Origin of the sequence: Devosia ginsengisoli (assembly GCF_024707105.1) — a bacterium.
Lineage (GTDB): Bacteria > Pseudomonadota > Alphaproteobacteria > Rhizobiales > Devosiaceae > Devosia > Devosia ginsengisoli_A.
This window is the reverse complement of the sequence record NZ_JANQAJ010000009.1, coordinates 568,826-620,451: the sequence shown is the minus strand read 5'-3', so window position 1 is coordinate 620,451 and position 51,626 is coordinate 568,826. Positions and strand designations below refer to the sequence as shown.

Genomic DNA, 51,626 nt, shown 5'->3' with positions numbered 1-51,626 from the left:
CGATGCGTTGCGTGCCGCCACAGGCTAAGCATCACCCATGTCCACGCTCGCTGCCCCCTATCGCTTTTCCGACCAGTTCCTTGCCGGCGCCCGCGCCTGCGTTCCGGTCGCCATTTCGGTGGCGGCCTATGGGCTGGTCTGGGGCGTGCTGGCGCGCGGGGCGGGTCTCAGCCTCATCGAAGTCGTGATGATGAGCGGCCTCGTCTTTGCCGGTTCGGCACAATTCGTGGCGCTCGACCTGTGGACCGCCACGCCATCGAGCCTGCCCATCGGGCCGCTGATCCTGGCGGCGCTCATCGTCAATCTGCGCTACCTGCTGCTCACGGCGACCCTGCGCCCGCTCTATCCGGAAAAGGGCCTTTGGCGCGGCGCGCTCAGCATGTATCTGGTCACCGACGAGAACTGGGCCATGACCGTGGCTGCCATGGCGCGGGGCGGCAGCAGCGTCGCCTTCCTCATGGGCGGTGGCGCCCTGGCCTGGATCAGTTGGATGAGCACCAATCTCATCGGCTATGGCCTGGGCTCGGCCATTGACGATCCGGCGCGCTGGGGGCTCGATTTCGCCTTCACCGCCACGTTCCTGGCCTTGCTGCTCGGCATGTGGAAGGGACGGGGCGATATCGTGCCCTGGCTGGTCGCGGCGCTCACCGCCATCGCCACGGCACAATTCGTCGAAGGTAGCTGGCATATTCTGGTCGGCGGCGTGGCGGGCAGTCTTGCCGGCGCCCTGGTGGAGGTTCGCAAGCATGCACACCACGCCTGAAGCCGTCATCGCCATTCTGGGCATGGCGCTGGTCACCATCGCCGTCAAGGCCAGCGGGCTGCTGCTGGCCGACCGCCTGCCGCGCGATGGCTTTGCCGCCGCCTGGCTGCGGCACATTCCCGGCGCGGTACTGGCCGCATTGGTGGCGCCGGCGCTGGTCACCGGCAGTCCGGCCGAGGTCGTGGCCGCCGTGGCGACGGGCGGCATCTTCATCCTGACACGCAACCTCTTCGCGGCCATGGCGGCCGGTGTCGCCACGGTCTATCTGGTCCGACTGCTCATCGCCGGATAATCGCTGCACCCGGTTGCGGCCCGCGGGCAACTGGGCTAGGAACGCTCCCCGTGCCCCTCTGGCGGAATGGTAGACGCAGAGGACTCAAAATCCTCCGCCGCGAGGCGTGCCGGTTCGAGTCCGGCGGGGGGCACCAATCATCCCACTGCAATTTCCTAACGTACTGATATACCTAAGATTTGGGTCCGTCCGCACCACTCCGGGGCACGTTTTGGGGCATGTTTTGGGGCGTGTTTTTTGCCTCGGGCTCGTACCAATAGGCCTTGATCGAGCGAGTCGCGCAGCAGGGCGCCACCAGCCTCTCCCATAAATCATCGACCAGGTAATCATGGCCGAGGGTGGCCACCAGGGTCGGCAGGTCAAGTTCAACCGGGGGAACAGGGCAGGGCTTGGCCGACTTGAGCCCCTGCCGTTGCCGATCGCATTTCACGAAGAGACGCCAGCCTTGATGCATCCGGCTATAGATGGTCGGCGGCGGCATGTAGCTGTCGGCGTCCGATACAGGCGCGATCTGGCAGCGCTTTTCGAGATAGTCGCCATCGGCCGGCGCGGGCGGCTGCCGCGCCCTATGACACCCGCCCTTTGCTGCGATCGCTATCAGGGCATCCCGGCCGCCCAGGTCGCCGAATTCGGCATAGAGCCGAAAGCAGGCATACCGGCCGTGCCGGGAGCAACGCTCGCAGCGCACCTCCAGCGTGGCTGCGGGCTGGGCCGAGAATTTCTTGCCGGACACCCACCGTTGCAAGGTCCACCTCCTGTGAGGCGGACTCGTATAGCACCGTGAACAGACTGAGAACAATTAGGTGAGTGGGCTCACGATAATATTGTGATTACGACGATGAGGGCGGCCAGCGACAGACCGACCACCGTTGTGCGCCAGGCACGCTGACCGGCGATGACCATCGCCTCCTTGGTTGCTTGCCGCGATGCAACTGGGTCAAGTTTGCGGGTCATCGGAGCCTCCCTTGTGCAGCAGCTTCCGGCGAATGTCCCAAACCTCAATGATGAAGGCGATGATAGAGATCCCGCCCACACCTGCCAGAAAGCCCGATAGCAGCGCTGCCGTCATACCGGTCACCCCGGCAAAGCCAAGCACGGGGGAAAGCCAGACCAGCACAACCGGCCCAAGGTTGGCGGCACAGAGCAGACCGAGGATGACGCTGATGACATTGTCCGGCCACCCCTGCTTAAGGGCCAACCAGCGGGCCACACCGCCCATGGCGCCGGCGATCACCAGGCGGCCCTCTTCGGAGCGTAGCCAATCGAAGAATTCTTGCATTAAGGTTCCGCCTCCATCCCGGCTTTGATCGTGTCGTAATTGTCGGCGCAACGGCGGATCACGCTGTTGGCACGATCGAGCTGCACCCGCTCGCGCGCCAGGACCACGACGGCATTCGCCCCCCAGGGCGGCCGGCGCGTGGGGAACGGCCTGCCGGCACTCGCCCGGCAGGGGCGGCAGGTAGACACCCGCCTCTGCCTTGCCCCGTTCAGCGGCCGCCTGGGCCAGCCGGCTCGGCGGCTTGGCGCACCCCGATAAGCTCAAGATCAGCATCGTCGAGAGCGCAAACGCGCCCAGCATCCCGCGCCCGTTGCGCATAGCGTTCCAGCTCCAGTTCCAACACGTCCTGCTTTGCCTGGGCGTCGTCGGCCGCCGCCTGGCTCTGTTGATTGAAGCGGTCCCAGGCCGCCTCGCCGATCTTGAACTGGCGCAGCTGCTCGGCCGTCACGGCCTCGGCCGCGTGGCGCTCGGCCACCTGCTCGCAGATCTCGGCCTGCTGCTCGATCACGCGCGGGATCTCGATACGATCGACCACCAGCCCGCGCGCCAGCCAGCCGGCCGTGCCCGCAACCCCCGCCACAGCGAGGGCCGCGAGCACAGTGCCCATGCGAAGCTGGCCGATCATCCGATCGTCGCCGCCTGGAAGTGCATGGCATCGCCATTCGACCAAAGGCCGCCCCAAATCCAGCCTTCGGCCTCGAAGATCTTCACCGCGGCCATCGGCATCATGTTCGGGCGGCTGCCATACTTGGCGCGGAACGGGTTCAGCGTGGCGGCAAGGTCGATCGCGCAGGCATAGGCATGCGTCGAAAGACTGGTGCCGGCGCGCTTGGGGCGGAAATTGAACACGCCGCCATACTGGTCGAGGCCATACTGCTTGCGTTCGGCCTCGGTGAAGCTGTCGCCGATCTTGGTGAGGATGCGCATCAGGCTGTCGGCAACCTTGACGTGGCAGGTGATCTTGCGCACCGGCTTGCCGGCGTAGAACATCGGATAGGGCGGCTCGATCGCCGTGAGGTTATCCTGCTGCCACTTGAGATCGGCCACGCCGTCATTGTTCGTATCCGGATTGCCGAAAAAGGCGGCCATCTGGGATTGCTTCGGCCAGTTGCTCATTCCATTTTCTCCATGAAAAAAAGCCCCGCCGATGGGGCGAGGCTTGGGGGTTGCTATGGTCAGGGTGCCAGACACACGGTCGCTAGCGGTGCTGGTCGGCGAGCCGATCGATATCGGCGGCGAACCAACGCCCTATGCGGATCTGTCACCGCAAGAGGTGGATCAGCTGATCATCCGGTGCAGAAAGGCGATGCACGACTATCATCGCGAAAGCCTGCACCGGGATCCGGCTCGCGCCGAGGAAGCGCTGGCCGCCCGTGAATCCGTCCAGCACATTCTGGTCGATCTCTGGCAGGTGGCGCCCGAGGGGGAAGCGCGCCAAGATCGAGGCGATCCTGCGGAAGTTCTAGCCCAGGGTTTCGTGGCTGGGCAGGGCGAAGGCCGGTTCACCGGCCTTGCGGCTATCCTTGCCGGCGCCACCGCCCGGCTGCTTGAGATCCAGCGCCGTCGTGGCGCCGCCGCTGCGGCTGGCGCTGTGTTTCACCGTCTCGATCAGATAGGTGCCGTCGATACCGGGCCGGGCGCCGGCGATCCGGCATTGCCCCTCGACCACGGCGCCGACAGCAAGGTCGAGCTTTACCGAGCCGGAGCCGCCCTCGCGTTCCCCATCCCGCTTGCGGGCATCGAGAACGGCATCGGCCTCGCTCTCATCGGCTGACAGGGTGCGCACCAGGTGCAACGCGTCGAGATCCGCATTGCCGAAATCGAGATCGCTTTCCTTGAACGATGCACTCGGCCGGTCGAACCAGCGCGCCTTGCCCGCCGAAAACTTGCGGCGCGGATCCTTGGGCGTGATCGACCAGTCGATCAGGTTCTCGCCGAATACGGCTTCGGTCACCCCCAGCGCCAGGCCGCCCGGTGACAGGCCGCCACCACGCTTGGCAAAGATGGCCTGGTCGCCGCGGATCTTGAACGTGCCGCCGAACTTGCGCGCCAGCCTCTCGCCGATCGCAATGAAGCTCTCCCCATCGGCTGACCAGTAATCCTGCTGCAGCGCGCCGAGATCCGGATCGACCGTGATGCCGATGCCGGCGCCCTGGGCGAGCCGGGTGAGATAGCCGTCAAGATCGGTATCGTCGAGGTGAAAGGCCTGCGGTTCCTTGGCCTTGCCCCCGGTATCGAAGCCCTTGGCCTGGACCTTGAGCAGCCGGCCGGCGCCACGCGACCCCGAGCTTTCGACCTTCTCGACGAAACCGCGAAAGACACGCGCACCCTCAAGCATGACGACAAGGGGCATGCGCTTGGCGGGCATGCGCACCTTGCCATCGGTGTCGTCGATCGTCAGGCTGCAGCTGTCCGACGCTTCGCCCGCCTTGTCGGTCACCGAAATATCGATCAGCGTCGGCGCCCATGCCGTGGTCAGATCCTGCCCGTCGAGGATCACCCCCCATTTGACAGTCCAGCCCGCATCCGGGAATCGCGTCGGCCACATCAGTCTTCCCCAAACAGATCGATTACCTTCGTCACCTGGACCGGCGCCGGCGCCGGCAGGTCGGGCAATTGCACCGACGTGCCGATCGGCAACTCGGCGCCGAGATCGGCCACGCCCGGATTGAGTTCCAGCGTCTCTTCGAGCATGGCCATGCCGACAATGCCGTGCTGCCGCCAGAGCAGCAGATCCAGCGTGGTGCGGGATCGTTGAACCTTGATATCGATCATCACAGCGCCTCGAACAGGTTGAGCAGCATGCCGACCAGGCCACCCGCCTGGGCGCCGCCCACCGCCCCATCGGTGCTGACCTTGATCAGGTTGAGGGTGTAGCGCACCACGAAACCCACGCCGAACCGGGTGAGGTCGGCATGCTGCTCGCTCACCTTTTCGATCACATACCAGCCCAGCATGCGGCCATCGCCCCGCATCAGCGGCACCTTGGTGGCCGAAGCCGAGAGGCTGAAAGCCAGTTCCAGCTCAGTCAGGCCGCCGAGCTTGGTCGGCAGGAGCTGGCCGGAAATGGTGATCGACTCGTCGGCCTCGCCCATGAATTCGCGGGGCTGCAGCCCGCCCATGACTGGCTTGGTGGCGAGGTCGGCGCCCGCATTGCGGCCGAAGCTCTCGGCCGCAAACGGAATCGTGTCGAGCGTCAGCGGCCCGATCTGGAAAAGCATCGCCATCCCCCTTATGCGAATTCGATATCGGCATAGATCCCGCCCAGCGCATCCTTGAGCCGGCGTTCCAGCATCTGCAGCACGGCCTCGGCCGTGGCCTGCGGATCCGAGCCGCCCTGCACGATGATGTCGCCGACGCTGACCGACACCGATGCGCCCAGCATGCCGGCAGTGGCGCCGGCATCGTGCACGTAGCCGCTGCGGCCAGGCGTCACCAGTTCGGGGCCATGCTCGCCGACCAGGTAGGTCTGGCCGCTGGCGATCGCTCCACCCGCCGCCCGGGCGCCGGCAACGCCGGGTGCCTGGCCGACAGGGTAGAGCGTATGCCCGCCATTGCCCTGCACAGGAGCGGTGATCGCGCCACCCATGCCGGGTATCCAGCCGGTGAAGGCCGACGACAGGTCGATCTTGCCGATCGCGTCGAGGATCATGCCCGGCCATTGCGCGAACCAGCCAAGCATTTCCTGGAACTTGGCGGCGATACCGTCCCAAATCATCTGCATGATCCGGCCGCCGAGCCCGATCAGGTCGCCGATGGCGTTATAAACAGCCGGGTAGAAGCCGACATAGAAGTCGAGCAATGTCTTGCCGATCTCGATAACCTTGAGAATGGCCCCGGCCACCAGCGTGCCGACCGTCTCGCCCCAGCTCGCCCATTCCTCATTGCTGGCATCGACCGGCCCGAGCAGCGCCGTGACCCAATCGAGCATGGCCTGGCCGGCGTCAATGACCGGCTGGATCGCCGGCATCAATGGTTCGAACGCAGCCATGAAGCCACGGCCGAAACCCTCGAAAAAGGCGGTGAGGCCCGACCAGTTATTGTAGATCCACAAGCCGGCCGCCGCGATCGCCGCTATGGCCAGCCCGACCCCGGACATCATCAGCACCAAGCGCAGCGCCGTGATGGCGTTCTTGACCAGGTTGAGCGGATTGACCAGGGCCAGGAATGCCGCCACCCCCTTGGTCATCAGCAGGGCGGCATCGAGGATCCCGCCTTTCATGAACAGGAAAGCCCACCGCGTGGCGATCGCCGCCACGCGCAGCGCTACCAGCCCGCCAACCAGCGAGACGATGGCGAGCACCATTTCGGGATTCGCCGCTGCCCAATCGGCCATGGCGATGATGACAGGGCCAACGGCCTCGGCCACACCATTGATGGCCGGCAGCAGCGCATTGCCGATGGCCAGCGCAATGCCGTCCACCTGGTTCTTGAGCCGCTGCAGGTTGAATTCCGTCGTGGCGGCACGCTTGGCGAATTCTTCCGCCACGCTGCCGGCATACTGCGTTTCGTCGGCGACATAGCCCAGCGTGGTTTCCAGCCCCTGCAGGTTGCCCAGCAGCGGCGCCAGGGCGCGGGCCTCATCACCGAACAGGTCGCCCATGGTCGCCGCCTGCATTTCGGCCGGCAGCTGCCCGAGGCGCTTGATGACTTCGAGCGTGGTGCCGACGGCATCTTCCTGCATGCCCTTGGCCACTTTGGTGGCGTCGAGGCCGAGGCGCTTGAAAGCACGCTGCTGGGCCGCCGTGGCGCTTGTGCCCTTGGTCAGGGCGCGGCCCATATTGCGGAACGACGTGGCGGCTACTTCCGATTCCGCGCCGGCCGAGATCATAGCCGACCCGAAGGCCAGCGTCTCTTCCTTGCTGAAACCGAAGAACTCACCCTGGGCGGCAACCCGTCGCGTAAAATTGGTCAGGTCAGGCGCCGTCGAAGCCGTGCGGTCGGCGAGCAGGTTGATAGCATCGGCGAACAGCATGGTTTCGGAAACGCTCAACCGCAGGGCGGTCTTGATCTTCGCCAGATCCTCGCCCGCCTGCGCACCGGCAACGCCCCAGGCCAGGGCCGCCTTCGCGGTCCCACGCGTGAAGTCCAGCAGCTCGCTATCGACGATACCGGACGCCGCCGCATTCTCGGCCAGTGCCGCCAGCTCGGTGACGGCCATCGGGATTTCCGACATGGACAGCCGGCGCAGATCCTGGCCGAACGCGGCCAGGCCGCTGGCGCTGAAATCGGAAACCTTGCCGACATCAGCCATGGCGCTTTCGAAGGCCACCGCCTTGCCGATCGGGTCGGCAATGGCGCGGCCCAGCGCATAGGCTGCAGCGGCCGCATCGACCATCTGGCCGCGCACCTGGTTCATCTGCATGGCATTGGCGCGCGAAGCGGCCTGCAGGTTCGTCATCACCCGCGCCACGCCGCGCGCCGGCGCCGTGATCTGGTCGATCAGCGCAACGATCAGCTTGGAAGTAAGAACGCCCATTTAGTTGCAAACCTTTAGGACTGGACTTTCGCGGCTGGTTCGCCTTCTTTGACGCACCACCGGAGGGACAGATGAAAACGATTTTTATAGTGCTGGCCGCCGTTCTGCTTCTGGCAGGCTGCAAGGCCAAGGAAGTAGAGCTTCGCGTAGATACCCAAGATCTTCAGGACGCCCTGGCGGGCGATGATGTCACCGCCCGCTTCATCGCGCGCTTTGAGAGCTTTGGTACGTTGGACGAGGAGAAGCGGGCGCAACTCGACAGCGTGCAAGCTATCGTCGAGGATGCGTTCGAACTGGAGGACTACAACATGGTGGCCGACAGCTCGCAGGTCACCATCACCGTCGAAGGTGAGCTGCCGATCTATGTCGGCGAGCCGGGCGGGCATGACGACGCCTTTGCCCTATACATCTGGCCGATCGACAATGAGTTGCTGCCTGGCTTCTCGCATGCGCTCCAGCTCAATGTCGGCAAGGGATTTGACCCCCTTCAAGCCGCGATGCAGAAGGTCAGCTACATGCTTGCTATCGATGCCGTGCAGCCGGTCATGTACCGCCTTCGCGCCAACAGCGGGGCCCCCATTCCGATTTTGGCGGGTGGAGCCCAGCTGGACGGTACCGGATTTGCGGTCCGGGCCTTCTCGATCGAGGATGGCGACAGGATAAACCTCACGTTCAAGGGCGGCGCATACGACGCTGTTTTTGGCGGCATGCTGCTGTCCCTTCCCGCGAATTAGGCTTGGCGCTTTTTTCCCCGCTCCCGCGCCAACTGGCGCGAGAGCGTCTTGGAGTAGCTGATCAGCTTGTCGATCTCCCACTCTTCGACCTGGTCGATCGGGGTATTCGTGTTGCGGGCAACCGACATGATCACGTCGCGCCAGGGAACGGCCGCGCCGCCCCCTAGTTCACCGTCGTCATGTCCGGCAACTTTCCCATGAGGGGGGCGACCCCCTCGCCCACCTTGGCCAGGTCGACCATTTCGAGATCAAGGATAACCTCGACCGGAACATCGGCCAGGGCGGCGAAGAGCTTGTAGCCCGCCATGACCTGGCTTTCCTCGCCTTCGGCCACCAGCGCATCGCGCGCCTTCATCGGCCGGAAGGTCAGTTCGGTATAGGTCTTGCCGTCGTGTTCGACCTTTTCGGAGAGGGGCACGGTGACTGTCTTTTTCATCGGCTAAGCCCCCAGCGCCCGGCGCTCTTCCTCGAACAGATCCACCCCATTGACGCGCAGCACCCTCTCGAACAGGTCGACATAGAACAGCTCATTGCTGTCCAGCGTCAGTTCAAGGTGGGTCACCTCGGCGAAAGTGTGGTTGCAACCCTGCAGCTCGGCAGGGTCGCTTTCATCGGGCTCCCAGGCGGTGATCGCCGCCTCGATCACGCAGCGCGCGGGCACCGTGCCGCCACCACCGGGCCGCTTTTCGCGATAGGCGCCAGCCAGCACCCAGCGGTCGCGCACGCCCATGCCGCGAAAGATATCGAGATCCAGCCCCTTGACGCTGAATTTGGGCTCGGGCGCCTCGAGGCGAGGCTGGACGAACTTGACGGCCATCACGCTGCCACCGGGCGAGAATTCGCTGGTAGCAAACGAAAGGCCGGGAATGGTGAGCTTGTCGATCGTGGTGGCGCGCGAGGTGCCCGCTTCCTCGGCGCGGCGCACATCGACGGCGGTCAGCTGATAAAACGGCTGCATTTCAAATCCTCAATGTCGGGAACGAATGAACCGGCCAGCGGGATGCTGGCCGGCAAAGGGGCAGGCGCCACGCCTAGGTGCTGGCGACCGAATTCAGGCGGGCAATGATCTCGCCGACCAGCGCGTCGAGCGCCGGCCGGTAGCGTGCCACTTCGTGGTTGGCGACCTTGAAGGCCGGCACCGGCTCGATCCCGAGGTTGACCGTCAAATGCCCCAGGCGGATGCTTTCGGGGCTGTTCTTGTCGGCGCGGAACTGCACGTCGGAGCCGATGATGTCATCGTCGGCCTTGTGGTCGCGCAGCATGAACTTGATCGAGTTGATCCAGGCCTCGACCGAATCCGCCGAGATCTTCTTGCCGAGAAACTGGCGGGTGATCTCCATGATCTTGACCGTCAGGTAATCGGCGCCTCGCACCTGGTGGATCTGCTTCCACAGTTCGCCCGTCGTGGTGTTGTCGGTGCCGATGAACACGAAGCCGCCATCGGCGACCGCGCCATCAACGCCGGTTTCGCCCTGCACCACGATCGACACTTCGCTTTCCAGCATCTGCTGGCCTTCGGTCGAGCCGTCGAGCAGCGAGAACGGGATCTTGCGGGATACTCCAGACAGGCCCAGCACCGGCCGGTTGGCAAACGGGTTGAACGGCTTGCCGCCGAACAGGTTATCGACGCGGATCATCAGGCCGATAATGCGCGGCCCCATCGCGCGGGTGACCAGCACGGCATCTTCAAAGACGCGGGCCGCGACGCCGATCGGCAGGATGCGCTCGGAATTGAAGGCCTCGCGCTGCGTGATCGCGTCCGCCTTGGCGTCCGGATCCACGTCGACTACGGCCACGGCCAGCAGCTTTTCGCAGGCGATCGGCAGGGCCGCCCAGATCGGGTTGGGCGTTTCGGCATCGGCCTGCCAGCTGGTGCGACCGACCCAGACCAGGCGCGGCGTGGCGCCGGTGGCCGAAGCAATTTCGGCGATGGCGGTCGGCGCCAGGGCGGCGACGATATTGGCCACGGTCAGGGCCACCGTCGCCTCTTCCTTGACGCGGATCACCGTCACGTCGGCGCCGGCATTGAGCCCGCCCAGCTGCGCGGCGATCGCCTTCACCGCATCGGCGAGCAGGCCGGTGCCGAGCGCCGTGATCATGGCGGGGTCACTGGTCGAGATCCGCACGGGCGTATTGAGAGGATAGGTCAGCGCCGTGGCATCTTCCGACGTCTCGATCACCAGGGCTTTCGAGAAGTCGGCCCCCAGTGCTGGCAACGCCTCGTTTTCGGGGCGCGAGAAAGTCATGCCGAAAACCGGTGCGGTCATCGGGTGGTCTCCTTGTGGTTTGAGGTTTCAGCGCCGCGCGCTGTCGAAAACGACGACGGCCAGGAACATGGCCAGCGCCTTCCAGCGCTCGACGCCGAGTATGGTCAGGGCGTCGAGAAAGGTCGTATGCGCGGTGAGTGGGTCGAAGCCCGACCAGCTGCGCAGATAGTCGTGCAACACCGCCGCAGCGGCGTATTGCGGATGGAAGGGCGGCAGGAACCACCAGAGCCAGCGCGGCACCGATGCCAGGTCGGTGACGTACCCGGCCGGGATGGTGACGCGCAGGCCCGAGCCCTTGACGCCCAGGTCAAAGAGAAGGGGCGCTCCGTTCGGTAGCGCCCCTGTTTGTCCGGTGTGATCACCAGAGGGTCGGTGAAGCTGCTCATAGCGTCGCCGCCCATGACCAGAGATTGTCGAGGTCGCTTTCCGACATCTCGAGATAGACGCGGGCCGCCTCGATCATCGGGTGATTGCGCCGGAATTCGAGCGAGAATTCCAGCATGGACGAGGCGAGCGCCTGTTCCACCGGGTCGGTGATGCTGGCCACCCAATCATGCAGGGTCACTTCATAGCCCTGCGCCCGAACCGCGCCCCAAAACTGGTAGGGCTTGAGGGTGGGCAAAACCACCGGAGGCTCGGGCGGCGGCTCATACAGCTCGACCGGAAAGCTGGGATTGGCCGCCAGCCAGGCCGTCAGTGCCACCGCGACCGGGGCATCGTCACCGGGCAGATAGGTGTAGTTTATCCGCCCGAGATCTTCGACGGTGAGGTCGATATCGAAAGAGCCTTCTTCGGCCAGCGCCTTGATCGTGTGGACAGTCGCAATGATTGTGCTCATCAGGCCGTCCTCACCCAAATGCCGCCTAGAGGATAAAGATTGTCGTCAACTGACCCTGTTGATAGCGTCTGGCCCGAGATATTGCGCCAGGTTCCGGGCAAACCGGCCACGCCACGCGAGGCTACCAGCCCGCTGATTACGCCCCCCGCGCCTTTCACCTGCGCCCAAGTGAGTGCCCGCAAATTTGAGCCGGCCGTCGTCCCGCCATTTGCCACGCTGAGAGCCGATCCACCGACAACCGGAAGGAAGGCCTGCAAAACCATCCCCACCGGGTACGCGCTGCTGCTCGGGATCGGCGCGGCATCGGTGATCCCATAGCCGGCCCGAGTGGTCGGCTTTGCGGTCAAGGACGCAAAGGTGTGGTCGTGACCAGCGGCAGAATAGAGCCCGTCGAAGTAAGTCTTGAGCGTTGCCTTGAGATTGGCCCAGGTGAGCTTCTTGAGTAGCCCGTCCGCCGCGCTATCCACAATGCCGAGCACGTCTGCATTGACCGGCGTAGCCTTGCCAGGTGCGCTGGAAATGGCAGGCGCGAGGGCATCGGCGGTTATATCGCCCGGTGTGGGGTCGGTTACCCCCATATTGGCCTTGGCCCGGTTCTTCTGCGCCGTAGAGAGTTCCTGCACACGGTCGAATAGCACCGCCGAGGTCAGACCGGCCTTGCTGTTCAGCGCGGCCACCAGACCCGTGATCTGTTCGATGGCGTGCTCATGGGCGCCCAGCGCGGCGGCTGCCGCCTGGGCCAGCCATTTGCCGGCCGTCTTGATCAGCACATAGCCGTTCGGTGCTTCCGCCGCGCCTTCAACGTCGGTCAGATCGGTGATCGCGAATGTTTTGGAGTTCGGCATCAACCCCTGCAGAGCGTTGGATAACCCCGCAATGTCCCCGATCCCGTGCTCATGATCGATCGGCGCCTTGTTGCCAAGCGCATCGAACAAGGACTGCATGTCCAGGTCGATCATCGGCAGCGTAAAAGCGGCGAATGTCTCGAATTCTTCCTTGACGGTTTTCGCCTCATCGGGAAGCGGGTAGCTGCGATATTCGGTGTTAGCCATGTCCGCTTCCCTTTCTATTTCATGGCCGCGCCAAGATCAGCCGCGAGCGGCCGGGCGCCAGGCCCGCCCGTCAGGGTTATCTTGAGGCGCATGAGGCTGGCCGAGAGGCTGTCGGCCCGGTAGTTGCGCTCGACCCATGCCGGATCGGGCGAAATCTCCGTCGCGTGCAGCGGCAGTTCCGTCCAATCGTCATCGGCAAGGTCGTACTGCACGGCAGCGGTCGAGCCGCCAGGCAGCGAGAGCTTGAGATAGGCCGATATGCTGTCGGCCGTCGAAAAGTCGAACGCCCGGCTGACATAGGTCGCCTCGGTCGCGATCTCCCCGGCGATGAATTCGACGGGCGCATAGAGGATCGGCGACAGATGCTCGGTCCCGGTCAGGATCGCGCGCAGCGCGACCGTCTCGGTCAGATACTCGCCGAGCTGCAACACCTGATAGGGCAACAGCCGATAGATCGTCCCGCCCGGCCGCTCGATCTCGAAGACGACAGAGCAGGCCGCGCTTGGCAATTCGACCGCCGCCCGCACCTGCATATCGCTGCAATCAACTAGGTCGAATGACCCCAGCGCCACCGTCTTGGTGGTGACCGGATAGCGGGCCGCAACCAGCCGGAAGGTCAGCGCTTCGTTCTGATGGGCTGTCCATGTCCGGGCATTGACCGACGAAAGGCGCGGGCCAATGGGATAGGGATGCGAGGTCACCGGCTTTTGCAGGGTGGCGTCGAAGCCCCCCAGCGCGGCCAGCGAGATCGAGTGATCCCCATCGTCCGTCTTGATGACGAAGGCATGATCGCGATCATTGCCCGTCGTCACCGGCAGATCGTAGCGCCCCGACTTCCAGCCGGTGACGGCGCCCACCATCGACACGAACGCCTCGGCTTCGAGCCGCGTGGTTGGCATGCCCGTATCGACCCCGACCTGATGGATCAGGATGTGATTGCTCTCATCGCCGATGTGGCAAAGGTGGAAGTCCACCCCCACCAGTTGGCGCGTTGCCGGCAGCAGGAAGATTTGCGCCTGCGGGTCCGAGCTGGTCTGGAAGGAGAACATGCCTTCGCTGCCGCCGCCACCCGAGGATTGGCGCGGCGGCTCCGACCAGCGATTGATGGTCGTGGTGCGCCGCATCAAATCGATGGTGAGCGTGCCCTGCCCGGTGAACAGCGCTTCGGCCACGGTCCCGCCCTGCCCGGTGGCGAGCACCTTCTTGGTGCCGGCCGGAACATTGGGGGGATAGTGAACGTCCCGCTGATCTCGCCATTGGCATCGGCGGGAGCGAGCCCGCCAGGCAGCACGTCGAGGCCATCAAACGTCAGCTCGTCCAGCACTTCATCGGTGAAGAAGCCGGCAATGGTGAAGGCTACGTCTCGCTGGCGCAGGAAGGGCAGTTCGTCATTGCGCTGCCCGACCTTGCTGACGGTCGTTTCCTCGGTGACGCGGGCGCCCGACCAGTTGATGCCACGCTGGAATTCCAGCGTGGCCGGCGAGGTCCACTGCGTATCGCGCTCCGTCCAGAAATCCGCTGCCGGCGTCAGCGTCAGCTTGCCGGCCATCGGAATAAAGTTCTGGTACGGATTGATCTTCTCGCAACCGGTCTTGAGTGCCTGCTCGACCAGCACGTCTTCGACCCAATCGAGCGTCACCGCGGCGGTCAGGTCCGTGTCGTAGAAGGTCGGCTCGATCGCCAACTGCATCAGCCTATTGCCGACCGCCGCCGTCTGCGCCTCGCCCTGGTCGCGGTAATAGTCCGTCTCGAATGGATCGACGAACATATTCTTTTTGGCCGTAGGGTCGCGCCGATCCACCTCGCTGCGCAGGCGCTCCAACTGGATAAGGCGCGACTGATCCTCGACCAGATTGAACCAGCGCCGGACTTCGGCCCAGGTCGGCATACGAACGCCCGTGCGCTCCCCATCGACGACAATTGCCGGCACGCCGGTCCAGTTGTTGTGAACCTCGCAGAGCGGCAGCACATCGGCCGGGGGAACCGGCATCACGGGGTTGGTGATGGCCGACACGCCATAGATATAGGCCGGCGCGCCGCTCGGCAGCAGGCCGATGATATCGATGCGGGGCAGCTTATAGGTGTAGGCGATGATGATATCGCCGCCCGTCGCCCCGCCCGAGACCGTGATGCTGTCGTCGTCAAAGGCGTCCGCCGTCACGCTGGCGCGATACCGATATTTGACCGAATAGCTCGATCCGCCCAGCGGCTCGGCCCCTGTCGGAGCCCAATCCACGCCGTTGCCGGTGCGGACATAGTCGGCATTTTCATCATAGGTCGTGCCGCCTTGCGTAACCTCGATGATCTCGATCACCGAGCTATCGGGCAGACCGTCAATGCCATTGGTCAGCACGCCGCGCGTCACCGAGACCGTCTTTTCCTTGGTCAGCAGGATCGAGGTGATCTGGTCGATCGGGGCGAAGTCCGTCGTGACCGTCTGGCTCACGTCGCCGGCATAGGTGTGGGTTTCGCCCGGCACAGCCGCAACGTCCCAATCTTCGGTTTCGGCAATGCGCAGCGCGGCGAAGCGGACATTCTTGAAGCCGCTGATATTGGCCTCGCCTTCCTCGATCGAGAAATGCTGCTTGCCGGCCGAGGGGCCGAGGGCCGTCACGCGATTGCCGCTGACGATGTAATGCCCATGGGGCCGATCATAGATGGCAATGGCCTGCTGGATGCCGTTGAGCATCGGCGGCGGCGTCTGGTCGATGATCGTGCCGTCCTGCAAGAGGTAGACCTGATGGAATTCCCCTTCCGCGCCGTCGTCCGCCAGCGCCCAGGCGATATGCGCCACTTCGCGTGCAGCGCCATTCTCCCCCTCGGCCAGCGAGCCGGGCACAAGCCCGCGCAGCGACGGATCGTCATCGGCCGTGATCCACTCGCGGATGAGGCGCACGCCGATCGAAACGGTGCCGGTCATGGCAACGTCGGCAATGACCCTCTCGGCAACCGGAAACTCATCGCCGGCCACGAAGATTTTGCCAGCGGTCAGCGTCACGGTTTCCGCGTCCATATCGACGACGGCCATGGCGCCCTCGGTGCGATCGCCATCCTTGGCGATCAGCCGGCCGAGGCGGTCATGACGGCCGCGAATGACGGACTGCATGTCGTTCAGCTCTGCGCCCTGGATCAGGGCGCGCTCGCCATAAAAAACGACCGCCTGCTGTTCCTGCACACCGCGTGCGCGATCGAAGGCAGCGGGCAGGCCGCTTTCATGCTCGTACATCAGAACCTCATGAGGATTTTGATCTGCTCGCGCACCGTGCGGCGGAGCGGAATGGAAACGTCCTTGGCGGCGATTACCTCGCCGCCCGTCACTTCATCGGGCGCCAGCCATAGCCGGCCCGGCGCGACACCCTCGGCAAGATCGCCATTGACCAGAATGGCCAGCGACGTGCAGAGCGATGCGTCGGCATCGTCGAACTGCGTCAGGGCCTCGAGATACAATTCCCCAGCGCCCGCCTTGGGCTGATAGGGCTCGGCATCCACGACATAGGCGCCATCGATATGCGCGGCGACCGGATGCACCGCCCGGCACCGGCGATAGCCGATCACGCCAGCTTCGTTGGCCAGGCGGATATAGATCGGCTTGCCGGTGAACCAGCCAGCCAGCACCGACCGGCGCTGCCCGGCCGGATCGTCGGCCCAGGGCACGTTGAGATCGACCCACAGCACATCCAGCTCGGCCCATACCAGACCGCCCCCGGCGACCATCGCCGCGGCCGATTTCACCACTGACCGATAGAGATCGGCAGGCAGCGCGAACGTGCCGCCTTCATCTGCCCCAACTTCGACAACGGTATCGTCATCGAAGGTCAGCGAGACATCGTGCCGACCGGCTGGCAACAGCAATGAAGCCGTCTCAGCCGCCCGCGTTCCAACCGCAAGATTGGTCAGAATGGGCGAGGCAGCCGCCTCGGCAAGCTCCATCTGCGGCGCCGCAATGTCGATTGTCACATCGACGTCGACGCCGATCGTGCACACAAGGCAAAGGCCGGTGCGAACGCTGACGATGCCCTCGGGAACCAAAGTGCGGGTGAAGCTGTGCCGCCCCCATGCGCCGGGGAAGATGGTCGAATTGACATTCGCCAACTGCGTGGCGCCGGCATGCTCGCGAAACCGCAGGGCATAGCCATCGGGAGGCGGATGCGTGGCATCCACCACTTCGGCAAAGATGCTGAGCGTCCACGTCTGCCCGGTCTCGGCCGGGATGCCTGTGGGGGTATCGAAGGCCAGCAGATATTGCCTGGCGCTGGGCGTGCCGTAGATACGCACCCTGATGTAGGGCAGGCCATTCTTGACGCCAGTGCCCAGCACCTCCGTCGTCAGGCCGACATTGTTGGCAACCTGCCAAAAGGTCGGCAGGCCGGTTCCAACCTGCCCCTGAAACGTGTTGTTGCGAATGTAGTTCGTGCCGGCCGGCTCGATCGTCAGGCCGAGGTCGGTCAGGCGGGTTTCATCGGCGGCGAATTCCAGCCATTCACCCGCTGCATTGGCGGCGAGGGCCGCGCTGGCGCGATCGACTGTCAGGACGGTCGCCAGGTCGACGGGCTCGCCATCGACCGCCGCCGTGCCGGCGAGGAAGTTCCACTCAGCCGAGATATCGCCCGGCTGGAGCATCCAATTGCCAATGGCCCGGCCTTCATCCTCGGCCAGCACATGCGAAAACTCATGCGTGCGCCCGAATGACCAGATCGTGCCGGCCGGCGTAACGGCAATACCGCTCTCATGGTCGAGCATCGACCCGTCAAGCATCGAGTGATCGGCCTCGAGCGGGCCGACATCATATTGATGCACGCCACGGCGCAACTGCGAGCGCTTCGGCACCGAAAGGCCGGTAATGCCTTCGATCCGCTCAAGGTCCGGATTATCCGCCACCGGCAGGTCGGGGAACCGGAGCTGGAACGAATTCCACCAGCGGCGACCCGTCCATGCCGGCTCGATCTCGGCGCTATACCCGATCCACGCCAGGCCGATGGCAACGGCGCTCACCGTGCCCCGGATGCGCTGCCAGCGCACGCCCTGGTCGATCAGGTCATAGAGGTTCGGCACATAGGGCGTCAGCTCGCCCAGGCCATATTCGTACACCAGGAACGGCAGCATGGCCGGACGCGGCGAAACATACTTCACGCGGCGCATGGCGCCGATGCTGTCATGCACAAGTTCGGGAATCGCCATGGCGTCGGCCACGGCCCGCTCCCATGGCGTCGAATTGGTCGGCAGCAGTTCGCTGGTCATGTCAGTAAGCCCGGCCCATCTTGGTCAGGTTGATGGCGCCGAGACCGGCAGCCTTGTTGAAGGGTATGGCGATATCCACGGCCGGCGACGTCAGCTCTACCCGCTGCACGCCGTCGACCTGCAATTGTGCGAGCAGCCAGCTGCGCGAAAGGTCGCGACCCAGCAGCATGTCGCGTTTCCAGGCCGCCGCGAGGCTGGCTTGCATTCGCTGCAAAACGCTTTCGGCCGCCTGCGGCAGCAGCCAGACATTGGCCGCTATGCCCGTAACCTGCTGGGCAGCACTCGCGACCACGATCGTATCGTTGACCATGCGCACATCAGGCGCCTGCAGCGCGGCGTCTACAGCCGCGAGCAGGCCAGCATCGGCCACCCCGCCATTGTCAGCGGCAAACACCGCCACGTGGATCGTGGGGTCGCGGCCGTCGGTATAGACCGAGGCATCGGCGACACGCACATTGGCGCCCAGGGCGATACTGCGATAGCGCGCTTCGGTGCCGCCTGGGGATCGTCCCTGAATAGCCAGCACGACCCGGCGCCGCAAAGCGTCATCCGTCTCGCCGAACAGCCGCGCGACGTCGTACCATTGCGCCAGCACGTCGAGGTCGCCACCGGTGGCATAGGCCAGGAACCATGACCGGATCGCTTCATTGATCCGCTGGCGCAGCAGCAGGTCGCCATAACCGGCAACCTGCAACAGGATCTGCGCGGGATCTGTTTCCAGCGCTTCGACGTCGTAATCGACGCCCGCCGCCTGGAACAGCTCGACCAGCTTGGCACGAAGGTCCGCATACCGTGCTTCGAAACTGATCTCTTCGACGATTGTCGGCGCCGGCAGGTTTGCCAGTTCGGCGGGAAGCTCGGACATAGACAGCCCCTTATTGAATCGTGACGCGCTCCCCCATGCGGATGGTGAAGTTGCGCGTGCCTGTCACAGAGAAGTCGCCGAGCAGCGCCCGAGGGCGCCAGTCGACCAGCACATCAATGCCGGCAGTGCCCAGCCGCAATTGATCGGGCGATGCCGAAACCAGAACGGCACGCACCCGCAGGCGCGGCTCCCAGAGATCGATGCCGACCGCGATCAGCGTTTTCCACGCGGCGAACAGTGCCGGTGTCGTGGCGCGGCCGAGCAGTTCTGCCAGGCCCGCCCCGAAATGGCGCCGCATGACCCGTTCGCCGATGCGAGTGGAAAAGATGACCTCGACCGACTGCAGCGCCGACGCATATCCGTCGACCAGTTTGCCGGTGTGCCGATCGATCCCACTCATTTCGGATCCTTGGCCCGAGGCCTGCGCGCCGGTGCCAGCGACAGCCGCCCATGGGCGAGGTCATACCGAGCCTCGGCCTCCGTAAGCGACATACGGCGATTGCCCGGCACCGGGGCGCCATTGATCGTGGTGACGCCGGGCGCCACCAGGTAGAGCTTTTTCATCTGTCCCTGTCCCTAGATTGCGGAAACGACGTCCGACCCTTCAACGATCGGATGCATGCCGGCCGAGGAACCGTGCCCGACAAGCACATGGTCGCCGATGCGCGCGACCTTTGGCCCGCCTGCGCCGCCCAATTCGATCCGAGGCGCATTGACCAGGACGTTGGTCGCCGCGTCGATCGTCAGGGCGCCGTCCTTGCCGATGGTGAGCTTTACCTGGCCGAACCGCAGCACGTTCTCGTCAAGGCTCTGGCTCGGTGGCGGATTGGCATCCGAAAAGCCCCCGCGCAGCAGCACGCCGCGCCGAGGATCGCCACCGGGATTGATGACCCCGACGATCTGCCCTTCGCTCAGTGGCGCCCAGGTCGAAGTTGCGCCGCCCGATTCCGGATGCGGATAGAAGGGCGACAGATAGGGTTGCCCGTCAGCGCCATCGCCGAGCTTGATCCTGAAGCCTTTCTCAGGATCGACCACAGCCACCGGGCCAACCCGCAGCGCCCGGCCAAACAGCATCTTGAGCTGTTCGATATCGGCGCGCTGCGCGATGATTTCCGAGATCATGATGGGTCAACCTCGATCGTGACGGATTCGAAGCTCGCCGGGTCATCCCCGTCTGCCGTGGCAAGCGGGCGCCCGCCGAGCGCTATCGACTGGCCATCGGTCAGCCCCAGTTCGCGTTGCACCAGCTCCCAATCGACGGCGGTGCCAGCCAGGGCCGTTTCGAACGCGATCTTGAGCTTCTGCAGCCTGCTGTCGGAACTGGCTGCCAGTGCAGCCAGAAACTTGGCATAGGTCGAGCCGGCGAGATCTGCACCCTTCACCGGGTCGGCCAGCAACCCACCGGTGATGCGCAATTCTTGCGCTGCGACGCGCGTGCCATTCTGCTTCTGGCCGATGCGCGAGCGTTCGATGCTGGTCACTTCGCCGAGCAGTTCGCGCGCAAGATCCGCCCAGGCATTGCCCGGATCGGTCAGCCGGTCGGCCACCTGCCGCATCATGAGATCCAGCGTCAGCTCCATATTGGCATCGGTATCGGGCAGGCCTAAGCCGACAATGACCGTCGCGCCGGTTTCGGAGTCCCGTTCCAGCATCGCTGCCGATATGCCGGCCTCGATCACCAGCTGCACCGTGCCGTCCCCAAACAGCGACATGAAGCCATTGCCGGCGCCGCCTCGGCCATCATCGGTATAGACCGAAACGAACGGGCGATCCTGATCGGTGCGCAACGCGCCATCGGCATCGAGGTCGAGGGCGGTGAACTGACTGTCGAGCACATTTGCCCCGGCCAGCGTGGCGCCGCGCAGCGCCTCCTGCACGACAACTCGCAGGGCAATCCGTGACAGCATGGCAACCTCGAAAACTAGGTGGCAGGGCTCGCCCTGGCCGCGATGGAGATCTGGGCGACGATCTGGTTGGCGTCCCGAACGTCGACCGCCAGGATTTCGAGCCACGGCTGGCCTTCTCGCGCATCGGCGCGAACCTTGTCGCCCTGCAGCAACTCACCGCTAAAGATCGACTTCTGAATGATCAGCAGACCCGTGCCGCCCATCACCTGGGTGGTGAACGACGAATTGCTGCGCGCCGGCGTCACATCGGTTTCGCCAGGCAGATGCAACTGGGCGCGGATATCGGCAACCGGCCGATTGGGATCGACCGCCCCGCCCTTGAAAAACGACAGGCGAACCGGCTCGCCGAACAGTCGGTCGGCCGTGTGGGTCGCCATCCCTGTCAGGTTCCGCCAGTTCGCCATGGCGCTTAGTTCGACAGGCGAACGATGCCGGCAGTATCGGCGGCGAGCGCGGCGACAGAGGCGTTGCCGATTTTCTTGAGTTCGCCGGCTGTCGTGGTGCACACCGATGTTGCCGGATCCCAGTACAGGGTGGCACCAATTGCCCAGGCTTCAGCGGTCTTTTTCGGCAACTCGAATTCGCCGATCAGATGGAGTACCACCGGCTCATTGGTGAGCGCGCTATGGCCGGCAATGCCAACCAGGTCGCCGGCGACATAGGGAGTGCCGGATGCCTTGGCGCCGGCCGAAGTGAGGGTGATGGTGGCACCGCTCGAAAGGAAGTTCTTCATTTGTGATCCCCTTGGATCTGTGAATGACGGGAGGGCTCAACCGGCCGCGCCCCCAACAGGCGCGGCCGGCCGTCAGGCAGCGAGTGGTTACGCGCCCGGATTCTTCCAGCCGAAGCGGGAATCGACTGCGCCGCAGCCGAAGTCGTGCTCGACGGACATGCCGAACCCCTGGGTGCCGAAGGGCTCTTCCATGCGCACGCGCGGCGCCTCGTAGCCTTCCAGATATCCCCAGCGCCAGTTGCTGCCCATGTCGGGCGCCCCGAGCAGATACCAGGGATTGCCCGAGATCTGGCTGGTCTCGATCGGCACCAGCTTGCCCGAGAACGGGTTTACGTTGCTCGCCGTCGCCGGCGTGATCGTGGCCAGCAGCTTTTCCGCCTCGGTCGATTTGTCCGGGCCGGTGAGCAGGAAACGCGGGCTATTGGCAAGCAGCGGATTGCCGTCTTTCGACGTCTGCTTGCCCATGGCCGCGCGGCCCTTGCCGATATTGTCGACGTCGATCACCGTGCCGGCACCGGCCAGGTTATTGTGATCGGCATGGAACACAGTCTTGCCGTCGGCCAGCTTGGCATTGAAGGCCAGCGAATAGAACGTGATCTCTTCGAACAGGGCCACCGTGCCGCCATAGCTCGACAGCAGGTCCGCGATCGCCCCCAGGTCATCGTTGATCAGCATCTGGCGGGTGATCTGGATACGCCGCGCGTAGCTGAATGCCTGGGTGGTTTCCTTGCCTTCCCCGAAGGTGCCGGCCTTGATCTCGCCGGTTTCGAGCACCTTCTGCAGCATCGGGAAATCGCCGACGCTCACCGAGGTATGCGGGCGGAAGTCGCGATAATTGCGCTGCCGGGTAAAGGGCTTGAAGGTCGGCTGCGCCAGGGCGTAGCGGCCTTCGAGCGTGCGGTTGAGCGCGTTTTCGAAGATCGCCGGAAAGTCCGACGTCGAATGCGATGCGCGCGTCAGGATATCATCGATCTGGCGCGCATTGAGCACCCGGCCGCCGCGATAGTTGATGCTCTCGGCAGCCAGGTCGATGACGCCGCGCCCCATGAACTGGCGCGCCGCTTCGGACGGACCGGCTTCGGGAACGCGAACGCCCAGCCCGTACGACAGCGCCTCGACCATGGCGGCGCGGGTGGTCTCGTTCGCATCATTGCCGAGCTGCACACGGGCAGTGCCGTCAATGGGTGCCTGGCGGCCGACCAACTGGTCGAACATCTGCGCGCGGAAGGCGTCGACGGTGACACGATCGGTAATCGCCTGCCGGGCAAGGTCGGGATGGCCGGCGCGGGAGGCCAGATCCATGATCGTGGTCACACGGCTCGTTTCAGCGGCGCGTGCCGCATCAGCATCGACGGGCGGATCCACCGGATCAGTATCGCCGTCTTCGGCCTCGCCCGCAGCTTCACGCTGGCGGATCTCCATGGTGAGCGCGCGGATCTGGCCGAGCAGGGTTTCGTGATCGTTTTCGATCGTCCGCACACTCTCGGCATCCAGGCCATCGGCCTGGGCTTCCTTGATCTTGGCCGTCGCCTGCGCCTGCAGATCCTTGAGGTTCGTGCGCAGCACCGCCAGCGGCGTGAACGCCAGGGCGTGCGGTGCGTTGGCGAACAGGTCATTGAACACATGCCCGGCCGCGGCGACATGCTGGGCGGCATTGATGGCATCGGGCAACCAGGTGATTGCAGAGACGAGGGCGACGGCCAGCATCAGGCCTACCGCCAGGAACAGGGGGCGTTTCATAGCCAACTCCATTTTGAGGTTTCGGGGCTTTTGACCGGCGCCCTGCTGCCCCGAGGCGCAGGCGGTAGGAGGGGCGTCAGGCGAGCTGCTGCTGCGCCTGGCGCATGCGCATGCGGGCGACTGCCGCTGCTGCGCTGCTGTCTTCCAGCTCGACATCAAAGAGCTGCTTGCCGTCCTCGGCACGCACGCCGGAGCGGGGGTCGGCGGGGACCGTGACAAAAGAGATCTCCGAGGGTGTCCAGCGCTGCGCGATCACCTTCTGCAGGTCACCGCGTTTTTCCGGTTCGATGATCCTGATCTTCTGCAGCGTGTAGCCAACCGACGTATTCCGCACGATCCCCTCGGCGATCAGCGCGAACAGTCGGTCGGCGGCCTCATCCACCCCAGCGCCGGCGAACCGAACCAAGGCGCGCGCCTCATGGCCATCGATCCATGCCTTGTCGACAACACCGACCTGGGCAGCCGTCGAATAGCGCATATGGCTGTCGAGAACCGGGGCGCCGGCATTAAGCCGGGTGAAGTCGATCGCCGACTTGCTGATGGTCAGGATCTCCTCGAAATCAACGACGCGATCCCAGCCCTCGTACCGGCGACGACGAACCGGCGTCTCGGTCGCGAAAACCACTTCCACCGTCCGCTTGTCCGGATCGACCAGATTGGTGCTGGCCAGTGCCCGCACCTGCATTGGCAGTGATGTGAGGCTCATTCCTCGTTTTCCTTTGCGTTCGAATTCGCCGGCTGCGGCACCTTCTGCAACTGCCCGGCCGACGACATCACGCGGCCATCGATGTCCAGCACCAGGCCGAGGTCATCGAACCGCTTGTTGTCTTTGGCGATCTCCTGGGCAGTGGCGTCCGGATCCTCGCCACGCTCGGCGACGGCGGCGGACCATGACTTGAAGCCGGCCCGAACCTCGCCCTTCTGGGCGTTGAGATCCTTCATCGGGTCGGCCGAGTAGAACCGGGGCGGCACCCAGGTATAACTGGCAACGGGGCTGTCGATGGCGCCGGCCAGATAGGCGGCCTTGAGGAACCAGCCGATCATCGGCTCGCACAGCATCGGGATGATCGACAGCCATTGCAGCTGTGAGATCTCGCGTTTGAAAACCTCGATCCCGACCTTGCTCGACGAATAGTTCACCTGGTCGAGGCGACCGGTCAGGATGAAATGCGGCATCCGGAAGCCCGCGGCGATCGCATGTTCTTCGGCCTGGACATAGGTGGGATAATCGCCCGTGGCCGCTGGCTGGGTAAACTTGACGTCCCGCCCGCCGACCGCGTTGTAGAACATGCCCGGCGCGAATTTCTCGACCCGATGGCCGTGAACGTCATAGATGCCGGGATCCTGCCCCGGCGCTGCGGCGAGACCGATCATATCATCGGCTTCGCCACCAGTCATGATGCCGACAAGACACGCCTCGAGCCGCTTTCGCATCCGCTCGGCGACCTTGTATTCCTCAAGATCGTGCAGATTGCCGATTGCCGGCGTGCCCCACGGCACGCCACGCACCTGCGTGCGCTGCCGCTCGAAGACATGGGCAACCTCGCTGGCCGGAACCAGCGTTGACGTCAACGCCCCCATACCGCCCAGCAGCTTGCTGCCGGGGTGATCGTCGAACAGCCAATAGCCCGTGGCCCGGCCTTTCTCGACTTCGACGCCCTGTATCGCATTCCTGCTGGCGCCGCCGAAGCTGGCATCCTTGCGGCTGTCGATCTGGTCGGCCTCGAGCACCTGCAGCTGCAGCGGCACCTCGGCCGTGCCGAGCTTCATCCATTCGGGCCGTACCAGCCCGTCGCCGCCCTCGATCATTTCGCGAACGGCCAGGGCCTGGACGCCGAAGAAATTGACCCCCTTGGCCCAGCGCTCGAAAGCATCCTTGACCTTGTGGTCGGTGAAGACCGGCACGATGCCGTCGCCCACCGCATGGATCACCAGCAGGGCGACCGCGTTGGCGGCGAGCGTATTATTGCGCACCAGGTCGCGCATGCGGTCGCGCAGCAGTTGGCCCCCTGCGGCGATTTCGGCATCGGCCGAGGTCGCCCTGGTGTGCCAGTTGCCACGGAATCGGCCGCGATCGGCGCCGGTATAGCTACGCTGCAGCTCTTCCATCATCGCGCGGCGGGCCACGCGTTTGACGGCACGGGCTGGTGCAACGTAGCTGATGGCGCGATCGAGCATGTTGAGCTTGACCATCAGAACCCCGCCAGGATGGTGCGCGGCGTCCTGCTCTGCCTCGCCTTGAGATTGGCGAGGGCATCCTGCATGGCGTCCAGCGACTGATACTCGATTTCGGTGCGCACCCCGTTGGACTGGGTCACAACGCGGCGCACACCGCTGCCGATCGCTTCCTCAAGGGCAGCGATCTGTTCCTCGATCGTCATGGGTCGATTTCCTCTAGAGCCAGTCGCTTTTCGCGATGGCAGGCTTTGACGCCGGCGCCTCGACCTGCTGCGGTTCGAACGGGCCATTGTTGGCGTTGAACAGATCGGGGGTTTCCATCTGGCCATGTACGGCCAGCAGCAGTTCCGCCCATTTCTTCTCATCGAGACGCATGCGCGCCTGCAGCGACCAGGCCAGGGCCTTGGCGTAGACCGCCACGTCGAGCCAGTCATTCTGCCTGCCAATGATCCGCTTCCACTCGCGCGGGGCGTGCGGATTGATCAGGTGGCGAGCACGGCGCGATACCGAGTTGCGGGCTTCTTCCTCGGGGTCGACCAGCCGTTCGGCCGTCAGTTCCTTGATGAAGGCTTCGTCTGCCAGCTCAGGCAGCAGGTGCAGCGTGTTGCGTGGCCACTGCCCAAGCTCGCTCTGGCCCTGTACCAGGTTGGCCAGGCCAGCCATGACCGAAGTTTTGATGTCATGGCCATAGACCGGATAGAGCAGGGCCTTGGCGATGACACGGCCACGCTGATCCTTGACCTTCTGCTTGGTCGGGCTGCCCAGCCAGGATGCGCCGGCCTTGCGTGGCCGGCCGTCCAGGGCGAACACGCCAGGGCGGGCGCGCGTGAACAGATAGACGCGATCGGTGGCATAACCGGAGTCAACGCCAGAAAGGTCTATCCCGCGCTCCCCGCTCCCCGCCTGATACTTGCGCTCAAGCGCGTCGGCGAGGGCAATCCAGGGCTCATCGGACTGATCCGGCGCTCCCTCGAACACTTCCTTGTCGAGCAGATACATCTGGTCGCGCGGCCCGATCGCCCAGGCCGCCCACTTGATGCCATAGCTCTGCACGTCGGCGGCCGACACGATCAGCCCGGCATCGGCCGGCACGACATTGCGCACATAGCGAACCTTGCGTGCTGCCTCGACGATCTTCTCCCAATCGACGGCCTCGCCGCCCGGATCGTATGGCTGCGCCAGATCCTGCTGCGAAAACGTGCGCAGCTTGGTCGTGTCGCCCTGGGCCTTCTCCCAGCGATCCCATATCTCGGCCCAGCGCTCGCGGGGCGCATAAGCCGCCCACAAGTGATAACTGGGCTGCCAGTCCCGGCACCGGCCCTCGCAAGGAGGGCAGCGCCATTTTTCAAGATCGGCGGGCTTGATGACGGCAGGAACCTTTTCTGCCGCATCGTCATCGACACGCGTGGCGATCCAGTGACCGCCCGCCATCATGTCCGGTTTATGCCCATCGAGCATCACACCGTCGCAGCTCAGGCACCGCATATGCACCGGCAGGTCAAGCGCGACATCGGGGCCACGCATCTGCTCGAAGCGCAGCGGGTGGAAATCACCGCAATGCGGGCAGGGCACGTAATATTCGCGCCGGTCGCCGGCCTCGTAATCCTCGGTGATGGCACATTCGCCGACCTCACCAGGCGTCGAGCCTTCCCATTCCTTCGCCAGGTCGCCATACATTTTCTGACGCGCGCGCCCTGGTCGCGCGGACTGCCACGCCCATCGACATCGCGCGGATAGCCCGTCACTTCGTCCATGGCCAGATACTTGATCGAAACCATCTGCAGGCCCTTGGAAGAACCTGCATTGACGATCTGGCAGAAGCCACCGGCATAGCGCTTGAAGGCCGTCGTCGAACCTTGCTCGTCTCGGCTGCTCACCGGCCGCACTTTGTGCTGGATCCGTGGCGAGGCCTCAATGGTCGGCTGCAGTTTGACACGGTTGAACTTCGTGGCCTCTTCCAAGGTCGGCAGCACGATCATCATCGAGCCCGGTGCATGGTCGACGATGTAGCAGAACCAGTTCTCAATGGCCGTCGACTTCGCGAGCTGCGCCGCCCAGCGCGCGGTCACGCGGCGAGCCGGGTGATCAGGATGCAGGCAATCCTGCGGCTCGCGCAGATACGGCGTGCGGCTGATGCGAAATGGCCCAGGCCAGGGCGATCCCGATTCCGCCGAGACGACGCGATAGCGTTCGGCATGCTCGGTAATCGTCAGATTTTCGACGGGCTGGCTGGCCTTGGCCAGGGCGGCGAACAGCACGGCTTCGCCGCGCGGCAGCGTGGGGAACGTGTCGCGCAGCGAAAAGTGAAGGCTCATTGCAGCGTTGCCGTTTCTTCGTGATAGGGCTCGCCCGCATCCTTTGCTCGGCTCAAGGCGTCGAGGCGATCGAGCATTTCGCGGTGAAACACTTCCACGCCGGTTTGCACGAAGTCCTTGAGCGCCAGGCGCGCCTTGCGTTCATCCCAGCCATGCCGCAGCGCCAGCGAGGCCGCCTCGGTGTCCACCGAGCGCTCGAAGGCATTGCGCATCATGACGATTGCAGTTTGGGCCGCGTCCGCGACTTCGCGCACGCTGGTGATCTGGCGCAGCTCGCGCGCAAGCTCCAGCTCGCGCAGCGCCGCCGACGCCTCTTTGTCACGCGCCGCCGCACTGATTTGCGTCGGCGGACGCGGCCCATCCCCCACAACGGGCAGCTCCGGCTCAACCGGGCGCCGCGTCAGGCGGATATTCTCAGATCGATGCTGCAGCAGCGTGGCGAACTCGACCAGGTTCGACTTGCCCTCGCGCTTGGTCGGCAGCGCCTCGGCATGCTGGCTCACATATCGCGACAGCGTCGACCGATCGACAACGTCGCCACCAGCCGTCAACCGCCGAGCAGCTTCCGTGATGGAGATCCATTCTTCCATTGCGTGTGCCTATCCGTGCAAGCACACGTGCAACACGTGTGAAGCGTGTACCTGTTGCGATGCCGCGCACTAGAAAAATCCCGCAAGTCAGCCGACCCGCGCCGAGCGGAGGGCGGGAAAGGACCCAACCGAGGGGGTGGGTCAGCGGCCGAAGCGCTTGATCAGCATGGCTTCGACGCGCTGGCGCAGCAGGGGCGCGGCGGTGCGCTCGAAGGCCTGGCGCGTGGCGCCGACCGTCATTTCATGCGGGATGCGCACCAGCGAGCGCACCTGTGTCAGGTGGCGGCCGGCACGATCCAGGCGTTGCATGACGTGCCCGCCGAAGGCAGGCACCCCCACGCGTTTGGGGAAGCGGCCGCCCCTCATGAACGCCCCAGGGAAGAGCTTTGCCTGCCCGAAGGGCCGCGCCACCACGCCCGGCCGCGTCTCGCGAGGCCGCAGGTACTTGAGGCGGATGAAGCCGCCCCGCGTGGTCATTTCATAGGACAGACGCCCATTGGCCCGCGCCGTGGCCGGATTGCCGACAGCAGCGACGATGGTCTTGCGCGGCAGGCCGGTCTGCGCGGTTAGCGTCCGGATGACGATGGTCTTGGCCCGGTTGCCCACCTGGTTGACGATGCGCGGCAGGACCACCGGGGTTTCCCGGTTCACCTGTTCGAGCAGCTGGGCATAGTGGCGCAGATGGTCATCGGCCCAGCGCATGGACATGCCCGTCATGGTGCCCCCTAAATGGTTCTGCCCGGAACCGTTTCGCCAACACCTTGGCGAGCATCGAAAAGGCAACAAAAAAGGCGGGCCGCTGTGCGACTCGCCTGAGAACCTTTTCCGTTGTGGTGAAGCTACGTCAAATTTTCTCTCCACGTCAACCGGCCTCGATATGCGCCCCCACAGGGTCCAGCCAGGGCTCCGGCGAGGCGGCAGGCCAGCGGGCGCGCCACGACACCAGATCACGGTTCACCAGCCCCACCAGTTCGCACAATGCGGTGTGCCAGAGCCGATAGGTGGCGCGAGCTTCCTCGACCATTGCCGGGTCGATGCCGAGCAGTTCGGGCGGCGCCTCGCCCAGGTCGCCACGCTGGCGAACCGGGTCGCGCCATAGCCGCTTGGGCTGGCCCCATTTGTCGCGCGGCGTCACCCAGCGGCCCGGCCCGTCCGGATACCAGTATGGCCGTTCGCCCGAGCGGGCGTGCTTGATGACCTCAACCCAAGCCTCTGCCGGCAGCGCCATGACAGCCTCGTAAATGGTCACCGCATCGTCGTGGCAGCGCGCCCCGGCCCACAGCGCGCCGGCCGAGCTGGAATCGACACGCGTGCCCAGCAGCAGGATTTGCCGCATGGCGTCCTCGCTCGATTGCGGGGCCGAAGCCGGCCCGACCGAACCGCCCCGCAAAGTCCGGACATAGCGTTCAACCTGCTGCGGCCCGAAAGCCCAGATCAGAAGCTCTTCAATGTCCCGGTATTCAGCCATTCCTTGCTCTTTCGAGGTTTAGCGAGGTTTCATTCCAAATCTCGCAAATAGAAAAGGTAGATAAATCAAAGAGGTAGCGAGTGTTGAGACAGTGGCGAGGGTTGTCCTATGCGCAGTGAGTCAAATTCAGATGCAAAATGCTGCCGAAAATGGGCACCCCGGCCCCCTCTTGTACGATATAGGCGAGAACAAACCCCGCAAAGGTCGCAAAATCGCAATAACCCATTGAAAAGTCTATTGATTTATAGCGCGAGATTTCAGATTTCACCCTCGCTTAACTCTCGCAACCCTCGTGTCGCCCCGCGCAGCGGGGACGAGGGTTGCGACTTCCGCTTTCTCTGCCCTCAAAGGGGGGTGCGGGGCGCGGCGCAAGGCGCTTTGAGGGAGAATCATTGCCGGGCGCGAGGGTCGCGACCAGCACCGTGGCCTAAAGTGGGGTGCGGGGTCTAGTCAGAGCTACGGGGATGCTAGCCATCAAACCCCCTCTGCCGGCGTCCAGCCGGGATCGGCCGTATCCTTGATGGCCTTGCTCTTCGGGTCGCGCGGCACTTCGCGGTCGATCGATATGCGCCAGGACTTATCCACCACGATATCCTGGTAGACATAGACGCGGCCGGTGGTTTTCTTGAATCCCAGCTCGCCCAGGCGCTCGCCGAAAGAGCGCTGCTTGGCGGCCGTGACGCCGTTCAACTCGCACCATTCGATATAGAGCTTGTGCAGCGGGCCGGCCTGGATGGTCTGGCCTTCCTCGCGGCTGATGCACTGGTCGGCGAACACGCCCACATTGTCGCGGTCCTGCCGGTATTCCGTGGTGAAGTCGGTGACCTCGGCCGGAATGAAGCCGGTGAGGCCGGCGCCGAGATAGGCGACCAGGCCATCGAGCAGCCAGTTCAGGATCCCCGATCGCTCGGCGTCGAGCTTTTCGGCGAGGCGCGAGGGGATCATGCGCTCGCCCTCGGGGATGGTGACGCCCCAAAGCACGATCAGCACGCGCCGCCAGATGCCGTAATCGCTGCCCGAAATCGAGGGCTTGAAGTTGCCCGACAGGACGGGGGTGAAGATCGGCTCGAATTCGAAGATTTCCTTCTGCAGGAAACGCGCCGTCATCTTCGTGCCGCCCGACAGGGCCTTGATCAGCTCTTCCTTGAGCGGGGCATTGCGCGGCAATTCCTCGATCGTGGCCAGGCGCGCATTGTGCAGGCGCGCAATATCGGGGCTGGCCTGCTGGCCGCCGCGCTGGGTATCGCCGGTAATGGTTTCGGGCGAAACCACGGTGCGGTAGCTGCCGGCGAGACGGCCCAGGACTTCGATAAAGGCCGATTTGCCGTTGGCGCCGGTGCCGTAATGATAGAGCACTTTCTGCTCATCATTGCCGCCGATCAGCAGGGCATAGGCGTGGAAAACCTGCAGGAAGATCTGCATCTGCCGATCGGGCTGCAGCTTGGCCAGGAAGGCCTCGAAAAACGGGCATCGGGCATCGGGATCGTAATCGACATCGGCCATTTTGGTGATCATGTCGGTGCGATCATGCGGCTCGATGAAAGTGAAGCTGCCGACCATGCGGTCGCTGCCCTCGCCCTCGGCCGGCGCATCGGGATCTGGCACGCGCGAAAAGACCAGCGTGCCATTGCGCACATTGAAGCGCATCCGGTCGCTGTCCAGCTCTTCGGCCGGGATGGCGCGATGGCTGGCCGCCTGCTGCAGCATGGCGGCCGTCTTGCCGGAATTGCCCGAGCTGATGGCATGCTTGACCCGCGCGGCGCGTTTGGTCGCCCGCTGCTTGATCGCCTGGTCGGCATTGATGATCAGCTCTTTGTCGGCCTGGCTGCGCTCTTCGGCCGGGATCTTCCGCTTGGGCTTGGCGGCTTCCAGCAGGCGTTGCTGCGCCGGCGTATAGTCGATGAATTCCTTTTCGAGCTTGATCCGGTCGACCAGGTTCTGCGCCATCAAGCGGGCGGCCAGCTCGCCATCGTCGCGCTGCCAGAACTTGCCCTCCCACACCAGCCAGCCCATGCCCTGCACATAGGCGAGGTTGCCGCCGTAATGCAGCACCAGGCGCCGGCCATTGTCGCGATCGTTGGGATCGAGCGCCGCGCATTCGCGCAATGTTTCGATCAGCAGGGGATCGAGGCCATCGGGCAGGCCGGCATCGTCATCGAGGGCGAAATCATCGTCGGGATCGGCGCCCGGATCCTGCGGATCGGTCGGGGGCGGCTCGCCGGCATCGCCATAGAGGCTGAATCCCGCTTCACCCGCGTCGTCGGCCGGCGCCTCGACCTTGCGCCGCCGCCCCATGGCGCGCTTGACCGCGCCGCTCTTGCCCGGCTCGGTTGCCTTGGTTTGCCGCATTTTTAGCCCCTTTAGTCCAGAAAAGTCTATTCGCCGTCGTGTTCGATAAATTGCTGGTGCGGATCGTCGTCGGGACCGTCCAGATACATCCAGTAATGCGCCTCGACCGCCTGCCGCACCTGGGCGTCGTCGAGGTTGAAAACTTCGCCCACATGGCGAACGCTGTGCCGGTAGGGCGGGTTGAACATGGCCCAAACCTGAATCGCGTTGGCCACCGAGGCGATGTCGGGCGTGCCTTCGTCCTGGTTCCACTCATCGGGAAAGACGACGCCGGCATGGGGGCGGGGATTGGTCTCGCTCATGAAGAGACCTCCTGCCACACAGTCCAAACCCGTTCTGTCGCTACGCCGAAGGGCCACCACCATCGCCTGGGCGGCTGGGGCTCAATAGGCACAACTTTCCAGAACCCATATTCCACTCTGTAACGCGCCTCGCTGTCGGACACGTAGCCGTGCCGAGGCGCATAGCGATGGCACCCAGGGCACCGCTCGGGGAGAAAGAACTGGTCCATGAAGGTGCTGTTGTCGCCGCTGCGAACCGTGCAGCCGCAATCCTTGCAATATGCGCGATAGTAAGGCCTGGTCATCATTTTCACCTCACAAGATCGTTGATATCGCCGCCGCCCTCGGGGGCGAGGACGAATTCGGTTACGAGATCGGGCAGGTCGGGATTGGCCTCGCGGGCCTGCCGGCGCAGCAGCTGGGCGCGCAGCAGGCCGCGCGTCAGCTTGGCATCGGTATTGCGCTCGGCCTTTTCGGTTTCGCCGAGATAGATCAGCTCTTCGCACCAGTCGGGCGGCTGCCAGCAATCGAGATCGGCGAGATCCGGCCGGTCCTGCACGATCTTGCCATCGGGATCGCGCGAGGCCTTGCCGGCCATGTTGCCGACGTCGACGCCGGCCCAATAGGCGGTATCGGGCTCGAAAGCATGCGCCAGCGGGGTCAGCGTGGTTTCGATGCCCTCGCCCATGATGATGCGGCGCGGGTTTTCGGGCGTGAAGAGCCTGATGGCGCCGCCCTGCTTGATGCCCAAGGCCTTTTTGGTTTCCAGCGCCTTGCCGGTATCGGGATGGACCAGCACCAGCCTCCCCTTGGGCTGGGCGAGATCCAGCCAGGTGCGATGCACCGCCCCGAAACGATCATCGGCCATCTGGATCGGCGCCAGCATGGCCGGCGCCTTGGCCAGTTGGACCCAGGGGCCGGATTTCGCGCGATCCATATAGGGCAGGTCATCATGCTGGCCGAGCCGGATCTGGTCGAACAGCTCCACCAGGCGGGCCGTCAGCAGGCCGCGGATCATGAGATATTCGGCGACCAGCGGCCGGCCAGGGTCGCGCGAGCGCGCCTGCCAGATTTCATAACCCTCGCGCCGGGCCTTCTGCCGGTAGCGCTCGGCATCATCCCGGTTACGCTTCTCGGCCGCTTCGTTCTGGCGCCGGATCTCGGCGGCCTTCTCCGGATCGAAGGGGGCATCGGCCCGGCGCCCCGTGATCAATTCGCAAGCCTCGGTGAAGCCCAGGCCCTGGGTCAGCATAACCAGCTTGATCACGCCCTCGCCGGCAATGTCGCATTGCCGGCAGCGGAACAGGTTTTTCCCGGTATGGATCGAAAACCGATCGGTGCCGCCACAGCCGGGCATAGGGCATGGTCCGGCCCGATCGAGGCCCGGCGACAGCTTCCAGCCCTGCCGCTTGGCCCAGCTTTCGCATGACGTCTGCAAGGCTTCGTCGCGCAGGGCAGCAAGGTGATCGGGCAGGGTCATGACAGCCCCGCATCGAACAACGGCAGTCCGGTTTTTACCGGAATTGGCTTAGGTAGCGGCAAAACGACGGGCGGCCGGGCCGCGACTTCGAGAGCCCAATTTATGGCGAGCTGGCATTGCTCATGGGAAATGCCGTTCGTGGACCAGTATCGGGCATGGCGACAATGGCGGATGAACTTCGCCACGGCCTTGCGCACTGCCTCTTGGCGGGTCGCAAACACGCACGGACCGCCATAGCAGTCGTGGTTCCCTTCAATCGCGTAGGTGGCGCCATCGGTCGAATATCGACCATCGGCCAGTGCAACCACGGATATGTGGTTCGGCCAGGCCATCCGCTGGACAACCAGATGCTCGCAGTCCCTCACCCACCAGCTATCGCCTGCCATTGGCCAGAGGTAGCGATTGTAGGGGCGCATACCGTCAGCACGCGCAATGGGACCGTCGTACGGAGCGGGATCGGTCAAAACAGCCTCCCTTGCTCGGGAACGTCGGGGGTCGGCTCGGCTGGGGGCGCCACCATGCATTGCGGGCAGAGACAGCGACCGTGATCGTCATGGCCCCAACCGGCATCGAGCTGCGCCTGGTAGGCAGCGCCGATATCGGCGGCGGCCGGCGCCGGCGTCGAAATCACCGCGCCGCAAGCGCATTGGGATGAGAGCATGATCTGGTCGGTGGTCATGCGTTGGCGACCTCCAACAGCACATCGGCATGGCAGCAATCATCCAGCGGGCACCAGCAGGCGAGGTTCCTGCCGCGCAGTAACGCGCGAATATCATCGACAAGGGCGGCCTGTTCTGGCCGGGCGAGGTATGCCCGGTAGAGGCTGGCCAGATGCGCTCGATCGCCATCGCCATCAGCCCCGGCCTGATACGGATTGCCGAAGCGGGTCGAGCGGTCGACCTTGACCGTGTTCTCCGGCATGCGCCAACCCTTGCGGCGGGAAAGCTGGATCCGGACAGGCTTGGCATCCGGCAGCGGATCCGCCGCCGATCCGCCACGCGTGTTCCAGCCATCGACATCCGAAAAGCCGAAATCGCGCAGGATGCATGACACTGGCGCATGCGCCCACATCAGGCCGCCAGCACTGACGACTGGCAGGGTGGCGCAGAAGGGGCACGGCAGGGGAGCAGTCACAGCAGCTCTCCCTGTGCCGGCGCGACGGGCTCGGCCTTTGGCAGCATCCACCTGGCCGGTTGGGGCACAACCGAAGGGTCGGCCGGCTTCCAGGCGAAAAAGCCCAGCTCGCCGACGCAAGGGATAAATTCAATGGGGCGCGGATTGGCGAGCAGCAGGCCGCAACCGCCCATATACCAGGGGCTATCGGAGTCCCTGACGATATCGACCAGCGTCACGACGCCGACAATGCCGCCGCGCTGCAGCTCGGCCGGGCGCGGCGCGGTGATGCCGAGATCCGCCATGAAGTCGGCAGCACACTCATATTCATCGCGCGTCATGCCCTTGGCGGCATGCAGGGCGAATTCACCCCGGAATTTCAGCGCGGGATTGGGCCGGCGCCATGACCGGTTCTCGATATCCTTGACGGGATCTGCATGCACGATCGCCCAGGTCCAAGGCTGGCGAACGGAAAGGGCGAAGCGGGGGAGATCATGCATGGCGCACCACCGGGAAGGCATCATGCGTTGCGCCATCAAGCGTACGGCCAGCGAGACGCTTGCCCAGGCGGACCGACCCAAGGCCTTCCGGAACCTTGTCCTCTTCCCAATGGTGCTCAGGCGTCGATCGGCTCAGGGGATAAAAGCGCGTTTCCGCGAGATCCTCGAACTGCAGATAGTCATCGAGGTCGAGGTGGAATTTGCCGCCGACCCATTCGCCCCATTGCTTGAACAGGAAGGGCACGTCGGCAGTGGCGCATTGATTACGCAGGCTGCGGAACCAGTCTGGATTCGACGGGCGCGCATGGGGACCACTTTCGCCGCCAGCGATCACCCAGTCGATCCTGGCAACGGTAGCGCCAGTGGCCGGCGTCCCGTCGTCATTCCAGCGGTCAAAATAGGGCATGCCACTTTCGTAAAAGCGACCGACCAGAGCATTGAGATGAATGCCCGACCGAAACGACCCAGGCCTTTGGGGGACCAGGCATACCTTTGCGAGGTCGATCGGACCCAGCATCGGCTCAATGCTGACAAAGCGCACCGCGGCGTCGTGCTCGAGCAAATGCGGAATGTTCTGATCGGCCCGCTTTTGATCCTCGACCGTCGTGCCGAGCCAGACATGCCCCTTCACGTCATCCCAAAACGCCGGCAGCATCTTGCCGATATTCTGCGGGCGCTTGGTCAGCAGCAGCCAATCGAGATCCGGCGTGACCAGGATCAGCGCCCACAGGTTCGCCCGCCACTCGGCCGGCACCTGGTTGTCGAACACATCGGCCAATGAGGCGCAAAACACGCGCCGGCGCCGGCCATGCTCGGCATGGAATGCCGCCGCCTGGCGCTGCCAGCGGCGCGGCTGCTGCCAATTGGCGGGCGAGGTGCGCACCCGGTCGCCGCCCCAGTCGACGCGGCCATGCCGCGTGTCCATCAAGGCTTCGGCATAGCAATGATCGCATGCCGGGCTGATCTTCGTGCAGCCTATCCAGGGATTGAACGTGGCATCGCACCACTCGATCGCGGTATTTTCGGCCATATCAGATCCCTCCCATCAATGCGGCACCTGCCGCGACCAGGACGGCCACCAGCCCCCAGCCGGCCAGCCCGGCGAACAGCAGCACCCAGCCGCGCTTCGTGCGTGGTTCAGCCATTGGCGCGGCCCTCCACCATGTCCTGAACCTCGATATCGAGCAGGGCATCGAGCAGGGTGCCGGCCGGCGATTGTGCGACCTCGACGATCTTGCCCAGGTGGTTGATCTCGCCGCGCGACATGGCGCTGCTCAACTCGGTGAGCGTGGCGCCGCGCTGTAGGGCGATCGAGACGATGATACCGAGATCGGCCCACAGCCCGATCGATCGCTCGCTACGCCGGTTCTCGCAATTCACGAACACTTCGCCGATGCGACCATCGGGATACCGGCTATAGCTGACGATCATGGTTTCGATCTGTTCGGCCGCCGTGCCGGGGCTGTGCCGATGATCGAGCAGAAAAGTCTCGCCTTCGCGGCGAGTGGGGAGCTTTTGGCGGGTCATGAACGTGCCTTTTGGCTTTCGCGGGCGCGATGCTCGATCTTGGCGACCATCATGATGGACGGCTTCAAATCGGGGTGCGCCTGGTCGTAATTGCGGCCCGATTTGCCATTGAGCCGGGGCAGGAGGCCGATGGGCACAGGCTCCCAGTTAGACGGGTCGCAGTTGCCTCTCTCGCCAACGCATTTAAGCACCATGCCTTCGGGAACAGGTCCGTTGGCCTCTTCCCAAAGGAAGCGATGCTTGTGCACGCGCCAGGTCGCCGCGCCAGTCCATGGGTTGGGCCTGTCGATAACGATCCAGACATAGCCTTCGTCGTCCACGCTTTCGTGGCCAGGGCCGCGATAGGTGTGTGGAACATGACCCTTCTTGAACTGCGCTGCGATTGCGTTCGGATGGCGACCACCTTCGCCGGGCGGACATGTGCGGCCCTTCATGGGCGACGGTTGACCCTTCTCGAACCGCCCGGTGCGCCCCGTCTTGAAGCCCTCTCGCTTTCGCAAAGAGTGCAGCTTGGCAGCGGTGACGTCGGGTCTATCGAACGCGGCCCGGAACGCCCGGTGATAGTCGGGCAGCGGCAGGGCGCAATTGTCGCGCAACCACTCAATCTCGGCATCGCTGTACTTGAGACGACGGCCCTTATAGCGACCCGGCGAGCGCCCGACCTTCCAGCCTTTGCGCTTCCGGAGGGCGTGCAGGTGACCGGCAGACACATCACTTCGTCCGAACGCGTCAATGAAAGCCCGGTGATAGTCGGTGATCACCATCATCCGGTTAGCTTCAAGCCACTGCATTTCCGTGGGGCTGTAGGGGATAGCGGCCCGTCTCATGACGCCTTCCCTCCCTCAATCTGCGGCAAATACGGCTCGGGATTGGACCCGTACTCAGCGACAAGCTCGGCGGCCTTAATCTGCAAGGACGCATTGCGGATGATCTGATCGGCCACCGATACAATGGCCTCGCCGCGCTTTGCCTCTTTCTCGATCTGGTCGGGCGTTAGGTCTTCGTCCGAAAGCCGCTCAAGCTGGGCAAACAGATGATTGTTGAGATCGGATAGTTTGTTCTTCATCTGCTCACCTCGATCGGGATGACGCGCCGGTTGTGGAAATCCGGCCCGCCATCGGCGCGCGTGATCAGGGCTCGGAATTGTTCGATGGCGGATTCGAGCGACGGCAGGTTTTCCACGCCGTAGCAGGCGATCATGATGCCGCCCGTCGTCTCGACTTCGAGCCGGTGCCCGCCATTGGGATCGAGCACGCAGCGGGCGACGATTTCGCCGGTCTGGTAGCGGGGCGCGTGCCGGGTCATTGGGCTTCTCCGGCAACGGCAGCCCGTCTGCGATTGGACTCCGCCACGGCCTCGCGCTGCCGCTCGCGGCTCGACAGGCCCTGCCGGCGCCGGCTGTTTTTGACGAAAGTGATATTGCCCGGCCGACCGACCATGGCGGCCAGGGCGACGAGCGGAGTCTTGTCCGCATCGCCGGTGCGGATGATCGCGTCGGCCTGGTCGAGGGGCAGCGGCGAGTTTGGCAGGGTGGGCGAGGCGCTATCCTCGCATTGTGAAGTCCCTGAAACCTCAGCCAAAGCATCGCTTTCGCGGGTGCCTACGCTGGGTTGGGCAAGCGTTGCGTTCCCCTTCAACCGAAGGCCGTTTTCGTCTCCATGCGCATCGCTGCATGGCGCTACCGGGGCACACGCTGCCACCTGTCCGCTGTTTTCGTCCGGGGCCTCATAGCCCCAGCGCACCCAGCCTTGCCGCGCCACGCGGGCATTCAGCTCGATTTTGGGCAGGCTGGGGAAATAGGCCTCGATAATCTCATAGAACTTTTCCGGCTTGGCCGAATGCTCGCCCACCGGCGCATCGATGACCGAGCCGAACTGATCGCCCATGGCTGGCGCCGGCACATTGCCGCGCGTGCCGACCAGCAGTAGCTCATGTTCGTTGCGGAACCAGTAGCCGGTGCCCGCCCGATCCTTGCGCCAGGCGGTATGCGATTTGTATTCGAAGCCCCAGGCGGCCATGACGTCCAGGGCCTGGGGCAGCATGGGCACGGTGGCCCATAGGAACAGCACGCAAGCATCGGCGGCGAGCGAGCCGACATCGCGGCTCTTGATCGCCTCGAGCGTCGAGGTCGGATAGTGGTTGTCGGCCGCCCGATCCATGCCGGTTTCTTCGGAATAGGTTTCGAACTTCCATTCCGGATCGGCGAGGATCACGCCGAACTTGGCTTCGGGCAGCGCCATCTGCCTGGCGCCCAGCTCGATCTCGCGGGCGGCACGGCGCGACTTCTTCTCGGCCGTCGACAGAGATCCTTGAGCGGATTGACGACGATGGCGCCACCGGCCAGGATCTTCTCGCGCGCCGTCTGCAGGGCCGCCTCAAAGGCGGTCTCGGCCACGGCAGCGAATTTCTGCGAGCGGGTCGACAGCTTCTTGCTGATGCCGGCTTCCTTGAGCGTCACCCGCGTCTGCCGGGGGCTGGACGTCTCGACCGGCTCATTGTCCTCGGCCGTCGCTTCGCCATCACCCTCGACATTGGAACGGGCCGGCCGGCCGATGCCGAGCTGGCCGGTTTCGTGCGCGCTGCGCAGCAGCTCGCCCAGGCGGCGCTCGGCCCGCATGATGATTTCGGTCGCGTCGGCGATGATGGTCCGGTCATTGGCCTGCTGACCATAGAGCCGGATGCGCTCGGCATGGTCGCGCACATCCTTGACTTCGTCGACCTTGACAGCCTCGGCCAGGGCCTCCTTGGCGACGGAAAAAAGGGCAAGTTCGGTACTGCTCATTCCGCTGCACTCAGCCGCAAGCGCGCGTCGGCAAACAGCTGCAGACGCCGCTCGCCAATATTCACGAGGCCGGGAATGCCAGTGGCGATCGAGAGCTTTGCCGTGTATTCGCCGGGGCCGAATTGGTCGGTGACGATGGCCCCGGCAGCAATGGCCGCCGCTCGCTTGCCCTTGGCGATATCGAAGTGGACCCAGCTGGCATCCATGCCAAGGCGCAGGCGCGCATCCGCCTGGTAGCGAGGATCATGCCCGTCCCACGATCCGGACGGGCGCTGCAGCCACCTGCGCTGAACGCCGATCAAGTCGGCCATGGCCAACAGTTCATCCAGCGTATCGGCCCACATATGGCACATTTTCATGCGGCCAAAGCTGGCTTCCATGTCGTCGACATAAACGCTCATACTTCCGACTCCGCTTCGGCATTGACCTGCAGTTTGAGCGCGGCCAGCTTGGCCAGCGCCTCATCGATCTCGCGGCCGATATGGGCCGCGTCGGCCGCGCACAGCCTGCCGTCGCCCAGCCCATCGGCCAGGGCGACAAAGACTTCGCTGGTTTCCTTAAGGGCGCTTGCCGTCACTGCGCCCAGCGCCGTGCCCGACCGCACCACGCGCGGCACGGGCACCAGCAGGTGCCCGGACAATCGCGCCAGTTCCTTGGTCAGCACCGGCTGCTCGCACTCGCTTTCGAGATCGGCGAGCACGTCGATCGGCATGAAGCGGTCGGCATTATCAGGGTGGGCCGAGCCATAGCGGCTGATGCTCTGATGATCACCGCGCGTGATGGCAGCCGCGGCGACGGGGCCACCGGCAGCGGTGACCAGCTGCCGCGTTGCGGCAAAGAGGGCCTGATAGTCGCGATCGGGGAGCTGGCGGCCTCTAGACATGGCGCGGCACCGCGCGATCCGCGCCATGACACGGCGCCACGGGCGATTCACAACCGCAGCCATGAACAGATTTTCCGACTACCGGCCCAGCCGCGCCATGATCGAAGCCCTGCGCGACCTGCGCGCCATCAGGCAGCGGCGAGAAGAGGAAAGGCTGGCACCCGACGCGCAAGGCGAGGCGTGCCAGCCAGTTACCCGCACGCGGGAGGGACGCACCGGGTCTGGAGGTCATGACCAGGGCGGGGAGGAGTCGTGCGGGGAGGGAGAAGATGGGGAATGTCATGCCGGCCGCTCCTGAGCGGTCAGCTTCGACGTCTGCTGCAGGTGCAGCAGGCCCTTTGGATCAACGCCAACGCGGCTCAACAGCAGCGCGCGGGTGGATTCGCCCGAGCGCAGCATGTCGCGCAGCGCATCGGTCTTTGCCCGGCGATCAGCGGAATTCATGGGAGCGCGCATCCGGGTCATTCGACATGCCCCCGAAAAACCGCTTTAAGGCGAGCCAGCAATGAAACGAGGCACTGATGGAACCGAGCCCGCAAACGCAGATGGTCGCCGAAATGGCGGTGAGCGAGACGCTGGTACGCATGGCCATCGAGCTGGCCGCCGAGCTGATAATACGCGACGGCGGGAACATGGCCGCGCTCCGCGCCCGGCTGTCCAACGGACTGCCGGGGGAACAGCTGGGGCCACAGATCCCGCGCGCGATACCAGCCGCGGGGAAGGGATACGACGCCGCGACCGCTCTCGATCTCGCCAACGACAAGACGGCCCAGGCCATCCAGTTCATTGCCGAGCAGGCAGCCGCCGCCGTGGTAAAACAGGGGATCGGCATCCGCCGCGAGTGACAGGCCGCGACCGCGTTGCAGGTCGGCAGCACCGATGCGGGCGGCTGCTACGACTGCGGACGTCATGGCGTCACCAGCTCGGGAGCATCGCCATAGATGTCGGGGCGCAGCTCATAGCGCGTAACCTGCCCACCGGCAGCCGACTCGATCCCCAGCACGCGGCCGGGAGGGCAGATTTCCCACTGATCGACAGCCTGGGGGGTGATATCGAACACGCGCCCGGCCTCAGTCGGCCCGCCGATAATCTCCACCGCCCGCTGCAGGGCTGCAGCCATGTCTGATTTGTTGCTCATGGCTGATTTCAAGCATCACTTGAAAAATATGTCAAGCCACTCTGTCGTGGATCAAGCAAGCAATGCTTGATGAAATGCGGGCTATGGAAAACACGACTGGAACCGTCCTTAAGACGGCGCGCAAGGCAAAGGGCATGGTGCTGCGCCAGGTTGGCGAGCAGGTGGGCGTCTCGGCCCAGGCCGTTGGCAATTGGGAAGCCGACGCCAACGACATCACCATGGATAATTTGCGCAAGGTCGCGGCCCTGTATGGGATCGACGCCGAGGCGGCGAGCCGTGGCCAACTGGTTTATCTGGATGACGAAGAGCGATCGGAAGCGGTCAGGATCACCAGCCCGACACGCGCGCCGGCACTCGGCCCGAAGGATATCGAGTTGCTCGGCGTGACGGTGGGCGGCGACGATGCCGACTTCACGTTCAACGGCGAAGTGATCGACTATGTGCGCCGTCCGCCCGGCATTGCCACAACCCAGGGCGTGTTTGCCAACCAGGTAATCGGGATCAGCATGATCCCGCGCTTCGAGCCGGGCGAGGTGATCTATGCGGGCGGAAAGCAGCCGGTAAACGGGGAATATGTCATCATCGAGCTATTCCCGGTGGGCGACGAAAAGAACGGCAAATGCTTCATCAAGAAGCTGGTGAGCCGCAAGCCCAACGAGATCGTCTGCGAGCAGTTCAACCCGCCCAAGCAGCTCACCTTCAATCCCTATGAGATCAAGAAGATGAGCCGCGTCATCCCGTGGCAAGAGCTACTCGGGTATTGATGCGCCAGGTTTCGGCGCGGCGCCTGGTGGCTTCGTCGTAATACAGCGGGACGGCCACCAGGTTGCGGCCGGGCAGGCCCTCGGCGCTGCAATCGGCGCATACCAGGCGATCCATGTAGTCTGACAGAGGCATGGTCTCGGTGGCTCGGCCGCGCAGGATCTGGTGCGATTGCAGCCAGCGCTCCCGCCCGCAATCCGCGCATTCGATCTTAAGGCACCGCACATCGCCAAGCGACGGTTCACCGCGTTGAGCCACTTTCCCTTGCCCCGTTTGTTCTCTTTCGGTTCTCATTAAGGAATCAATCGGGCCGAGAGTCCAGAGGCAAAGACAGGTTGCATCATTTTCAAGTGAGACTTGAAAATTATATCAAGCCGTGCTTTTGATGTTCCCATCCTGTTCATGGAGGGACGCAATGCTCACCGAAACCCACCACTTGCCCACCCGCCGTACTGGCGACGTGGCGAAGCGCGTCGAAATCCTCGCCGCAGATCTGATCGACCTCAATGCCGAGGGCGATGCGCGCCGGCCGCGCCTGCTCGAAATGGGCTGGCCGGCAGCCTTCCTCGATCAGTACGAGGGCGCTGCGCGCACGAGGGCGAACCTGCTTTTCGTCCGAGACGTCAATGCCGAGCCCGTCAAGTCCGGGCGGCAGCTGCAAGACGACATGGTCGATATCATCGGCAGCCTCTTCCCCGCGACCCAGTTCATCGTCGCCGAGCTGCAGGCACGCGGCTTCCGCAAGGATGCGATCGACCTGCATCTGCGCAAGGCCAAGGCCCGCGCCGCACTGTCGTTCATCCATCAGGGGGCGCACTGATGGCTGGGAAACTTCACCGCAATGTCGCCAGCTACGAAGCCTACGACGCCAGCGTGGTGCCATCGTTCCATCCGGATGCGATCTCCCGTTTCGTCAAGGATGCCCAGGCCGATATCGGCACCCTGGCTGATGTGAATTTTGACCTCCTGGCCGCGCTCAAACTCGCCGAAGAGATTATGGCCGGCTTTGAAGATGATGCGCTGCAAGAGGGTATCAATCAGCGCCTCGCCAGCATACGTACGGTCATCGCCGGCGCCGAGGCGCTGCAATGATGGCCGCCATCCTCGCCTACATCATCGGCTTCGCCTTCGTCGGCGCCGCCTGGCTCGCAGCGGAGACGCTGTGATGACCTTTTTCATGACCCTCGCCAGCGGCCGCGACTTCCATTTCGCCAAGCCGACCCCTGACATGATCTGCCTGCGCGACATCGCGCATCACCTGTCCCGTCACAATCGCTGGCGCGAGAATATCGAATGGCCCAGCTTTTCGGTGGCCCAGCATTCCCTGCTGGTGGCGCAGGCCTGCCGGCTGCCACAGTCGCGGCCCTATGCCCTGCTGCATGACGCGCCGGAAATGATCACCGGCGACAATATCACGCCGTGGAAGGGCTTCCTGCTGACGCTGGGCGTCGACCTGGTGGCATATGAGCGGCGCATCCTCAACGAGGCGATCTACCCCGCCTTCGGCCTGCCGTCGCCGGCGCCGGCCATCGCGGCCGACGTGCACGAGGCCGACCAGATCGCACTCGCCACCGAATTCCGTGACGTGGTGGCGGGGCGCAGTGGCAATTTCATGCCCAAGGCCAGGCCACTCCCCACGCGTATCAAGTTCATGACCCAGCCGGTGGTGGAAGAGAAATTCCTGCTCGCCCTCGAGGGCGCGCTGCGCCCTTATGGGAAGGTGGCGTGATGGGCTTCGCGGCAATCGACAATGACGACATCGAGCAGGCCCTGGAAATCGCCTGCGGCGATACGATCGGTAGCGAAGTCACCAGCCGTCGCACGGCCAGCGATCGGGACATTGCCCGGTTGCGTGGGCGGGTAAAGCGCTTCCTCGCAGAGCTGCCGGCCGACACATCGGTCAGCGAACTGCTCGACGTCATGGACGAGTGACGCCATGGCCTTCTATGTTCCCGGCCAGCCCATAACCGCCGAGACGCTGGAAACAGCGCTCGACCGGCTGGCCGTGATCATGTCGGAGGCGCCCGACGAAGGCATTGTCTACCTGCCCATCTGGCGCAGGCTTGAACGCGAGCTTGATGCCCTTCGCAATCAGAATGACGAACTGGCAGGCGTTCGCGCGCGCTTGGCTAGACTATCGCGCGGTCAAACGGCAGGGCGATCTTCTGCAAATTCTCTTGCCGCCATTTGAGGCTGCCGCCGACCCCATAAGTGGGCCGGTCGATCGCATGCCCCATGAGCAGCTTGCGCAATTCTTCATCTATGCCGGCGTCCTTCATCCGATCCTCGAATGAGTGGCGGATCGAGTAGATCTTGTGCTCCGGCGTCGGCAGCAGCTTGTGCACCCGGAAGTGCTTCATCAGCGTGTTGGAAAGCGTCGTGCCCTTCTCGACATAGTCCGGGAAACCCTCGGGGCTGGCGCGCATCGCTGCCAGCGATACCCCCACCAGAGGCACTTTGCGCTCGGCCGAGCTGGTCTTGACCTCACGCGGATCGTCGCGATCGCGATGCGGTCGGATGATCAGGTGGGGAACTTCATGCTTGAGCTGGATCTGGCCCGGCCGCAGGTTGCAGATCTCGCTCGGCCGCGCCCCGGTCTCCACCAGCGTCAGGAAAATGCGGCGCGCCGGCGCGTTGAGGGAGTCGAGCGCGCCTTTGGCCAGGATGGTCTTGACGATCCAGTCAGTGGGGAAGGGGGGCCGGGTGCGCTCATCATTCTCGTCGAAGCCGAGGCCCGAGAAGGGATTGAAGCGATCCATGTCGCCGATATGGCGATGATAAGCAGAGAACATCACCCGCATATTGCCGATATCCCGGTTGCCGCTGGCCGGGGAATGGGTGACCAGGGCACCCTCGGCGATCTCCGCGTCATTCGGCGCAATACGCCGGCGCCAGAAATCGTAGAATTTGAGGGCCTGTTCCCTCGTGATCGTGGAAACCGGCACCTCGCCCACCACGGCGATGAAATTGTTTCGCGCCCGCAGCTTGACCTTGCGCCAGTCGGCGCGCTGCTGCGCGCTCTTACCGCGCAGCTCGGCCGGCGCGATCTCATCGAAATAGATATCAAAGGCGTCAGACACAGAGACGTCCGGCACCTTGACCAGGCCAAGCGCGGCGTCGGCGATCGGCCGCGTCGGGGCATTGACCGGCACTGCGGCCAGCCGCGTCAGAACGTCAGGGAGGGGAAGGTCGGCCACCTGGGCGGCTTCGCGGTAGGGCAGGCGAAGCGCGAGCGCCACCGAGACGGCGGCGTCATAGGCCTTGCGGGCGCTGTCGGCATTGCGCCCCAGGGCGAGGGCCTGCCACAGCTTGTCGTCGGCTGCCTCAAGCTCATTGCGCTTCTCTCGGGCAATGGCCAGGTCTTTGGTCTTGAGGCTCTTGCGGACATGCGTATCGCCGCCCACGACAGCATGCACGCTGGTGGGGACACGGCGCTTGTAGTGATACCACTCGCCCTTAGTAATCAGATGCCGGTCTTTGACAGGGTCGCGCCGATGGTCCATAGCCTCGCCCATTGGGGCTTGTTCTGGGGCGCGTTTTGGGGCACGTTTTGGGGCACGCGGTCAAGGGTGGTTTCCACCGCATCGCAATTAGTAAATGAAATCAAATAGTTAGGTTAATCGATCCCTTGCCGATGGAGTCCGGCGGGGGGCACCATCAGCCGAGAGCCTGGCGAATCCGAGAGCCGCCTTGACCGAAATCGCACCTGTCGCTTCGATCCCCGCCGCCTGGCTCAAGCCGTTTCCGGCAGGCTATAAAATACCGCTCTGGCGCTGGATCGTCCTGCCCGCCACCACTTTCATGCTCAAGCGCAACGGGGGCGTTTGGCTAAGCGGCACGCTGGCCCTTGCCGACGGAAAACTCCAGTTCACCCAGACGCGGCTGACCAAGTCGCGCGCTCCGCTGGATAGCTGGGCGGTTCCCCTCGCCGACATTGCCGATATCGGCGTGGAAAAGCGCATGGCTTCGGAGCGGGTGGAAATCCGCCATTCGCGCGGTACCATCAAACTGATGCTGGTGCGCTCGATGGATTTCGTCGCCCAATTGCAGCAGGCGGTGCCGTCGCCCTAGACCGCTTACGGGCAGGTGGTGATCTGGCTCTCGCAGATGTCGCGCGACCAGCCGCGTACCCTGCCGTCACCATAGGTTCCGCCGACTTCGACCCAGTTGCCGTGGCAGGCATAAAGCCGGTCGACCGTCAGCAGATTGTGGCTGCCGTCGCTGAAATTTATGGCAATTGCCGCGTCGCCCGCCGGTGCCTCGAGCAGGACCGGGCTTTCCACCCACAGCGCCAGCGCCTTGCCCGGCACCCAGCCTTCGCCTGTGAAGGCCACGATGAGGTCCCTGTCGGCATAGCGGTCCGTAGTGACCTCGTCGATGCGGAACCAGCCATCCTTGGAGCCGGTAATGCTCACCGTGGGATAGGCTATGTCATTATAGCCCTCGTAAGGCCCCGGCATATCGGCAATGGCAGCGGCATCGGCGGACGGCCCCTCGCGGATGACCCGGGCGCTCGGGCCGCTGCCCTGCACCCAGGCGTCGAACTCGCAGATCTCGATGGCTGCCGTATCGGCATCCTGCCCGCAGGTCTCGAGCAAATCGGTTGCCGCTTCCATTGCGCCATCCAGCGAATATTCCGCTGACCCGTCCTCGACGAAAACGCTCAGCACGCCTTCCGAGCCCAGCAGGTCGGTGAGCTGCGCATCGAGCGGAACCTGGCCTTCGAGCAGGAACTGATCGTCCATTTCCAGCAATATGCCGGTGGTCTGGATGGGCAGGGAGATATCGCCGGCCTCGAGGGTTACGACGACCTCGACGCCGTCGACGGCCCGGATCGGGGCGAAGGCGAAGACGAAAGTGGCCGTGCCGCTGCCGGCCTCGCAGGAAAAGGAAAGCTCGGCATGGTCCGATTGCGGCGTGCCATAGAACAGCGTCGCCATGCCCTCATAGGCGGTGCCATGCCAGCCCGGATTGTCCTGGGCCATGGCGGTGGTGGGGAGTATCAGGCTGGCGGCCAGCATTGCGCGGAGCGCAACAGAGCTGCATGTGGAAAGTGTCATTTGGACCTCCTCTGCTCGCCGCAGGTCCACTTCACCTCATGCAGCCCGTCCTGTCACCCCTTTACGATGGCAAAATGCAGGACATCGCCATCCGTGGTGACGGTGCAGTCATGGCCCTTCTGCCTGCAGAACAGGGGAATATCCACCTTGGCCATCGGGTCGGTGGCCAGCACGACAAGGCTGGCACCCGGCGGCAGGCCCGCCAGGCGCTTTTCCATCTTCAGGACCGGCAGCGGGCATTTCAGCCCGCGTGCATCGATGGTGTCGGGCTCAGTCGTCAAGCACGAGCACCCAGTGCACGCCATAGCTCGAGCTCGGGCTATAGGCCATGGCGACGCCGGCCTTGGTGGCCGTTGCCTTGAGGCCCACCGCATCGGCCGCGCTGTTGCGCCAGCCCGAGAAGGTCTCGGCAAAGGTGGCGTAGCCGGCGCTGAGCTTCATCACCGTCAGCTCCTGCGGGGCGCGGGGCGGGTTGCCGGTGCGGGCATATTGGTCGGCCAGCGCCTGGGCCGTGCCGTCCAAAGCCGCGTCCGGCGTCAGCGCGGGCAGGCCATTGGTGGCGCGATAGGCGTTGATCATGCCGATGGCCTGGGCCCGGTCGAGGCTGGCGCCGGGCTGGTCCATGCGGGCCGACAGGCCGGGCGACAGGGCGATGGGCGTGCTGGCGCCACCCCCCATGCTGCAAGCCGCGATGGTTACTCCGGCCAGCAGGGCGGCCAAGGGCAGGATGGCGGGCTTGAGGGCGCGCAGAACGGTCATGGAAATCCTCGGTCAAATAGGGTCGCTGCCCGGTTAGGCGGTCAGCAAGGCCAAAAGATGGTTGGCTGCCTTGATAGCGCTCAAGCCCTGACTTTGGCTTAACGCCTGATGATTTGGCCTTGCGCTTGCCGGCGGCAGGCGCCTACAAGCAGGGAGTTATTTTGCATCCCGATTTAAATCGGGACCCGCCAGCGAGCCCCGCGCCTGCATGAAGACCGCCGACCCCGAATTGATGCGGGCCATCAACCGCTTCCTCGTGCTCGACACGATCCGCCGGCATGGCCCGATTGCCCGCGTCGAGATCGGCGCGCGTACGGAATTGTCGGCCACCACGGTTTCGGCCATCACCGCCGCTTTGCTCGATGACGGGCTCATCACCGTCAGGCATGAGGGCGATATCCGCAGCCAGAGCCTGCGCGGGCGGCCCCGCGTCATGCTGGCACTCCATCCCGAGGCGGCCTGGGTGGTCGGGGTCAGGCTGGCCGGTGATCGTATTGTCTGCGTCGCCACCAATTTCCAGGGCGACGTGCTGGCCGGCCTGACCCTGCCGGCGCGCATCACGGCGCTTGCCACGCCGGATATTGCCGATCTTGTCGCCGATGGCGTGCGGCGCTGCGTGGGCGATGCGGGGCTGGGACTCGAGCAGATCAAAGCGGTGGCGCTCAGCCTGCCTGGCATTGTCGAGCATGGCAGCGGCCAGGTGCTGGCCAGCAGCGTGCTCGGCGACCTCGATGCCCCGCTGCACGAGGCCATCACGGCCCGGCTGGGCATCGACACCATCATCGAAAGTGACGCCAACGCCATTACCATGGCGCAGCATTGGTTCGGCCAGGCGCGGCGCCACGACGATTTCGTGCTGGTCGCCATCGAGGAAGGACTGGGCCTGGGCGTCATGCATAATGGCCAGCTGTTTCGCGGCGCGCATGGGCTGAGCCTGACGCTGGGCGACATGGTCATGGGACCGGGCGGCGACACTGCCATGCGCCTCGGCGATCTGGCCGGGCAGGGCACTTTGCTCGCCGATCCCCGCCTGCACGAGCAGGGCATGGCGCAGGTCCATGCCCTGCTCGAGGCGGGCGATGACGAACTGCGCGCCGTGGTCGCCCGTGCCGGCACCGCTTTGGGCATTGCCATTGCCAATCTCGTCGCGCTCTTCGCGCCGCCGCGCGTCATTCTCGTCGGTTCCACCCTGGCTTTGGGCGAGCATCTGCTGGCGCCGCTGCGCGAGAGTTTTGCCGCGGCCATTCCGGCGCCGCTGGCCACGCTGGCCGAAATCGTCATCGACGATGCCGGGGATCAGTTATGGGCGCGCGGCGCGGCCGCCGTGGCTTTGGGCGAACTCTATGGCTCGCCCTGGGGCACCACCGGGCCGGCCCGGCATGGCCAATAGTTTATCGCGTGAGGAGAACGGAATGCGGGAAGCACTGATCGTCTGGGGCGGCTGGAGCGGCCATGAGCCCGAGCAATGCGCCAATATCTACAAGACCTGGCTCGAGGAAGACGGCTTCAAGGTCTATGTCGAGAACACGACCGAGGCCTTTGCCGATCCTTCCATCCACGATCTCAGCCTCATCATCCCGATCTTCACCATGAGCAAGATCGAGAAGGAAGAAGTCTCCAACCTCACCGCCGCTGTCGAAAGTGGCGTGGGCCTGGCCGGTCACCATGGCGGCATGGCCGATGCCTTCCGCGATGCGGTGGACTATCAGTTCATGGTCGGCGGCCAATGGGTGGCCCATCCGGGCAATATCATCGACTACCGTGTCGACATCACAAGGCCGGACGATCCGGTCATGGCCGGCGTCAACGGCTTCGCCTATCGCTCCGAGCAATATTACATGCATGTCGACCCCTCCAACGAGGTCCTCGCCACCACCAGTTTCACCGGCGACCATGCAAGCTGGATCGACGGCGTCACCATGCCTGTCGTGTGGAAACGCCGGCATGGCAAGGGCAGGGTGTTCTATTCCTCGCTGGGCCATGTCTCGGCCGAGTTCCAGGTGCCGGAAATGGCCACGATTCTGCGCCGCGGGATCAACTGGGCGGCGCGGTGATTAATCCGCGCGCCTCCTGCGATAGAGGCGCGCGGCGAGATTAACGACGGTAGATGCCAAGGGCGTTCCCTGAAAGAGCATTTGCCCCCAAGCTAAATAGGTTCCCGGCCTTTTTGCCGGCATCCAGGGTGAAGTCGAGCACGGAGATATTGTCGATGCCGATGTGGGCCCGTTCTTGCGTGTTGAGGTCCATAATGAAGAGCATATCGGACCCGTCGCGATAGAGGTCGCTGTTACGAAGGAGCCGCTCGAAAAGAGTCTTAGCGCTGTCGATGTGGTACAGGAAGAATGCGGACGTGAACTCTTCGAAGCGTGTTGTGTTTTCTGCTTTAATTGAGGCGACAAGGCTTTCGTAGCGCTGCTGATATGAAGCGTTACGCAACAAGCGAAACTCAATCAATTTTGTGGAAGGCATGGTCAGGGCTTTCTGGCGTATTGCCATTTGGCCCCGGCGCACGCTAAACCCAATTTGCACAGCGGGAGGAGCGCTTTTTCTTCGTACGCGAGAGAAACGCGCCGAATCGCCGGGGTGACTGGTAACAGTCACCCCATTTCACCAGCCAGTGCCTTGCTTGCAACTGTTTGTGGTCAGTTTTCCCCGCAGCGCGCACTCTTTTTGTGCGTCTTATGTTCTTTCTGCGTTCTTGTTGGGGTTCCGCGCATCTAAAGTGGTGATCTCGACGGGATTCGAACCCATGACCCCCGGATTAGGAATCCGGTGCTCTATCCAGCTGAGCTACGAGACCACGAGGTCGTGGATAGCAAATGCGTCGCGGCAGCGAAACCCCGTTTGCGCGCCGTGGCCTCTTGCTGAATGGCCGGCATGGCAGCATGCTGGGTGGGCCGGCAAATCAGCCGGCGAGTCAGCGGTCATGAATTCCTGACGACTGCGCCGGCCTTCGGGCCGGCCTCCAGCCGTGCCTTCCCCGGAGACGACGATGAGCGATGAGGCCGTTGCCGATGCCGGCGCGGAAATGGACGCTGCGGCGCGTCCACCGGTCAGCCTGGCCGAAAACCGGCCGCTGTTCGGGATATTGTTGATCGTCGTGGCGACGCTGATGTTCGCCGCCAATGACGCCACCAACAAATATCTCATCGCCAGCTATGACGTGCCGCTGGTCGCCGCCATCCGCTATATCGTGCATGCGTTGCTGATGCTGGCCGTGCTCGGGCCGAGCCGGGGCAGGGAACTGGTGATAG

General features: G+C 64.3%; 71 protein-coding genes, 2 tRNA genes and 2 pseudogenes (1 of these 75 cut by a window edge). 15 read left to right on the top strand and 60 right to left on the bottom strand.

Annotated elements, in window-relative coordinates; translation table 11 throughout:
• Positions 1-37 precede the first annotated feature (37 nt).
• The 3 genes from NVV79_RS13035 to NVV79_RS13025 all read left to right on the top strand — a co-directional run bounded on the left by NVV79_RS13035 (position 38) and on the right by NVV79_RS13025 (position 1,191).
• Positions 38-763: an AzlC family ABC transporter permease gene (locus NVV79_RS13035; RefSeq protein ID WP_303990114.1), complete on the top strand. Its 726-nt coding sequence runs from the start codon at positions 38-40 to the stop codon at positions 761-763.
• The gene (locus NVV79_RS13030; protein ID WP_303990112.1) at positions 747-1,055 is read left to right on the top strand and encodes an AzlD family protein; all 309 of its coding nucleotides are present in this window, start codon (positions 747-749) and stop codon (positions 1,053-1,055) included. Before NVV79_RS13035 ends, NVV79_RS13030 begins: the two co-directional genes overlap by 17 nt.
• Positions 1,056-1,107: 52 nt before the next feature.
• A tRNA-Leu gene (locus NVV79_RS13025) sits at positions 1,108-1,191 on the top strand.
• A 36-nt stretch (positions 1,192-1,227) separates the two neighbouring features.
• Here the strand turns inward: NVV79_RS13025 and NVV79_RS13020 are convergent.
• The 10 genes from NVV79_RS13020 to NVV79_RS12975 form a co-directional block, all read right to left on the bottom strand.
• Positions 1,228-1,788: a hypothetical protein gene (locus NVV79_RS13020; RefSeq protein ID WP_303990109.1), complete on the bottom strand. Its 561-nt coding sequence runs from the start codon at positions 1,786-1,788 to the stop codon at positions 1,228-1,230.
• A gap of 80 nt (positions 1,789-1,868) precedes the next feature.
• On the bottom strand, positions 1,869-2,009 hold the full coding sequence (locus tag NVV79_RS13015; protein ID WP_303990106.1) for a hypothetical protein: 141 nt from the start codon (positions 2,007-2,009) through the stop codon (positions 1,869-1,871).
• Positions 1,993-2,334, bottom strand: coding sequence for a hypothetical protein (locus NVV79_RS13010; protein ID WP_303990104.1), 342 nt, complete (start codon positions 2,332-2,334; stop codon positions 1,993-1,995). Before NVV79_RS13010 ends, NVV79_RS13015 begins: the two co-directional genes overlap by 17 nt.
• Positions 2,335-2,542: 208 nt before the next feature.
• Positions 2,543-2,959, bottom strand: coding sequence for a hypothetical protein (locus NVV79_RS13005; protein WP_303990102.1), 417 nt, complete (start codon positions 2,957-2,959; stop codon positions 2,543-2,545).
• Positions 2,956-3,450 carry a M15 family metallopeptidase gene (locus NVV79_RS13000; protein WP_303990099.1) on the bottom strand — a complete coding sequence of 165 codons (495 nt, stop codon included), beginning with the start codon at positions 3,448-3,450 and terminating at the stop codon, positions 2,956-2,958. The genes NVV79_RS13005 and NVV79_RS13000 overlap by 4 nt, the downstream gene beginning before the upstream one ends.
• A 145-nt stretch (positions 3,451-3,595) precedes the next feature.
• Positions 3,596-3,772: a hypothetical protein gene (locus tag NVV79_RS12995; RefSeq protein ID WP_303990096.1), complete on the bottom strand. Its 177-nt coding sequence runs from the start codon at positions 3,770-3,772 to the stop codon at positions 3,596-3,598.
• A gap of 24 nt (positions 3,773-3,796) precedes the next feature.
• Positions 3,797-4,882, bottom strand: coding sequence for a phage late control D family protein (locus NVV79_RS12990; protein ID WP_303990093.1), 1,086 nt, complete (start codon positions 4,880-4,882; stop codon positions 3,797-3,799).
• Positions 4,882-5,109: a tail protein X gene (locus NVV79_RS12985; RefSeq protein ID WP_303990090.1), complete on the bottom strand. Its 228-nt coding sequence runs from the start codon at positions 5,107-5,109 to the stop codon at positions 4,882-4,884. Before NVV79_RS12985 ends, NVV79_RS12990 begins: the two co-directional genes overlap by 1 nt.
• Positions 5,109-5,555 carry a phage tail protein gene (locus NVV79_RS12980; RefSeq protein ID WP_303990088.1) on the bottom strand — a complete coding sequence of 149 codons (447 nt, stop codon included), beginning with the start codon at positions 5,553-5,555 and terminating at the stop codon, positions 5,109-5,111. The genes NVV79_RS12985 and NVV79_RS12980 overlap by 1 nt, the downstream gene beginning before the upstream one ends.
• Before the next feature lie 11 nt (positions 5,556-5,566).
• On the bottom strand, positions 5,567-7,813 hold the full coding sequence (locus tag NVV79_RS12975; RefSeq protein ID WP_303990085.1) for a phage tail tape measure protein: 2,247 nt from the start codon (positions 7,811-7,813) through the stop codon (positions 5,567-5,569).
• A 71-nt stretch (positions 7,814-7,884) separates the two neighbouring features.
• On the opposite strand from NVV79_RS12975, the gene NVV79_RS12970 reads away from it, so the two are divergent.
• Positions 7,885-8,547 (top strand): hypothetical protein, encoded by a 663-nt coding sequence (locus tag NVV79_RS12970; RefSeq protein WP_303990083.1) that lies wholly within the window; start codon positions 7,885-7,887, stop codon positions 8,545-8,547.
• Here the strand turns inward: NVV79_RS12970 and NVV79_RS12965 are convergent.
• The 42 genes and pseudogenes from NVV79_RS12965 to NVV79_RS12760 all read right to left on the bottom strand — a co-directional run bounded on the left by NVV79_RS12965 (position 8,544) and on the right by NVV79_RS12760 (position 41,097).
• On the bottom strand, positions 8,544-8,675 hold the full coding sequence (locus tag NVV79_RS12965; protein WP_303990080.1) for a hypothetical protein: 132 nt from the start codon (positions 8,673-8,675) through the stop codon (positions 8,544-8,546). The genes NVV79_RS12970 and NVV79_RS12965 overlap by 4 nt on opposite strands.
• A 35-nt stretch (positions 8,676-8,710) precedes the next feature.
• Positions 8,711-8,983 carry a phage tail assembly protein gene (locus NVV79_RS12960; RefSeq protein ID WP_303990077.1) on the bottom strand — a complete coding sequence of 91 codons (273 nt, stop codon included), beginning with the start codon at positions 8,981-8,983 and terminating at the stop codon, positions 8,711-8,713.
• Between the two features lie 3 nt (positions 8,984-8,986).
• Positions 8,987-9,505, bottom strand: coding sequence for a phage major tail tube protein (locus tag NVV79_RS12955; protein WP_303990074.1), 519 nt, complete (start codon positions 9,503-9,505; stop codon positions 8,987-8,989).
• A gap of 73 nt (positions 9,506-9,578) precedes the next feature.
• Positions 9,579-10,814: a phage tail protein gene (locus tag NVV79_RS12950; RefSeq protein ID WP_303990072.1), complete on the bottom strand. Its 1,236-nt coding sequence runs from the start codon at positions 10,812-10,814 to the stop codon at positions 9,579-9,581.
• 27 nt (positions 10,815-10,841) lie between these two features.
• The gene (locus tag NVV79_RS12945; protein WP_303990411.1) at positions 10,842-11,087 is read right to left on the bottom strand and encodes a DUF1353 domain-containing protein; all 246 of its coding nucleotides are present in this window, start codon (positions 11,085-11,087) and stop codon (positions 10,842-10,844) included.
• A gap of 109 nt (positions 11,088-11,196) precedes the next feature.
• Positions 11,197-11,652: a hypothetical protein gene (locus NVV79_RS12940; RefSeq protein ID WP_303990070.1), complete on the bottom strand. Its 456-nt coding sequence runs from the start codon at positions 11,650-11,652 to the stop codon at positions 11,197-11,199.
• Positions 11,652-12,704 (bottom strand): hypothetical protein, encoded by a 1,053-nt coding sequence (locus tag NVV79_RS12935; protein WP_303990068.1) that lies wholly within the window; start codon positions 12,702-12,704, stop codon positions 11,652-11,654. The genes NVV79_RS12940 and NVV79_RS12935 overlap by 1 nt, the downstream gene beginning before the upstream one ends.
• A 14-nt stretch (positions 12,705-12,718) precedes the next feature.
• Positions 12,719-15,930: pseudogene (locus tag NVV79_RS12930) on the bottom strand (DUF4815 domain-containing protein).
• The gene (locus NVV79_RS12925; protein WP_303990065.1) at positions 15,930-17,942 is read right to left on the bottom strand and encodes a phage tail protein; all 2,013 of its coding nucleotides are present in this window, start codon (positions 17,940-17,942) and stop codon (positions 15,930-15,932) included. Before NVV79_RS12925 ends, NVV79_RS12930 begins: the two are co-directional and overlap by 1 nt.
• Position 17,943: 1 nt before the next feature.
• A complete protein-coding gene (locus NVV79_RS12920) occupies positions 17,944-18,807 on the bottom strand; it encodes a baseplate J/gp47 family protein (protein ID WP_303990062.1) in 864 nt (287 codons plus the stop codon).
• A 10-nt stretch (positions 18,808-18,817) separates the two neighbouring features.
• Positions 18,818-19,207 carry a GPW/gp25 family protein gene (locus NVV79_RS12915; RefSeq protein ID WP_303990059.1) on the bottom strand — a complete coding sequence of 130 codons (390 nt, stop codon included), beginning with the start codon at positions 19,205-19,207 and terminating at the stop codon, positions 18,818-18,820.
• Positions 19,204-19,371, bottom strand: a complete 168-nt coding sequence (locus tag NVV79_RS12910; protein ID WP_303990058.1) for a hypothetical protein — start codon at positions 19,369-19,371, stop codon at positions 19,204-19,206. Before NVV79_RS12910 ends, NVV79_RS12915 begins: the two co-directional genes overlap by 4 nt.
• A gap of 12 nt (positions 19,372-19,383) precedes the next feature.
• Complete coding sequence (locus tag NVV79_RS12905; protein ID WP_303990056.1) at positions 19,384-19,929, bottom strand: baseplate assembly protein; 546 nt, start codon at positions 19,927-19,929, stop codon at positions 19,384-19,386.
• Positions 19,926-20,714 carry a hypothetical protein gene (locus NVV79_RS12900; RefSeq protein WP_303990054.1) on the bottom strand — a complete coding sequence of 263 codons (789 nt, stop codon included), beginning with the start codon at positions 20,712-20,714 and terminating at the stop codon, positions 19,926-19,928. Before NVV79_RS12900 ends, NVV79_RS12905 begins: the two co-directional genes overlap by 4 nt.
• Positions 20,715-20,728: 14 nt before the next feature.
• Positions 20,729-21,091, bottom strand: a complete 363-nt coding sequence (locus NVV79_RS12895; RefSeq protein WP_303990052.1) for a hypothetical protein — start codon at positions 21,089-21,091, stop codon at positions 20,729-20,731.
• 32 nt (positions 21,092-21,123) lie between these two features.
• Entirely contained in the window at positions 21,124-21,447 is a 324-nt protein-coding gene (locus tag NVV79_RS12890; RefSeq protein WP_303990049.1) for a DUF2190 family protein, read from the bottom strand.
• Positions 21,448-21,534: 87 nt separating this feature from the next.
• Positions 21,535-23,187 carry a hypothetical protein gene (locus NVV79_RS12885; protein WP_303990047.1) on the bottom strand — a complete coding sequence of 551 codons (1,653 nt, stop codon included), beginning with the start codon at positions 23,185-23,187 and terminating at the stop codon, positions 21,535-21,537.
• Between the two features lie 76 nt (positions 23,188-23,263).
• On the bottom strand, positions 23,264-23,893 hold the full coding sequence (locus tag NVV79_RS12880) for a hypothetical protein (protein ID WP_303990045.1): 630 nt from the start codon (positions 23,891-23,893) through the stop codon (positions 23,264-23,266).
• The gene (locus tag NVV79_RS12875; protein ID WP_303990042.1) at positions 23,890-25,380 is read right to left on the bottom strand and encodes a phage portal protein; all 1,491 of its coding nucleotides are present in this window, start codon (positions 25,378-25,380) and stop codon (positions 23,890-23,892) included. Before NVV79_RS12875 ends, NVV79_RS12880 begins: the two co-directional genes overlap by 4 nt.
• Positions 25,380-25,568, bottom strand: coding sequence for a phage head-tail joining protein (locus NVV79_RS12870; RefSeq protein WP_303990041.1), 189 nt, complete (start codon positions 25,566-25,568; stop codon positions 25,380-25,382). Before NVV79_RS12870 ends, NVV79_RS12875 begins: the two co-directional genes overlap by 1 nt.
• 13 nt (positions 25,569-25,581) lie before the next feature.
• The gene (locus NVV79_RS12865; protein ID WP_303990040.1) at positions 25,582-27,042 is read right to left on the bottom strand and encodes a terminase gpA endonuclease subunit; all 1,461 of its coding nucleotides are present in this window, start codon (positions 27,040-27,042) and stop codon (positions 25,582-25,584) included.
• A 77-nt stretch (positions 27,043-27,119) separates the two neighbouring features.
• Positions 27,120-27,680 (bottom strand): annotated as a pseudogene (locus tag NVV79_RS12860) (phage terminase large subunit family protein); the annotation flags it as partial.
• On the bottom strand, positions 27,677-28,270 hold the full coding sequence (locus NVV79_RS12855; RefSeq protein ID WP_303990038.1) for a hypothetical protein: 594 nt from the start codon (positions 28,268-28,270) through the stop codon (positions 27,677-27,679). The gene NVV79_RS12855 and the pseudogene NVV79_RS12860, both read right to left, overlap by 4 nt.
• Positions 28,271-28,411: 141 nt before the next feature.
• The gene (locus NVV79_RS12850; protein WP_303990035.1) at positions 28,412-28,987 is read right to left on the bottom strand and encodes a hypothetical protein; all 576 of its coding nucleotides are present in this window, start codon (positions 28,985-28,987) and stop codon (positions 28,412-28,414) included.
• A 145-nt stretch (positions 28,988-29,132) separates the two neighbouring features.
• Positions 29,133-29,738: a hypothetical protein gene (locus NVV79_RS12845; protein WP_303990032.1), complete on the bottom strand. Its 606-nt coding sequence runs from the start codon at positions 29,736-29,738 to the stop codon at positions 29,133-29,135.
• A 474-nt stretch (positions 29,739-30,212) separates the two neighbouring features.
• Positions 30,213-32,087, bottom strand: a complete 1,875-nt coding sequence (locus NVV79_RS12840) for a phage/plasmid primase, P4 family (protein WP_303990029.1) — start codon at positions 32,085-32,087, stop codon at positions 30,213-30,215.
• A gap of 26 nt (positions 32,088-32,113) precedes the next feature.
• Positions 32,114-32,389: a hypothetical protein gene (locus NVV79_RS12835; RefSeq protein WP_303990026.1), complete on the bottom strand. Its 276-nt coding sequence runs from the start codon at positions 32,387-32,389 to the stop codon at positions 32,114-32,116.
• 289 nt (positions 32,390-32,678) lie between these two features.
• Positions 32,679-33,848, bottom strand: a complete 1,170-nt coding sequence (locus NVV79_RS12830; protein ID WP_303990023.1) for a hypothetical protein — start codon at positions 33,846-33,848, stop codon at positions 32,679-32,681.
• Positions 33,845-34,312, bottom strand: coding sequence for a hypothetical protein (locus NVV79_RS12825; RefSeq protein ID WP_303990020.1), 468 nt, complete (start codon positions 34,310-34,312; stop codon positions 33,845-33,847). Before NVV79_RS12825 ends, NVV79_RS12830 begins: the two co-directional genes overlap by 4 nt.
• The gene (locus NVV79_RS12820; protein ID WP_303990019.1) at positions 34,309-34,527 is read right to left on the bottom strand and encodes a hypothetical protein; all 219 of its coding nucleotides are present in this window, start codon (positions 34,525-34,527) and stop codon (positions 34,309-34,311) included. The genes NVV79_RS12825 and NVV79_RS12820 overlap by 4 nt, the downstream gene beginning before the upstream one ends.
• Positions 34,524-34,982: a DUF4326 domain-containing protein gene (locus tag NVV79_RS12815; RefSeq protein WP_369684725.1), complete on the bottom strand. Its 459-nt coding sequence runs from the start codon at positions 34,980-34,982 to the stop codon at positions 34,524-34,526. Before NVV79_RS12815 ends, NVV79_RS12820 begins: the two co-directional genes overlap by 4 nt.
• Positions 34,979-35,461 (bottom strand): hypothetical protein, encoded by a 483-nt coding sequence (locus tag NVV79_RS12810; RefSeq protein WP_303990016.1) that lies wholly within the window; start codon positions 35,459-35,461, stop codon positions 34,979-34,981. Before NVV79_RS12810 ends, NVV79_RS12815 begins: the two co-directional genes overlap by 4 nt.
• The gene (locus tag NVV79_RS12805; protein ID WP_303990013.1) at positions 35,454-36,491 is read right to left on the bottom strand and encodes a phage Gp37/Gp68 family protein; all 1,038 of its coding nucleotides are present in this window, start codon (positions 36,489-36,491) and stop codon (positions 35,454-35,456) included. Before NVV79_RS12805 ends, NVV79_RS12810 begins: the two co-directional genes overlap by 8 nt.
• Before the next feature lie 107 nt (positions 36,492-36,598).
• Positions 36,599-36,988: a hypothetical protein gene (locus NVV79_RS12800; RefSeq protein WP_303990010.1), complete on the bottom strand. Its 390-nt coding sequence runs from the start codon at positions 36,986-36,988 to the stop codon at positions 36,599-36,601.
• The gene (locus NVV79_RS12795; RefSeq protein WP_303990007.1) at positions 36,985-37,815 is read right to left on the bottom strand and encodes a hypothetical protein; all 831 of its coding nucleotides are present in this window, start codon (positions 37,813-37,815) and stop codon (positions 36,985-36,987) included. The genes NVV79_RS12800 and NVV79_RS12795 overlap by 4 nt, the downstream gene beginning before the upstream one ends.
• Positions 37,812-38,054, bottom strand: coding sequence for a hypothetical protein (locus NVV79_RS12790; RefSeq protein WP_303990004.1), 243 nt, complete (start codon positions 38,052-38,054; stop codon positions 37,812-37,814). The genes NVV79_RS12795 and NVV79_RS12790 overlap by 4 nt, the downstream gene beginning before the upstream one ends.
• A complete protein-coding gene (locus NVV79_RS12785; RefSeq protein ID WP_303990001.1) occupies positions 38,051-38,293 on the bottom strand; it encodes a hypothetical protein in 243 nt (80 codons plus the stop codon). Before NVV79_RS12785 ends, NVV79_RS12790 begins: the two co-directional genes overlap by 4 nt.
• Positions 38,290-39,228, bottom strand: coding sequence for an MT-A70 family methyltransferase (locus tag NVV79_RS12780; protein ID WP_303989998.1), 939 nt, complete (start codon positions 39,226-39,228; stop codon positions 38,290-38,292). The genes NVV79_RS12785 and NVV79_RS12780 overlap by 4 nt, the downstream gene beginning before the upstream one ends.
• Positions 39,198-39,770 (bottom strand): hypothetical protein, encoded by a 573-nt coding sequence (locus NVV79_RS12775; RefSeq protein ID WP_303989996.1) that lies wholly within the window; start codon positions 39,768-39,770, stop codon positions 39,198-39,200. The genes NVV79_RS12780 and NVV79_RS12775 overlap by 31 nt, the downstream gene beginning before the upstream one ends.
• Complete coding sequence (locus tag NVV79_RS12770; protein WP_303989994.1) at positions 39,767-40,171, bottom strand: DUF4031 domain-containing protein; 405 nt, start codon at positions 40,169-40,171, stop codon at positions 39,767-39,769. The genes NVV79_RS12775 and NVV79_RS12770 overlap by 4 nt, the downstream gene beginning before the upstream one ends.
• Positions 40,168-40,653, bottom strand: coding sequence for a phage regulatory CII family protein (locus NVV79_RS12765; RefSeq protein ID WP_303989992.1), 486 nt, complete (start codon positions 40,651-40,653; stop codon positions 40,168-40,170). The genes NVV79_RS12770 and NVV79_RS12765 overlap by 4 nt, the downstream gene beginning before the upstream one ends.
• Positions 40,654-40,932: 279 nt before the next feature.
• Entirely contained in the window at positions 40,933-41,097 is a 165-nt protein-coding gene (locus NVV79_RS12760) for a hypothetical protein (protein WP_303989989.1), read from the bottom strand.
• Positions 41,098-41,174: 77 nt separating this feature from the next.
• Here NVV79_RS12760 and NVV79_RS12755 point away from each other — a divergent pair, with 77 nt between their 5' ends.
• A complete protein-coding gene (locus tag NVV79_RS12755) occupies positions 41,175-41,498 on the top strand; it encodes a hypothetical protein (RefSeq protein WP_303989987.1) in 324 nt (107 codons plus the stop codon).
• A gap of 62 nt (positions 41,499-41,560) precedes the next feature.
• On the opposite strand, the gene NVV79_RS12750 is transcribed toward NVV79_RS12755, so the two are convergent.
• The gene (locus NVV79_RS12750) at positions 41,561-41,791 is read right to left on the bottom strand and encodes a YdaS family helix-turn-helix protein (protein WP_303989985.1); all 231 of its coding nucleotides are present in this window, start codon (positions 41,789-41,791) and stop codon (positions 41,561-41,563) included.
• Positions 41,792-41,874: 83 nt separating this feature from the next.
• On the opposite strand from NVV79_RS12750, the gene NVV79_RS12745 reads away from it, so the two are divergent.
• Positions 41,875-42,555: an XRE family transcriptional regulator gene (locus NVV79_RS12745; protein WP_303989981.1), complete on the top strand. Its 681-nt coding sequence runs from the start codon at positions 41,875-41,877 to the stop codon at positions 42,553-42,555.
• On the opposite strand, the gene NVV79_RS12740 is transcribed toward NVV79_RS12745, so the two are convergent.
• Positions 42,524-42,811 (bottom strand): hypothetical protein, encoded by a 288-nt coding sequence (locus tag NVV79_RS12740; RefSeq protein ID WP_303989978.1) that lies wholly within the window; start codon positions 42,809-42,811, stop codon positions 42,524-42,526. The two genes, NVV79_RS12745 and NVV79_RS12740, sit on opposite strands and share 32 nt — an antisense overlap.
• 157 nt (positions 42,812-42,968) lie before the next feature.
• Between NVV79_RS12740 and NVV79_RS12735 the strand changes: the two genes are divergently transcribed.
• From NVV79_RS12735 to NVV79_RS12715, 5 genes are all read left to right on the top strand, one after another.
• Positions 42,969-43,373, top strand: a complete 405-nt coding sequence (locus NVV79_RS12735; protein ID WP_303989975.1) for a hypothetical protein — start codon at positions 42,969-42,971, stop codon at positions 43,371-43,373.
• Positions 43,373-43,645: a hypothetical protein gene (locus NVV79_RS12730; RefSeq protein ID WP_303989973.1), complete on the top strand. Its 273-nt coding sequence runs from the start codon at positions 43,373-43,375 to the stop codon at positions 43,643-43,645. The genes NVV79_RS12735 and NVV79_RS12730 overlap by 1 nt, the downstream gene beginning before the upstream one ends.
• A gap of 73 nt (positions 43,646-43,718) precedes the next feature.
• On the top strand, positions 43,719-44,282 hold the full coding sequence (locus tag NVV79_RS12725; RefSeq protein WP_303989970.1) for a hypothetical protein: 564 nt from the start codon (positions 43,719-43,721) through the stop codon (positions 44,280-44,282).
• Positions 44,282-44,485 carry a hypothetical protein gene (locus NVV79_RS12720; protein WP_303989967.1) on the top strand — a complete coding sequence of 68 codons (204 nt, stop codon included), beginning with the start codon at positions 44,282-44,284 and terminating at the stop codon, positions 44,483-44,485. Before NVV79_RS12725 ends, NVV79_RS12720 begins: the two co-directional genes overlap by 1 nt.
• Positions 44,486-44,489: 4 nt before the next feature.
• Positions 44,490-44,744, top strand: coding sequence for a hypothetical protein (locus NVV79_RS12715; protein ID WP_303989964.1), 255 nt, complete (start codon positions 44,490-44,492; stop codon positions 44,742-44,744).
• Here NVV79_RS12715 and NVV79_RS12710 read toward each other — a convergent pair.
• Positions 44,683-46,068, bottom strand: a complete 1,386-nt coding sequence (locus tag NVV79_RS12710; RefSeq protein WP_303989961.1) for a DUF6538 domain-containing protein — start codon at positions 46,066-46,068, stop codon at positions 44,683-44,685. The two genes, NVV79_RS12715 and NVV79_RS12710, sit on opposite strands and share 62 nt — an antisense overlap.
• Positions 46,069-46,243: 175 nt before the next feature.
• Between NVV79_RS12710 and NVV79_RS12705 the strand changes: the two genes are divergently transcribed.
• Positions 46,244-46,624, top strand: a complete 381-nt coding sequence (locus NVV79_RS12705) for a hypothetical protein (protein WP_303989958.1) — start codon at positions 46,244-46,246, stop codon at positions 46,622-46,624.
• 5 nt (positions 46,625-46,629) lie between these two features.
• On the opposite strand, the gene NVV79_RS12700 is transcribed toward NVV79_RS12705, so the two are convergent.
• Genes NVV79_RS12700 through NVV79_RS12690 form a run of 3 tightly spaced genes read right to left on the bottom strand, consistent with a single transcriptional unit; the run spans position 46,630 to position 48,372 of the window.
• Positions 46,630-47,613, bottom strand: coding sequence for a hypothetical protein (locus tag NVV79_RS12700; RefSeq protein WP_303989956.1), 984 nt, complete (start codon positions 47,611-47,613; stop codon positions 46,630-46,632).
• A gap of 53 nt (positions 47,614-47,666) precedes the next feature.
• Complete coding sequence (locus tag NVV79_RS12695; RefSeq protein WP_303989953.1) at positions 47,667-47,894, bottom strand: sulfurtransferase TusA family protein; 228 nt, start codon at positions 47,892-47,894, stop codon at positions 47,667-47,669.
• Positions 47,884-48,372: a CAP domain-containing protein gene (locus tag NVV79_RS12690; protein WP_303989950.1), complete on the bottom strand. Its 489-nt coding sequence runs from the start codon at positions 48,370-48,372 to the stop codon at positions 47,884-47,886. Before NVV79_RS12690 ends, NVV79_RS12695 begins: the two co-directional genes overlap by 11 nt.
• A 208-nt stretch (positions 48,373-48,580) precedes the next feature.
• Between NVV79_RS12690 and NVV79_RS12685 the strand changes: the two genes are divergently transcribed.
• Both NVV79_RS12685 and NVV79_RS12680 read left to right on the top strand, forming a co-directional pair.
• A complete protein-coding gene (locus tag NVV79_RS12685) occupies positions 48,581-49,762 on the top strand; it encodes an ROK family transcriptional regulator (RefSeq protein WP_303989947.1) in 1,182 nt (393 codons plus the stop codon).
• A 22-nt stretch (positions 49,763-49,784) separates the two neighbouring features.
• Positions 49,785-50,426, top strand: a complete 642-nt coding sequence (locus NVV79_RS12680; RefSeq protein ID WP_303989944.1) for a ThuA domain-containing protein — start codon at positions 49,785-49,787, stop codon at positions 50,424-50,426.
• Between the two features lie 40 nt (positions 50,427-50,466).
• Here NVV79_RS12680 and NVV79_RS12675 read toward each other — a convergent pair whose 3' ends face one another.
• Positions 50,467-50,973 (bottom strand): hypothetical protein, encoded by a 507-nt coding sequence (locus tag NVV79_RS12675; RefSeq protein WP_303989941.1) that lies wholly within the window; start codon positions 50,971-50,973, stop codon positions 50,467-50,469.
• Between the two features lie 122 nt (positions 50,974-51,095).
• Positions 51,096-51,172 (bottom strand) — tRNA-Arg (locus tag NVV79_RS12670).
• A 192-nt stretch (positions 51,173-51,364) separates the two neighbouring features.
• On the opposite strand from NVV79_RS12670, the gene NVV79_RS12665 reads away from it, so the two are divergent.
• Positions 51,365-51,626, top strand: the beginning of a protein-coding gene (locus NVV79_RS12665) for a DMT family transporter (protein WP_303989938.1). The gene runs 689 nt beyond the window's last position; only the first 262 of its 951 coding nucleotides appear in the window; its start codon is at positions 51,365-51,367; its stop codon lies beyond the right edge, outside the window.

Bases quoted from the DNA above. Each gene is read 5' to 3' on its own strand.
- NVV79_RS13035 (WP_303990114.1), top strand. From the start codon at position 38: ATGTCCACGCTCGCTGCCCCCTATCGCTTTTCCGACCAGTTCCTTGCC.
- NVV79_RS13030 (WP_303990112.1), top strand. From the start codon at position 747: ATGCACACCACGCCTGAAGCCGTCATCGCCATTCTGGGCATGGCGCTG.
- NVV79_RS13015 (WP_303990106.1), bottom strand. From the start codon at position 2,009: ATGACCCGCAAACTTGACCCAGTTGCATCGCGGCAAGCAACCAAGGAG.
- NVV79_RS13010 (WP_303990104.1), bottom strand. From the start codon at position 2,334: ATGCAAGAATTCTTCGATTGGCTACGCTCCGAAGAGGGCCGCCTGGTG.
- NVV79_RS13005 (WP_303990102.1), bottom strand. From the start codon at position 2,959: ATGATCGGCCAGCTTCGCATGGGCACTGTGCTCGCGGCCCTCGCTGTG.
- NVV79_RS13000 (WP_303990099.1), bottom strand. From the start codon at position 3,450: ATGAGCAACTGGCCGAAGCAATCCCAGATGGCCGCCTTTTTCGGCAAT.
- NVV79_RS12990 (WP_303990093.1), bottom strand. From the start codon at position 4,882: ATGTGGCCGACGCGATTCCCGGATGCGGGCTGGACTGTCAAATGGGGG.
- NVV79_RS12985 (WP_303990090.1), bottom strand. From the start codon at position 5,109: ATGATCGATATCAAGGTTCAACGATCCCGCACCACGCTGGATCTGCTG.
- NVV79_RS12980 (WP_303990088.1), bottom strand. From the start codon at position 5,555: ATGCTTTTCCAGATCGGGCCGCTGACGCTCGACACGATTCCGTTTGCG.
- NVV79_RS12975 (WP_303990085.1), bottom strand. From the start codon at position 7,813: ATGGGCGTTCTTACTTCCAAGCTGATCGTTGCGCTGATCGACCAGATC.
- NVV79_RS12970 (WP_303990083.1), top strand. From the start codon at position 7,885: ATGAAAACGATTTTTATAGTGCTGGCCGCCGTTCTGCTTCTGGCAGGC.
- NVV79_RS12965 (WP_303990080.1), bottom strand. From the start codon at position 8,675: ATGTCGGTTGCCCGCAACACGAATACCCCGATCGACCAGGTCGAAGAG.
- NVV79_RS12960 (WP_303990077.1), bottom strand. From the start codon at position 8,983: ATGAAAAAGACAGTCACCGTGCCCCTCTCCGAAAAGGTCGAACACGAC.
- NVV79_RS12955 (WP_303990074.1), bottom strand. From the start codon at position 9,505: ATGCAGCCGTTTTATCAGCTGACCGCCGTCGATGTGCGCCGCGCCGAG.
- NVV79_RS12950 (WP_303990072.1), bottom strand. From the start codon at position 10,814: ATGACCGCACCGGTTTTCGGCATGACTTTCTCGCGCCCCGAAAACGAG.
- NVV79_RS12940 (WP_303990070.1), bottom strand. From the start codon at position 11,652: ATGAGCACAATCATTGCGACTGTCCACACGATCAAGGCGCTGGCCGAA.
- NVV79_RS12935 (WP_303990068.1), bottom strand. From the start codon at position 12,704: ATGGCTAACACCGAATATCGCAGCTACCCGCTTCCCGATGAGGCGAAA.
- NVV79_RS12925 (WP_303990065.1), bottom strand. From the start codon at position 17,942: ATGACCAGCGAACTGCTGCCGACCAATTCGACGCCATGGGAGCGGGCC.
- NVV79_RS12920 (WP_303990062.1), bottom strand. From the start codon at position 18,807: ATGTCCGAGCTTCCCGCCGAACTGGCAAACCTGCCGGCGCCGACAATC.
- NVV79_RS12915 (WP_303990059.1), bottom strand. From the start codon at position 19,207: ATGAGTGGGATCGATCGGCACACCGGCAAACTGGTCGACGGATATGCG.
- NVV79_RS12910 (WP_303990058.1), bottom strand. From the start codon at position 19,371: ATGAAAAAGCTCTACCTGGTGGCGCCCGGCGTCACCACGATCAATGGC.
- NVV79_RS12905 (WP_303990056.1), bottom strand. From the start codon at position 19,929: ATGATCTCGGAAATCATCGCGCAGCGCGCCGATATCGAACAGCTCAAG.
- NVV79_RS12900 (WP_303990054.1), bottom strand. From the start codon at position 20,714: ATGCTGTCACGGATTGCCCTGCGAGTTGTCGTGCAGGAGGCGCTGCGC.
- NVV79_RS12895 (WP_303990052.1), bottom strand. From the start codon at position 21,091: ATGGCGACCCACACGGCCGACCGACTGTTCGGCGAGCCGGTTCGCCTG.
- NVV79_RS12890 (WP_303990049.1), bottom strand. From the start codon at position 21,447: ATGAAGAACTTCCTTTCGAGCGGTGCCACCATCACCCTCACTTCGGCC.
- NVV79_RS12885 (WP_303990047.1), bottom strand. From the start codon at position 23,187: ATGAAACGCCCCCTGTTCCTGGCGGTAGGCCTGATGCTGGCCGTCGCC.
- NVV79_RS12880 (WP_303990045.1), bottom strand. From the start codon at position 23,893: ATGAGCCTCACATCACTGCCAATGCAGGTGCGGGCACTGGCCAGCACC.
- NVV79_RS12875 (WP_303990042.1), bottom strand. From the start codon at position 25,380: ATGGTCAAGCTCAACATGCTCGATCGCGCCATCAGCTACGTTGCACCA.
- NVV79_RS12870 (WP_303990041.1), bottom strand. From the start codon at position 25,568: ATGACGATCGAGGAACAGATCGCTGCCCTTGAGGAAGCGATCGGCAGC.
- NVV79_RS12865 (WP_303990040.1), bottom strand. From the start codon at position 27,042: ATGTATGGCGACCTGGCGAAGGAATGGGAAGGCTCGACGCCTGGTGAG.
- NVV79_RS12855 (WP_303990038.1), bottom strand. From the start codon at position 28,270: ATGGAAGAATGGATCTCCATCACGGAAGCTGCTCGGCGGTTGACGGCT.
- NVV79_RS12850 (WP_303990035.1), bottom strand. From the start codon at position 28,987: ATGACGGGCATGTCCATGCGCTGGGCCGATGACCATCTGCGCCACTAT.
- NVV79_RS12845 (WP_303990032.1), bottom strand. From the start codon at position 29,738: ATGGCTGAATACCGGGACATTGAAGAGCTTCTGATCTGGGCTTTCGGG.
- NVV79_RS12840 (WP_303990029.1), bottom strand. From the start codon at position 32,087: ATGCGGCAAACCAAGGCAACCGAGCCGGGCAAGAGCGGCGCGGTCAAG.
- NVV79_RS12835 (WP_303990026.1), bottom strand. From the start codon at position 32,389: ATGAGCGAGACCAATCCCCGCCCCCATGCCGGCGTCGTCTTTCCCGAT.
- NVV79_RS12830 (WP_303990023.1), bottom strand. From the start codon at position 33,848: ATGACCCTGCCCGATCACCTTGCTGCCCTGCGCGACGAAGCCTTGCAG.
- NVV79_RS12820 (WP_303990019.1), bottom strand. From the start codon at position 34,527: ATGACCACCGACCAGATCATGCTCTCATCCCAATGCGCTTGCGGCGCG.
- NVV79_RS12810 (WP_303990016.1), bottom strand. From the start codon at position 35,461: ATGCATGATCTCCCCCGCTTCGCCCTTTCCGTTCGCCAGCCTTGGACC.
- NVV79_RS12805 (WP_303990013.1), bottom strand. From the start codon at position 36,491: ATGGCCGAAAATACCGCGATCGAGTGGTGCGATGCCACGTTCAATCCC.
- NVV79_RS12800 (WP_303990010.1), bottom strand. From the start codon at position 36,988: ATGACCCGCCAAAAGCTCCCCACTCGCCGCGAAGGCGAGACTTTTCTG.
- NVV79_RS12795 (WP_303990007.1), bottom strand. From the start codon at position 37,815: ATGAGACGGGCCGCTATCCCCTACAGCCCCACGGAAATGCAGTGGCTT.
- NVV79_RS12790 (WP_303990004.1), bottom strand. From the start codon at position 38,054: ATGAAGAACAAACTATCCGATCTCAACAATCATCTGTTTGCCCAGCTT.
- NVV79_RS12785 (WP_303990001.1), bottom strand. From the start codon at position 38,293: ATGACCCGGCACGCGCCCCGCTACCAGACCGGCGAAATCGTCGCCCGC.
- NVV79_RS12780 (WP_303989998.1), bottom strand. From the start codon at position 39,228: ATGGCGCTGCCCGAAGCCAAGTTCGGCGTGATCCTCGCCGATCCGGAA.
- NVV79_RS12775 (WP_303989996.1), bottom strand. From the start codon at position 39,770: ATGAGCAGTACCGAACTTGCCCTTTTTTCCGTCGCCAAGGAGGCCCTG.
- NVV79_RS12770 (WP_303989994.1), bottom strand. From the start codon at position 40,171: ATGAGCGTTTATGTCGACGACATGGAAGCCAGCTTTGGCCGCATGAAA.
- NVV79_RS12765 (WP_303989992.1), bottom strand. From the start codon at position 40,653: ATGTCTAGAGGCCGCCAGCTCCCCGATCGCGACTATCAGGCCCTCTTT.
- NVV79_RS12760 (WP_303989989.1), bottom strand. From the start codon at position 41,097: ATGAATTCCGCTGATCGCCGGGCAAAGACCGATGCGCTGCGCGACATG.
- NVV79_RS12755 (WP_303989987.1), top strand. From the start codon at position 41,175: ATGGAACCGAGCCCGCAAACGCAGATGGTCGCCGAAATGGCGGTGAGC.
- NVV79_RS12750 (WP_303989985.1), bottom strand. From the start codon at position 41,791: ATGAGCAACAAATCAGACATGGCTGCAGCCCTGCAGCGGGCGGTGGAG.
- NVV79_RS12745 (WP_303989981.1), top strand. From the start codon at position 41,875: ATGGAAAACACGACTGGAACCGTCCTTAAGACGGCGCGCAAGGCAAAG.
- NVV79_RS12735 (WP_303989975.1), top strand. From the start codon at position 42,969: ATGCTCACCGAAACCCACCACTTGCCCACCCGCCGTACTGGCGACGTG.
- NVV79_RS12730 (WP_303989973.1), top strand. From the start codon at position 43,373: ATGGCTGGGAAACTTCACCGCAATGTCGCCAGCTACGAAGCCTACGAC.
- NVV79_RS12725 (WP_303989970.1), top strand. From the start codon at position 43,719: ATGACCTTTTTCATGACCCTCGCCAGCGGCCGCGACTTCCATTTCGCC.
- NVV79_RS12720 (WP_303989967.1), top strand. From the start codon at position 44,282: ATGGGCTTCGCGGCAATCGACAATGACGACATCGAGCAGGCCCTGGAA.
- NVV79_RS12715 (WP_303989964.1), top strand. From the start codon at position 44,490: ATGGCCTTCTATGTTCCCGGCCAGCCCATAACCGCCGAGACGCTGGAA.
- NVV79_RS12710 (WP_303989961.1), bottom strand. From the start codon at position 46,068: ATGGGCGAGGCTATGGACCATCGGCGCGACCCTGTCAAAGACCGGCAT.
- NVV79_RS12700 (WP_303989956.1), bottom strand. From the start codon at position 47,613: ATGACACTTTCCACATGCAGCTCTGTTGCGCTCCGCGCAATGCTGGCC.
- NVV79_RS12690 (WP_303989950.1), bottom strand. From the start codon at position 48,372: ATGACCGTTCTGCGCGCCCTCAAGCCCGCCATCCTGCCCTTGGCCGCC.
- NVV79_RS12685 (WP_303989947.1), top strand. From the start codon at position 48,581: ATGAAGACCGCCGACCCCGAATTGATGCGGGCCATCAACCGCTTCCTC.
- NVV79_RS12680 (WP_303989944.1), top strand. From the start codon at position 49,785: ATGCGGGAAGCACTGATCGTCTGGGGCGGCTGGAGCGGCCATGAGCCC.